General features: G+C 65.6%; 54 protein-coding genes and 1 tRNA gene (1 of these 55 running past the window's edge). 28 read left to right on the top strand and 27 right to left on the bottom strand.

The genetic code is table 11. The annotated features are described in order from the left end of the window. From ACFWHR_RS04045 to ACFWHR_RS04085, 9 genes are all read right to left on the bottom strand, one after another. Positions 1–329: the 5' portion of a hypothetical protein gene (locus ACFWHR_RS04045; RefSeq protein WP_382446985.1), read on the bottom strand. The gene continues 112 nt to the left of window position 1, outside the view; the window shows 329 of its 441 coding nt (coding positions 1–329); its start codon is at positions 327–329; its stop codon lies beyond the left edge, outside the window. Further along, on the bottom strand, positions 326–1,204 hold the full coding sequence (locus ACFWHR_RS04050) for a recombinase RecT (protein WP_382446986.1): 879 nt from the start codon (positions 1,202–1,204) through the stop codon (positions 326–328). The genes ACFWHR_RS04045 and ACFWHR_RS04050 overlap by 4 nt, the downstream gene beginning before the upstream one ends. Continuing rightward, positions 1,204–2,229, bottom strand: a complete 1,026-nt coding sequence (locus ACFWHR_RS04055) for a YqaJ viral recombinase family protein (RefSeq protein ID WP_382446987.1) — start codon at positions 2,227–2,229, stop codon at positions 1,204–1,206. The genes ACFWHR_RS04050 and ACFWHR_RS04055 overlap by 1 nt, the downstream gene beginning before the upstream one ends. Continuing rightward, positions 2,226–2,552: a hypothetical protein gene (locus ACFWHR_RS04060; protein WP_382446988.1), complete on the bottom strand. Its 327-nt coding sequence runs from the start codon at positions 2,550–2,552 to the stop codon at positions 2,226–2,228. The genes ACFWHR_RS04055 and ACFWHR_RS04060 overlap by 4 nt, the downstream gene beginning before the upstream one ends. 6 nt (positions 2,553–2,558) lie before the next feature. Beyond that, a complete protein-coding gene (locus tag ACFWHR_RS04065) occupies positions 2,559–2,969 on the bottom strand; it encodes a RusA family crossover junction endodeoxyribonuclease (protein ID WP_382446989.1) in 411 nt (136 codons plus the stop codon). A gap of 4 nt (positions 2,970–2,973) precedes the next feature. After that, complete coding sequence (locus ACFWHR_RS04070) at positions 2,974–3,177, bottom strand: hypothetical protein (protein ID WP_382446990.1); 204 nt, start codon at positions 3,175–3,177, stop codon at positions 2,974–2,976. Positions 3,178–3,183: 6 nt separating this feature from the next. Beyond that, positions 3,184–3,519 (bottom strand): hypothetical protein, encoded by a 336-nt coding sequence (locus ACFWHR_RS04075; protein WP_382446991.1) that lies wholly within the window; start codon positions 3,517–3,519, stop codon positions 3,184–3,186. 84 nt (positions 3,520–3,603) lie between these two features. Beyond that, a complete protein-coding gene (locus tag ACFWHR_RS04080; protein ID WP_382446992.1) occupies positions 3,604–3,843 on the bottom strand; it encodes a helix-turn-helix domain-containing protein in 240 nt (79 codons plus the stop codon). Next, entirely contained in the window at positions 3,840–4,076 is a 237-nt protein-coding gene (locus tag ACFWHR_RS04085) for a helix-turn-helix domain-containing protein (RefSeq protein WP_382446993.1), read from the bottom strand. Before ACFWHR_RS04085 ends, ACFWHR_RS04080 begins: the two co-directional genes overlap by 4 nt. 116 nt (positions 4,077–4,192) lie before the next feature. Between ACFWHR_RS04085 and ACFWHR_RS04090 the strand changes: the two genes are divergently transcribed. The 4 genes from ACFWHR_RS04090 (at position 4,193) to ACFWHR_RS04105 (ending at position 7,807) form a co-directional block, all read left to right on the top strand. Continuing rightward, positions 4,193–4,594, top strand: coding sequence for a helix-turn-helix domain-containing protein (locus tag ACFWHR_RS04090; RefSeq protein WP_382446994.1), 402 nt, complete (start codon positions 4,193–4,195; stop codon positions 4,592–4,594). 8 nt (positions 4,595–4,602) lie between these two features. Then, positions 4,603–5,085, top strand: coding sequence for an ImmA/IrrE family metallo-endopeptidase (locus ACFWHR_RS04095; protein WP_382446995.1), 483 nt, complete (start codon positions 4,603–4,605; stop codon positions 5,083–5,085). A 140-nt stretch (positions 5,086–5,225) separates the two neighbouring features. Continuing rightward, positions 5,226–6,446: a tyrosine-type recombinase/integrase gene (locus tag ACFWHR_RS04100; RefSeq protein ID WP_382446996.1), complete on the top strand. Its 1,221-nt coding sequence runs from the start codon at positions 5,226–5,228 to the stop codon at positions 6,444–6,446. 416 nt (positions 6,447–6,862) lie between these two features. Next, positions 6,863–7,807 (top strand): DMT family transporter, encoded by a 945-nt coding sequence (locus tag ACFWHR_RS04105; protein ID WP_382446997.1) that lies wholly within the window; start codon positions 6,863–6,865, stop codon positions 7,805–7,807. A gap of 20 nt (positions 7,808–7,827) precedes the next feature. On the opposite strand, the gene ACFWHR_RS04110 is transcribed toward ACFWHR_RS04105, so the two are convergent. Both ACFWHR_RS04110 and msrB read right to left on the bottom strand, forming a co-directional pair. Next, positions 7,828–8,391 carry a nitroreductase family protein gene (locus tag ACFWHR_RS04110; protein WP_382446998.1) on the bottom strand — a complete coding sequence of 188 codons (564 nt, stop codon included), beginning with the start codon at positions 8,389–8,391 and terminating at the stop codon, positions 7,828–7,830. Continuing rightward, positions 8,388–8,861 (bottom strand): peptide-methionine (R)-S-oxide reductase MsrB, encoded by a 474-nt coding sequence (msrB, locus tag ACFWHR_RS04115; RefSeq protein WP_382446999.1) that lies wholly within the window; start codon positions 8,859–8,861, stop codon positions 8,388–8,390. Before msrB ends, ACFWHR_RS04110 begins: the two co-directional genes overlap by 4 nt. 233 nt (positions 8,862–9,094) lie before the next feature. On the opposite strand from msrB, the gene ACFWHR_RS04120 reads away from it, so the two are divergent. The 9 genes from ACFWHR_RS04120 (at position 9,095) to groL (ending at position 23,151) form a co-directional block, all read left to right on the top strand. After that, on the top strand, positions 9,095–11,683 hold the full coding sequence (locus ACFWHR_RS04120) for an HtaA domain-containing protein (protein ID WP_382447000.1): 2,589 nt from the start codon (positions 9,095–9,097) through the stop codon (positions 11,681–11,683). A gap of 198 nt (positions 11,684–11,881) precedes the next feature. Beyond that, positions 11,882–13,426: an HtaA domain-containing protein gene (locus ACFWHR_RS04125; protein WP_382447001.1), complete on the top strand. Its 1,545-nt coding sequence runs from the start codon at positions 11,882–11,884 to the stop codon at positions 13,424–13,426. Positions 13,427–13,604: 178 nt separating this feature from the next. Next, the gene (locus ACFWHR_RS04130; protein ID WP_382447002.1) at positions 13,605–16,235 is read left to right on the top strand and encodes an HtaA domain-containing protein; all 2,631 of its coding nucleotides are present in this window, start codon (positions 13,605–13,607) and stop codon (positions 16,233–16,235) included. Positions 16,236–16,311: 76 nt separating this feature from the next. Next, positions 16,312–17,316: an HtaA domain-containing protein gene (locus ACFWHR_RS04135; RefSeq protein WP_382447003.1), complete on the top strand. Its 1,005-nt coding sequence runs from the start codon at positions 16,312–16,314 to the stop codon at positions 17,314–17,316. Then, complete coding sequence (locus tag ACFWHR_RS04140; RefSeq protein ID WP_382447004.1) at positions 17,313–18,449, top strand: hemin ABC transporter substrate-binding protein; 1,137 nt, start codon at positions 17,313–17,315, stop codon at positions 18,447–18,449. The genes ACFWHR_RS04135 and ACFWHR_RS04140 overlap by 4 nt, the downstream gene beginning before the upstream one ends. Positions 18,450–18,456: 7 nt before the next feature. Next, entirely contained in the window at positions 18,457–19,527 is a 1,071-nt protein-coding gene (locus tag ACFWHR_RS04145; RefSeq protein WP_382447005.1) for a FecCD family ABC transporter permease, read from the top strand. Continuing rightward, on the top strand, positions 19,524–20,345 hold the full coding sequence (locus ACFWHR_RS04150) for a heme ABC transporter ATP-binding protein (protein WP_382447006.1): 822 nt from the start codon (positions 19,524–19,526) through the stop codon (positions 20,343–20,345). Before ACFWHR_RS04145 ends, ACFWHR_RS04150 begins: the two co-directional genes overlap by 4 nt. A gap of 106 nt (positions 20,346–20,451) precedes the next feature. Next, on the top strand, positions 20,452–21,309 hold the full coding sequence (locus ACFWHR_RS04155) for a LytR C-terminal domain-containing protein (RefSeq protein ID WP_382447007.1): 858 nt from the start codon (positions 20,452–20,454) through the stop codon (positions 21,307–21,309). Positions 21,310–21,528: 219 nt separating this feature from the next. Then, positions 21,529–23,151, top strand: a complete 1,623-nt coding sequence (groL, locus tag ACFWHR_RS04160) for a chaperonin GroEL (protein WP_382447008.1) — start codon at positions 21,529–21,531, stop codon at positions 23,149–23,151. Positions 23,152–23,367: 216 nt separating this feature from the next. Here the strand turns inward: groL and ACFWHR_RS04165 are convergent, their stop codons facing one another. From ACFWHR_RS04165 to ACFWHR_RS04190, 6 genes are all read right to left on the bottom strand, one after another. Beyond that, the gene (locus tag ACFWHR_RS04165; protein ID WP_382447009.1) at positions 23,368–24,249 is read right to left on the bottom strand and encodes a hypothetical protein; all 882 of its coding nucleotides are present in this window, start codon (positions 24,247–24,249) and stop codon (positions 23,368–23,370) included. 261 nt (positions 24,250–24,510) lie between these two features. Continuing rightward, positions 24,511–26,004 carry a sensor histidine kinase gene (locus tag ACFWHR_RS04170; RefSeq protein WP_382447010.1) on the bottom strand — a complete coding sequence of 498 codons (1,494 nt, stop codon included), beginning with the start codon at positions 26,002–26,004 and terminating at the stop codon, positions 24,511–24,513. Position 26,005: 1 nt separating this feature from the next. Beyond that, positions 26,006–26,707, bottom strand: coding sequence for a response regulator transcription factor (locus ACFWHR_RS04175; protein ID WP_010156155.1), 702 nt, complete (start codon positions 26,705–26,707; stop codon positions 26,006–26,008). 96 nt (positions 26,708–26,803) lie between these two features. Continuing rightward, positions 26,804–27,745, bottom strand: a complete 942-nt coding sequence (locus ACFWHR_RS04180; protein ID WP_382447011.1) for a carbohydrate kinase — start codon at positions 27,743–27,745, stop codon at positions 26,804–26,806. Continuing rightward, positions 27,742–28,512: an SDR family oxidoreductase gene (locus tag ACFWHR_RS04185; RefSeq protein WP_382447012.1), complete on the bottom strand. Its 771-nt coding sequence runs from the start codon at positions 28,510–28,512 to the stop codon at positions 27,742–27,744. The genes ACFWHR_RS04180 and ACFWHR_RS04185 overlap by 4 nt, the downstream gene beginning before the upstream one ends. Continuing rightward, on the bottom strand, positions 28,509–29,468 hold the full coding sequence (locus ACFWHR_RS04190; protein ID WP_382447013.1) for a sugar-binding transcriptional regulator: 960 nt from the start codon (positions 29,466–29,468) through the stop codon (positions 28,509–28,511). The genes ACFWHR_RS04185 and ACFWHR_RS04190 overlap by 4 nt, the downstream gene beginning before the upstream one ends. A gap of 176 nt (positions 29,469–29,644) precedes the next feature. On the opposite strand from ACFWHR_RS04190, the gene ACFWHR_RS04195 reads away from it, so the two are divergent. The 3 genes from ACFWHR_RS04195 to ACFWHR_RS04205 all read left to right on the top strand — a co-directional run bounded on the left by ACFWHR_RS04195 (position 29,645) and on the right by ACFWHR_RS04205 (position 33,437). Beyond that, complete coding sequence (locus ACFWHR_RS04195; RefSeq protein WP_382447014.1) at positions 29,645–31,249, top strand: sugar ABC transporter ATP-binding protein; 1,605 nt, start codon at positions 29,645–29,647, stop codon at positions 31,247–31,249. Between the two features lies 1 nt (position 31,250). Next, the gene (locus ACFWHR_RS04200) at positions 31,251–32,264 is read left to right on the top strand and encodes an ABC transporter permease (protein ID WP_382447015.1); all 1,014 of its coding nucleotides are present in this window, start codon (positions 31,251–31,253) and stop codon (positions 32,262–32,264) included. A 96-nt stretch (positions 32,265–32,360) separates the two neighbouring features. Then, positions 32,361–33,437 carry a substrate-binding domain-containing protein gene (locus ACFWHR_RS04205; protein WP_382447016.1) on the top strand — a complete coding sequence of 359 codons (1,077 nt, stop codon included), beginning with the start codon at positions 32,361–32,363 and terminating at the stop codon, positions 33,435–33,437. A gap of 50 nt (positions 33,438–33,487) precedes the next feature. Here the strand turns inward: ACFWHR_RS04205 and ACFWHR_RS04210 are convergent, their stop codons facing one another. Continuing rightward, complete coding sequence (locus tag ACFWHR_RS04210; RefSeq protein WP_382447017.1) at positions 33,488–34,435, bottom strand: sugar-binding transcriptional regulator; 948 nt, start codon at positions 34,433–34,435, stop codon at positions 33,488–33,490. A gap of 148 nt (positions 34,436–34,583) precedes the next feature. Here ACFWHR_RS04210 and ACFWHR_RS04215 point away from each other — a divergent pair, with 148 nt between their 5' ends. Genes ACFWHR_RS04215 through ACFWHR_RS04240 form a run of 6 tightly spaced genes read left to right on the top strand, consistent with a single transcriptional unit; the run spans position 34,584 to position 40,394 of the window. Then, positions 34,584–35,267, top strand: coding sequence for an SIS domain-containing protein (locus ACFWHR_RS04215; RefSeq protein ID WP_382447018.1), 684 nt, complete (start codon positions 34,584–34,586; stop codon positions 35,265–35,267). Then, positions 35,264–36,721, top strand: coding sequence for a xylulokinase (xylB, locus tag ACFWHR_RS04220; RefSeq protein WP_382447019.1), 1,458 nt, complete (start codon positions 35,264–35,266; stop codon positions 36,719–36,721). The genes ACFWHR_RS04215 and xylB overlap by 4 nt, the downstream gene beginning before the upstream one ends. Continuing rightward, a complete protein-coding gene (locus tag ACFWHR_RS04225) occupies positions 36,718–37,494 on the top strand; it encodes a hypothetical protein (RefSeq protein WP_382447020.1) in 777 nt (258 codons plus the stop codon). Before xylB ends, ACFWHR_RS04225 begins: the two co-directional genes overlap by 4 nt. 17 nt (positions 37,495–37,511) lie before the next feature. Beyond that, the gene (locus ACFWHR_RS04230; protein WP_382447021.1) at positions 37,512–38,549 is read left to right on the top strand and encodes an NAD(P)-dependent alcohol dehydrogenase; all 1,038 of its coding nucleotides are present in this window, start codon (positions 37,512–37,514) and stop codon (positions 38,547–38,549) included. A 55-nt stretch (positions 38,550–38,604) separates the two neighbouring features. Further along, positions 38,605–39,363, top strand: a complete 759-nt coding sequence (locus tag ACFWHR_RS04235; RefSeq protein WP_382447022.1) for an SDR family NAD(P)-dependent oxidoreductase — start codon at positions 38,605–38,607, stop codon at positions 39,361–39,363. Next, a complete protein-coding gene (locus ACFWHR_RS04240; protein WP_382447023.1) occupies positions 39,363–40,394 on the top strand; it encodes a zinc-binding dehydrogenase in 1,032 nt (343 codons plus the stop codon). Before ACFWHR_RS04235 ends, ACFWHR_RS04240 begins: the two co-directional genes overlap by 1 nt. A gap of 45 nt (positions 40,395–40,439) precedes the next feature. On the opposite strand, the gene ACFWHR_RS04245 is transcribed toward ACFWHR_RS04240, so the two are convergent. The 8 genes from ACFWHR_RS04245 to ACFWHR_RS04280 form a co-directional block, all read right to left on the bottom strand. Continuing rightward, a complete protein-coding gene (locus ACFWHR_RS04245) occupies positions 40,440–41,726 on the bottom strand; it encodes an AGE family epimerase/isomerase (RefSeq protein ID WP_382447024.1) in 1,287 nt (428 codons plus the stop codon). A 90-nt stretch (positions 41,727–41,816) separates the two neighbouring features. After that, the gene (locus tag ACFWHR_RS04250) at positions 41,817–42,944 is read right to left on the bottom strand and encodes a substrate-binding domain-containing protein (RefSeq protein ID WP_382447025.1); all 1,128 of its coding nucleotides are present in this window, start codon (positions 42,942–42,944) and stop codon (positions 41,817–41,819) included. Positions 42,945–42,977: 33 nt separating this feature from the next. Next, positions 42,978–44,420: a multiple monosaccharide ABC transporter permease gene (gene mmsB / locus ACFWHR_RS04255; RefSeq protein WP_382447026.1), complete on the bottom strand. Its 1,443-nt coding sequence runs from the start codon at positions 44,418–44,420 to the stop codon at positions 42,978–42,980. After that, entirely contained in the window at positions 44,417–45,937 is a 1,521-nt protein-coding gene (mmsA, locus tag ACFWHR_RS04260) for a multiple monosaccharide ABC transporter ATP-binding protein (RefSeq protein ID WP_382447753.1), read from the bottom strand. Before mmsA ends, mmsB begins: the two co-directional genes overlap by 4 nt. Before the next feature lie 149 nt (positions 45,938–46,086). After that, on the bottom strand, positions 46,087–47,115 hold the full coding sequence (locus tag ACFWHR_RS04265) for a LacI family DNA-binding transcriptional regulator (RefSeq protein WP_382447027.1): 1,029 nt from the start codon (positions 47,113–47,115) through the stop codon (positions 46,087–46,089). Between the two features lie 141 nt (positions 47,116–47,256). Continuing rightward, entirely contained in the window at positions 47,257–48,951 is a 1,695-nt protein-coding gene (locus ACFWHR_RS04270) for a DNA repair helicase XPB (RefSeq protein WP_382447028.1), read from the bottom strand. Between the two features lie 216 nt (positions 48,952–49,167). Next, on the bottom strand, positions 49,168–51,018 hold the full coding sequence (locus ACFWHR_RS04275) for a helicase-associated domain-containing protein (RefSeq protein WP_382447029.1): 1,851 nt from the start codon (positions 51,016–51,018) through the stop codon (positions 49,168–49,170). Between the two features lie 13 nt (positions 51,019–51,031). Then, positions 51,032–51,298: a hypothetical protein gene (locus tag ACFWHR_RS04280; RefSeq protein WP_382447030.1), complete on the bottom strand. Its 267-nt coding sequence runs from the start codon at positions 51,296–51,298 to the stop codon at positions 51,032–51,034. Between the two features lie 140 nt (positions 51,299–51,438). Between ACFWHR_RS04280 and ACFWHR_RS04285 the strand changes: the two genes are divergently transcribed. Both ACFWHR_RS04285 and ACFWHR_RS04290 read left to right on the top strand, forming a co-directional pair. Beyond that, on the top strand, positions 51,439–51,816 hold the full coding sequence (locus ACFWHR_RS04285; RefSeq protein WP_382447031.1) for a cold-shock protein: 378 nt from the start codon (positions 51,439–51,441) through the stop codon (positions 51,814–51,816). Then, positions 51,809–52,456, top strand: coding sequence for a DUF3027 domain-containing protein (locus ACFWHR_RS04290; protein ID WP_382447032.1), 648 nt, complete (start codon positions 51,809–51,811; stop codon positions 52,454–52,456). Before ACFWHR_RS04285 ends, ACFWHR_RS04290 begins: the two co-directional genes overlap by 8 nt. 112 nt (positions 52,457–52,568) lie before the next feature. On the opposite strand, the gene serC is transcribed toward ACFWHR_RS04290, so the two are convergent. Continuing rightward, entirely contained in the window at positions 52,569–53,687 is a 1,119-nt protein-coding gene (gene serC, locus ACFWHR_RS04295; protein ID WP_382447033.1) for a phosphoserine transaminase, read from the bottom strand. Positions 53,688–53,774: 87 nt separating this feature from the next. Here serC and ACFWHR_RS04300 point away from each other — a divergent pair, with 87 nt between their 5' ends. From ACFWHR_RS04300 to ACFWHR_RS04315, 4 genes are all read left to right on the top strand, one after another. Next, positions 53,775–54,467 carry a metal-dependent transcriptional regulator gene (locus ACFWHR_RS04300; RefSeq protein ID WP_382447034.1) on the top strand — a complete coding sequence of 231 codons (693 nt, stop codon included), beginning with the start codon at positions 53,775–53,777 and terminating at the stop codon, positions 54,465–54,467. 107 nt (positions 54,468–54,574) lie between these two features. Then, positions 54,575–55,927 (top strand): NADP-specific glutamate dehydrogenase, encoded by a 1,353-nt coding sequence (gene gdhA, locus ACFWHR_RS04305; RefSeq protein WP_382447035.1) that lies wholly within the window; start codon positions 54,575–54,577, stop codon positions 55,925–55,927. 194 nt (positions 55,928–56,121) lie between these two features. Continuing rightward, a complete protein-coding gene (locus tag ACFWHR_RS04310; RefSeq protein WP_382447036.1) occupies positions 56,122–56,877 on the top strand; it encodes an NlpC/P60 family protein in 756 nt (251 codons plus the stop codon). Between the two features lie 105 nt (positions 56,878–56,982). Continuing rightward, positions 56,983–57,055, top strand: a tRNA-Arg gene (locus tag ACFWHR_RS04315). Positions 57,056–57,074 lie beyond the last annotated feature (19 nt).

Here is a 57,074-nt window from a genome sequence, read left to right on the forward strand (position 1 = left end):
CGGTACGCGATCTGCGCCGCCGCCTCCGCGTTGCGTTCCGTCTCGGTATCGAGATCCACCTCGGCCGCGCGGGACTCGGCGTTCTTCCCCTTGGCTTTTCCCAGCGCTCGCGCGCGGGCCTTAAGTAGTGCCTCTGCCGCAGCTGCTCGCACCTTGTCGGCTGCCGTCACAGTCCAGAGAGCGTCCGAAGCGACTGCATCGACACGCTCGAGCTGGAAGACGATCTCGTCGGGTGTTCGGATCTCGCCCGGGGCCGGCGGCGCGATACGGATCTCGGCCCGCATCTTCGCCACCCACCCCTCTACCTCGGCTGGGGTATGCATGGTCACGCTCGTTCCTGCAGTCGCACCTTGCGGCGCTGGATCATTTCGCCGAGCGCAGTGCCAGTGGCGTCCATCGGCCCAGACAGCGCCCCCTCGGCTTTCGCGTCCTCCCAGACCGTGCGCAGCGCGTCGACGTCTCCGGCATCAGCGAGGCGCGCGGCCCAACCTTCTACGTCGAATGCCGCCGTAGTCTCATCGACGATCTCGCCTTCAACTATTTCCGGCTCTGGTGCAGGCGTCGGGGCTGGCTGTGGGCTCGCTGCTCGTGCGGGTGCTGACGCTCCGGCCTGCTGCATCTCTTCCGTCCCATACAGGCCCGAGAGCTCGTTCGGGAACGCCTGCCGCAGTGCCAGCATCTCGGTGCACTTCGCGAGCTGGTTCGACGGATTATTGAGCCACTGACCCGACGGTCGGAGTTCCTTCGTCTTGTTGTCTCGGGGGCAATACCCGGCGTAGGTTGCGACCGCAACAAGCGGCTCTGAGAATCCTTCGCGCATTACAGCGACCCGAGCCGCCGCAGGTGGCTCAGATGACAGCCACACGTCCTTCCACACGCCGTCCTCGCCGCACCACTCGGTCGGCTTCTTGCCTCGGTAGAGGCCGGTGCGGTCAGCGATCAGGCGGAACCCGTCGATCGAAATCAGGACCGTCCACTTGCCGCCCATCTCCGCGGCGTAGATCTGCCGAGCGGTCGGGTCGAGCTGCGTCCGCTCGCACTGCATCAGGAATGCTTCGATCACGCCGAGCGGCGCGTCTGGCTGCTTGCCCTTCCACGTGCTGCGGTCTACGAGGCCGAGTTGCTGCATGATTGCGTACTCCGACGGGGACCAAGCTTGTACGTTGGCGTTCTGGGGGAGCTTCTCCATCAGTTCCGTGCTCATTACTTCGTTCCCTTCGCGTAGTTGACTGTTGCCCGCGCCTTGGTTGCTTTGGTGACGGCACGAACGATCACCTTGTGCTCGGTTGCGAGTGCGTCCCATTCGGCCTGCAGCTTCGCTACGCGAGCCTTCGCGCGGTTCAGAGCCGCGGTCTCCTTCGGGTGTGCCGCTTCGGCGGCTGCGAGATCGACCACCTCGTCGTCGAACTCCGTGGCTGGCTTGCCTGGCGTAATCGTGACCCGAGCGAGCGATGACTCCTGTGAGATGCCGAGCTCGACAAGCGCGTCATAGTGCTTCGACTGAAGCTCAGCCCATGCCTTCGCTTCGTCTTTGGCCCGGAGGTAGTTGACAGCGTGCGTGTCCACCTCGTCATTGATGACCGGAGCCGCGGGGGTGTCCATCGCGGCGAGCACCATGTCGGCGACCTCGACGAGCTGCGCGATCATGCCCTCGTCGCGGGGGAACCACTCGCGCGACAGTTCGCCAGCGAGGAACTCACCGGGGCGGCCGTGACGCATCTCGACGTTCAGCCAGCACCCAATAGCGCCGGTCACGAGGTTGAGCCACTGCATCTGCCACTCGTAGCCCTTCTCAGCCAGCGCGGCGGAGCCCTTCGGGAGCGGCTTACCCGTTGTCTTGATCTCGTCGAGCACGATGTTTCCGTCGAAGTCGACCGACACCCCATCCGGTGAGGCGAGGTAGCGCGAGTTGTCGGCCGCGTGGAACACGCGCGACTCCGCAGCGACTCCGTACCCGGCGAGATGTGCGGCGATGACCGGCTCACGTAGGTTGCCCCACTCGGTGTACGCGTTGCCCGTGAACGGGTCACCCTCGCGCTTTTTCTTCACGAGGTCCGCGATCGCGAGTTCGCGGTTCGGGGCGATCATGATCTTCGCGAGCTCGGTCGCGGTCACACCGCCGGCGCGCTCCGCGAGCCACGCCTCCCGATCTTTGTCGGAAGCGCCAGCCCGGGATTCGAGGTCGACGAGAGCGGGTGCCGGGTCGAGGTCGGTGAATGTGAGGCTCACTGCTCGGCCCCCTCGTCGAATGCGAGCTGACCGTCGGTGCTGATCTCCTCGATCGGAAGCGGCGTGTTCCCAGTGCGCTTTGAGTACGCCTCGGAGAGGAGCGTGCGCACGACCTTCTCGTCTTCGCCCTCGACCTGCTCGATGTGCTTGACGCGCACCGTCGCCTGCCAATCGTTCGACGGGTCGACCTTCGCGATCCCGTGACGCGAGATCACCGCGACGACTACCACGTCATCCGGGTTGCCCTTCGTGAAATGGGGCTCGAGGTCTTGCAGGCCATCGAGCTCTTCGTCGGGGCGCTTGCTGGTGTACTTAACAGTCATTTCGGTTCATTCCTTTTCTCGGTAGACGCTCACCTGAACGCCGGGATTGGGGCCGTAGACCTTGCGGCCGGGCCACTGGACCATCTGCGAGTCATCGCGCCACACACCCGCATCGGTGAGTGCGTCGCACAGCGCGCGCAGAAGCTTGTCGCCGTCTGGTTTCACGGACGGGTGAGCGCGCTTGACGCTCTTGGGGCGCTCAAACACGAACTCCTGCGCGAGGACCAACGGCCCATCGAGCGGCTCGTTCAGGCCGGCGGCGACCATCGCTGCTCGCGCGGTAGCCGTCACGTGTCGTCGCCAGGGGCGCAGCTTCTTCGCGTTCGCATCCACTGCCCGACCGTTGAACACGGTCTTCGAGCCCTGAGGTACTGGCACGCCTGCAACGTGGAACGAGAGCAGTAGTTCGCGGGTCACGAGTTCACTCGCTTTCCAAAGACGCGGGCGATCCATCGGAGTCCGCGTACCGCGCTATCAAGATGACGAGCGCGAAGATCAGCACGAGCCCGGCTGCGACGCCCTGCCAGACCGGACCCAGCAGGAACCAGAACGGGGTGAAGGGGAGCGCTGCCGACATGGCGACGAGCAGACACAGGGCGCGCCAAGTGGGCCGGGTCCAATCCATGACGGCTCACAGCTCGTTCCGGTTCTGACGGGCCTGCGCGATGCGGCGGTCCTCTGAGCAATTCGGGCAATCGCAAGCGAGCAGGTCGCGGCCCGCATTACGGAGCGCTGCGAGAAGCGTTCGACGCGTTTCGGGGTCGACCTCTATCGAGGTGACGACCATCCGTAGTGAGCTGCCGACCAAGCCATCGACAAGGCCGCGCGCTTCACTGAGCAAGGAAGCGGCTTCGGCGCGATCCTCGCGAGCCTGCCGCTTGTTCCGTGCTGAGATGCGCATGAGCACTGCGTTCGTTGCAGCGAGCACGGTGAGCGCTGCTGCACCGAGGTAGATGATGGTGTCCATTGGGGTGTTTCCTTCCGAAAATGAGTGCACTGATGGGAGCCCTCCCCAGAGAGGGCGCAGAATTTGGTCTAGGAGTGTGGGCGGTTAGCTCGCGCTGCGACGCTGGCGGAATGCGTCGAGGCTGACCGGCCGGGAATCAATCTGGTGCTTACAGGGCTCGTTCTCGGCCCACTTCTTCACGCAGCCCGGTCGCAGCTTCCACGTGCCCGACTTAGTGCGCTGCTTGCCGTGCAGCTCACCCGTGCGGAGCGCGCGGCGCACCGTCTCGGGGTGACAGCCCGCGATGTGCGCTGCTTGCCCAACGGTGACCGGCGGCGAACTCATGCCGCACGCACCAGCGGGAAGAATGAGCTTGCGGGCACTTCGAGAACGTCGGCGATCGCGAGAATTTCATCGAGGTCAAACGGGGTGTCCCCGTTGAGGCGTCGGTAGATGCTGGATCGGTTCATTCCAACAGCGGCGGCCACCGCGAGGGGCTTGAGTCCCTTGCGTGCCATTGCTGCACGAATCTCGCCGACAACAATTTCGTTGGTCTGAGTGCGCTTGAATCTTTCCATGTGGAGAGATAACCACACAGGTGGGTAGATTGCAAGGTGGGTTGGAATATGTCTCAGTATCGAGTAATCTTTCCCACATGGAGAAACGCGGATCGAATGCACGCACCATTGGGCCAATGAGTCTCGCTGTCTCAGCCGAGCTTCGCGCGGAGCTGGCTCGGAAGGGATTCAATGTGCAGAGCTTTGCGCGACACTCGAACCTCCCTGTATCGACTCTGCATAAGACACTTAAGGGTCTTCGGGTCGTGGACGTCGAGGATCTATTCGCGATCTGCGAGGCTCTCGATCTCGACCCCGGAGCGCTCGTTGATCGAGCGGCAATGGAAGCTCGCCGTCGCTGGGCGAACGGGGTCTTGGTGGATTTCGAAGACGAGAATGTCGGTGGTCAGGCGGAGGATGACATTCCTCACGTTGGCGCCGTCGACCTCGACGAGCTCCGGCAAAGTGGCGTGGCGCTCGCGGCAGACGAACGAGACGGCATAGAGGCCGAACAGGAACAGTCACAAGAACTGCCATAGGAGGCGCCATGCAACGAGTGATCACCGAAGCGAAACGGCAAGGGGTGGCGCTGGCCTTCGGAACGCTCCCCCCGCCCCAGAGAGGCGCCTTCTTCGCCGACGCGAACCAGATCGTGATTAGCGACAGGCTCGATCCAATCCAGGCAGCCGAGTCAGGGGCGCACGAACTCGGACACTGTTACTTCGGTGACCGATGCAGCACGCGGGCATCCGAAGAACGCGCATGGATTTTCGCCGCGAAGATACTGATCAAGCTCGAGCCCTACATGCAGGCGGAACTTGAAGACCCCCATCCCGTGGCGATCGCAAATCACCTGCGAACAACGCGGCGAATGGTTGAGCTCTATCAGCAGCACCATCTCCATGCTCAGGCACTGGCAGCTCCGCGGAACATCTTTGGTCAGTATGAAGACGAGGACTATTTCGATGACGGCGCGCTAATGCACAGCCTCCGCAGCGGGCGCGAGTTCCGTTGCGGACTGATCGCATAACCCGAAACGCAAAAGGCCCCCGTAGTGCGGTTCCGCCGGCAAGCAAGAATCCGCACCACGAGGGCTTGAGATCGATCCACCCGAAAGGCAAAACCGATGAACAATACGATAGCTGAACGCGCCCGATCGGCGGCGCGGTAATGGCTTGGACCGAGAAGCTTGCTTCGGGCCGCTACCGGGGCGGCTACCGCATCCCGGATGGGGCGAAGCGCTACACGGGTGACACGTTCGTACACAAGACCGCGGCGCAGCGCGAAGCGGCACGGCTCGAGGCAGAGAGCAGGGATCTCGGATGGCGCGACCCGCGCGCAGCCGCGCGCACTTGGGGCGCGTGGTGCGATGAGTGGCAGAAGTCGCGACTGACGGAGAACTCGACCGCCGCACGCGAGGTGGGAGTCATCGAGAAGCACGTCCGGCCGAAGTGGGGAGAGGTCGCGCTGATCGATATCACCCGCCACGATGTGAAGGTCTGGGCGGTAGAGCTGCAGGAGGCGGGGCTTGCTCCGGCCACCGTGAAGAAACTCTGCGCCTTACTGTCGGTCTCACTGAACGGGGCGATCGACGCCGGCATCCTCACCGCGAACCCTGCGTCCAGGCTCAACCTTGGTGCGCCCGACAATCTCATTGAGCGCTACCTCACCAAGAAGGAGCAGCGCCGGTTCCTCGCAGCTCTCCCGGAAGGATCGACAGACCGTGCGCTCGCGTCTGTGCTGCTCGGGTGTGGCCTGCGATGGGGTGAAGCTGTGGCATTGCGAAGAGGGCAGCTCGACATGAAAGGTGCGAAGCTTCGTGTGCGCGATTCGTGGGACACCCGCAACCGAGTGATGAAGCCGTACCCGAAGGGCAAGAAGCGGCGAAGCGTTCCGCTCCCAACCTGGGTCGCAGACGCGGTGAAGGCCGCGTGCCCGAAAGACCCGCACGCGCTGCTGTTCAGCGTCGACGGAGAGCACCCGATCGATCTCAGTAACTGGCGACGGTTCGTGTTCACCCCGGCACTCGAAAAGGCCAAGATCGAGCCTTTCCGAATCCACGACCTCCGACACACCTACGCGTCGAACCTCATCCAGGCAGGCCTACCCATCGAGCGTGTCCGGCTCCTGCTCGGGCACGTCTCCATCATCACGACGCAGCGGTACGCACACCTCGGGAAGCTCGACGATAAAGAGGTGCTCGAGGCGCTGGTCGACCCGTCGCGCGCGAAGAAAAAACCGAAGGCGGAGAAGAGGCCGGGAGCCAAGCGCAGGGAAGAAGTTCGTGGGGCAAAGCTGGGGCATTCATCAGTCGCAATCGACCGCGAGCCTTTAAACACATCACCATCGAATGTGATCGACGGGCCTTGGAAATCGCAGATCAGGGCTTGATTTTGTCGCACGTTGTTGCAATCGCTTGCAATTTGTTGAGACTTGTGTAGTTACGCATAGTCAACTTGTAAAGCGCAGGTGGTCGGTTCGAGTCCGACAGGCGGCTCCAAATTACGTAGGCGATCTCGGCGAGCGCGACGGGTATTGCGGCGCGCGGCCGACATCGCCGTGCCCGTTTCGTTCCGCCGTGCCCCGGTAACCTCGCCGAACCCCTCTAACCTCGCCGAACCCCTTGCGAGATAGCGTTCAGGCGGGAGGGGTTCGGCGGCAGGCAAGGGGCGCGGCGGCGGGCAAGGGGCTCGGCGGCGGGCGACCAACACCAGGCAAGGGGCGCGGCGGCGGGCGACCAACACCCGGGCGAGGGCTCGGCCGCGAGCGAACACGCCGCTCGGGCGCCCCAGAGTACAGTTGGGGGAGTGTTGCAGTCGAAGTTGCCCGTGTGGGCCGCGCTCATTGGTTCCGCGCTCGCCGGGGTACTCGTTGCCGTCCAGTCGCGTATCAACGGCGGCTTGAGTCAGGAGCTCGGCAACGGCTACGTCACCGCCGCCGCGTCGTTCGGATCGGGCCTCATCGTCATGGGCATTGCAGTGCTGGTGTCGCGGCGTGCGCGCACCGGGCTGACTCGCATTCGCCGCGAGGTGCGCGCCGGGGCGCTCCCCGTTTGGACCCTCTTCGGCGGCGCCGGCGGCGCCTTCTTCGTGCTGGCGCAGGGCCTCGTCGCGCCCGTGATGGGACTCGCGCTGTTCACAGTCGGCATTGTCGCCGGTCAGGTGATCGGGGGCCTCGTGCTTGATCGAGTCGGGCTCGGGCCCGGCGGTCGCATCGATCCGACGCCCATGCGGCTCATCGGCACGACGCTGGCGATCGTGGCGGTTGCGCTGTCGGTCGGGTTCAGTGGCGTGCACGGCGTGTGGCTCATCGTGTTTCCCATCGTCATCGGCGGGTGCGTTTCGGCGCAGTCGATGGTCAACGGGCTCGTTCGGGCGGCGGCCGAGAGTGCGATCACGTCCACGTTCGTCAATTTCGTGGTGGGCACGGTGATCCTGATGGTGATGGCCGCGGTCTCAGTCGCGATTTCGGGGTGGCCGACGAACTGGCCATCGGCGCCGTATTTCTACATCGGTGGCATTATTGGCACGCTGTTCATCGCGGTCGCTGCGATGCTCGTGCGCACCGCGGGAGTCCTGCTACTCAGCATGTCGAATGTCGCGGGTCAGTTGCTTGCGGCGGTTGCGTTCGAGGCCGGAGCGCCGCTCGCGAGTGGGCTGACTCAGGGCATGATTGCCGGATCAGCGGTGGCGTTGCTCGCGGTCGTCGTAGCCGCGCTGCCCGGCAAGCGGCGCTCTGCGCAGACGCCGTAGCGGGCGCGAGCGAAACGCGTCTACCCGGGCCCGCTGAGGTGGCGCGAGACGTCGAGCGGTTTTCGCGGTTTGGCGCCGCGTTCGCGATCGCGGTCAGTGATGCCCCCGACGTGCAGCCAGCCGAGCAGGTACTCGGGCTTTTTCACGCCGAGCGCCTTGCGCACGGCCTTGCTGCGCGTGTGCGTGCCGCTCTTCCAGACCGAACCCCAACCGGATTCGTGCAGCAGTAGGCCCAAGAAGTGCGCGACACCGCTCGCCACGGCCTCCTGCTCCCAGAGGGGCACCTTGTGTGATTCGCGGGGGCTGACCACGATGACGAGGATCAACGGGGCGCGCTTCATCTTGGCGGTGAGCTTCGCCCGATCCTCACCCGATGCCTTCGCAAGCCCCTTGGCGAGCTTGCCCCGCGCCTTTCCCCGCAGTTCGATGATGCGCCAGGGGCGCAGCCGCGAGTGGTCGGAGACGCTCGCCATAGCGGCGACGTACTCTTCGAGCTCGGCGCGGCTCGGCGCTTCGTCGGTGACGCTGGAGTGCGAGCGGCGCCGCTGAAGTGCGCGGTACGCGGGGCCGCCAAATTCGCTCACTCGGTTCCAGCCGCTGCGCCCGGCGCTGCACCGGACTCGGCGCTCGGCTCTGCGCCAGCGTCGAAGCTGAGTGAGAGCGAGTTCATGCAGTAGCGGTCGCCCGTCGGCGTGCCAAAGCCGTCGGGGAAGACGTGGCCGAGGTGCGATCCGCACTGTGCGCAGCGCACTTCGGTGCGCACCATGCCGAGGCTCGAGTCTTCGAGCAGCTCGACAGCGCCGGGCCGCACGCTTTCGTAGAAGCTCGGCCAACCGCACCCCGAGTCAAACTTCGTGCCAGCGATGAACAGCTCATTACCACATGCGCGGCAGCGATACAGGCCGTCTCGGGTCTCATTGAGAAGCTCGCCGGTGCCGGCTCGTTCGGTACCCTGATTGCGAAGCACGGCGTATTCCTCGGGCGTGAGTCGCTCACGCCACTCGCTGTCACTGAGCTGGATCGGGTACGCGGCAGAATCGATTGGCTGGCTCATGACGACCTTCCGGGTTAAGAATTTGCGTGCCCAGTGTACGCCCCGTCTTAGGCCGCCCATAAGGGGCGTGTCACGCGGTGACTTGCATCATCTGATGAAAGTCGTCAGAATGTTCGACGGGTGTTGGTTAGGCTAACCTCAGTTTAGTCCGATGAGCGGGGGATCGGTACGGCGCAGCCGTGTGCTGCGCCGTACCGAGGCGTGCTCCAGAACAGAATAGGAATGCAATCTCAATGACTGCACACAGGAGTTGGCGACGCGTACTCGCCACCGCGACAGCGGGATTGATTGTCGCCAGCGGCGCTGCCCTGGCCCCCGCGGCCGCGAACGCGGCGCCCGCCGACGGCGAGGTCACCGGGGCAACACTGAGCTGGGGCGTGCGTGACTCGTTCCGCTCGTACATCACGAGCCCGATCGCCGGGGGCAAAGCGACGCTCCTCGGCACCACCACCGGCACTGGGCCCTTCATCTGGACCGGCGGCACTGGCACAGCGAATCTTGACGGCTCCGATGTCGACGTGACGTTCGGCGATTCCGACGGCGTGCACTTCCAGGGTCACGCGCACGGCGAAGACTACATTCTCGATCTCGCATTCACGCAGCCGCACATCAAGGTGACGTCGCCCACGACGGCTGAGCTGTACGTTGACGTCGACGGGCGCGAGTTCGTAGATACGACGACCGTGGGGGAGTCTTACACGCTCGATGACGTGCATTTCGCTGACGTCACGCTTCCTGATCCGACCGTCGCTGGCTCGAGCTACACCTGGACCAATGCGGCCGCGACCATGACCGCTGAAGGTCTCGACGCATTCGGCGGCTTCTACGCCGCCGGCAATGCGGGCCTCGACCCGATCACCTTTACCGCACCTGTCTCGGCCGTGCCCGCCGAGGTGGCGACCGAAACCACGACAACCATCGCCGCGAACGCAGCGACCGCCACCGAGGGCGACGACGTGAAGTTCACGGCCACGGTTGCCCCGGCATCGGCGGCTGGCACTGTCACCTTCACCAACGAGACCGCGAGCGGCAGCGCGGAGATCGCTGATGCGGTAGCCGTCGAGAATGGCGTCGCGACGCTCACTACCGACGGTTTGCCTGTCGGCGAGAATGCCGTCTCGGCGAAGTTTGTGCCCGCCGATTCTGACGCATTCGCTGCATCGACCTCGTCGAGCACCACGGTCACCGTTGCCGAGCGCAAGGTGTGGGAGCCGAAGCTGCAGGTCTTCCTGAGCGACGGTGTCACCCCTGTGGGCGATACCCGCGTATCGGCTGGCGACGAACTCGTCGTGAAGGGCTCTGGCTTCGATCCGCAGGCAAATGTCGGCGGCCGCGGTGTGCCGATCCCGAACACGCTGCCCCAGGGCACCTACGTCGTCTTTGGTGAGTTCGGTGCGAACTGGCAGCCCTCGACCGGTGCCGCCTCGACACAGCGCCTCGTCGCATCGCAGGGCTGGGTGCTGACCGAGGACACGGTCAACCAGATTTCCGCTGCATTCCAGGGCACCGTTCGTGGCCAGTGGGTTTCGCTTGACGCTGATGGCGCATTCGAGTGGACCGTGACGCTGAAGGATCGCGACGCCGCAAAGCCGGCGACCACCGACGGCAGCTACGGCGTGTTCACTTACGGTGCTGGCGGAGTCAATAACGCTGCTCAGGAGCAGGAAGAGCGCCTGAACTACGGTGCCCCGCTCGTCGCGACGACGACGACGCTCGCGGCGAGCGCCGAGAGTGCTCAGCAGGGCGACGAGGTCACGCTCACCGCTACGGTTTCGCCCGCCGATCAGGCGGGAACCGTGCAGTTCTCGGACGGCTCGACCAAGCTCGGTGAACCGGTCGCTGTCGCCAACGGCGTTGCGACGTTGACGACCACTGATCTGCCCGTCGGATCACACGACCTCTCGGCACTCTTCACTCCGACCGATAAGGAGAACGTGCTCGACTCGACCTCTCAGGCGGTCACTGTGACCATCACCGCGGCGCCCGTTCTGCCGGTCATCACGATTGACGGCGACAAGCCGGCGCAGGCGAACGTGCGTCAGGGCGAGACCTCGACCTTCACGGCGGGTCGCTTTGAAGCTGGCAACGAATTCGACGTGACTGTGCGCCCGGTCGCTCCCGAGACCCGGGCGGAATCCGCGGTCGCGCGTGCCGATGGAGCTGCAGTCACGCCGATTGGCACCGCGGTCGCGAACGAGTCGGGATCCGCTGAGATCAAGTGGGCAGTGCCCGTTGATTTCGCTCCCGGCGACTACATCGTGTCGTTCGCTGGCACGAATGTGGAGCAGAACGTCGAGGCAAGCTTCGCTGTCTCGCAGTTCGCGCGCAGCACCACGTCGCTGACCTCGTCGGCCGGTGTCGGTGGCAGCCCCGATGGCGTTGAATTCGTGGCCACTATTTCACCGGAGACCGCAACCGGTTCCGTGACGTTCACCAACAATGGCGAGACCATCGCAACCGTGCCGGTTGAGAACGGCGTCGCACGTGCGGCGACCGACCTCGCAGTCGGTGACAACGAGATCGTGGCGGCATTCACCTCGAACGACGAGACGGTTTCAGATTCGGTCTCTGACTCGCTCATCATTACGGTGACCGGCGGGGGCTCAGCCGAGGGTGGCGCGAACGGCGCGACCGAGGGTGGCGGTACTGGCGGAACCATCGGTACGGTCGTCACCGCACCGACGAGCGGAAACGTCGCAGCAGCGAACGGGCTTGCAACCACCGGTGGCGAGAGCATTGCCGGTCTGCTCGCCGGCGGAGTGCTTGCGCTGATGCTCGGCGCTGGCCTCATTGTCGCTCGCCGACGGGTGGCCGCGAACTAACACTCGCCAACGCTCGCCGAAAGGCGGGCGCGAAGTAACACCAGCAGTTGCCGGGGTCTCGCCGCGTGAGCGGCGAGACCCCGCGATCCGGCGGGGCGATGAACGCTCGCGCCGGATTTCAATTGCGCAGCAGGTCCCACATACGATTGTTTCGGCCGCTCGAATCGAGCGTGCCGCGCCAGCAAGGAGTCGTCACAGGTGTTTCGGAAGCGTTCTCGCGTAGTTCTTTCGACGATCACAACGGCGGCGCTCGCCGTCGCGGCCATGCTCGGCAGCGGCGCTGCGGCGACTGCTCAGCCGGCGGCTCTGGAGGCGCCCGCGGCTGTCGCCGCGCAGCTTCCCGCTTCGGCCGCGACGCTCGACTGGGGCGTGAAGCAGTCGTTCGTGTCGTATGTCAGCGGACAAATTGCACACGGCACGGTGACTCCGCTCGGCGCGACCGAACGTTCCGGCTCGACGTTCAGCTGGTCGTCGGGCACAGGCTCGGTCGCAGAGGATCGGGCGTCTGGCGAGCTGCAATTTGGTGCGGCCGACGGCGTGCGCTTTGTCGGGCACGACGGGCTGCTCGACACCTCGCTGACGCACCCGCGCGTTGAAATTACTTCCGCGACAACCGCCGAAATGTACGTCGACGCTGAGGGGCTTTCGTACCCCCAGGCTGTCCCGTATCACGCCGAAAACGTGCATCTCGCCAACATCTCGCTGCCCGAGCCCACAATCGAGGGCGGCGCTGTGAAATGGTCGGGCGCGTCGGCCAAGCTGACTGAGGCGGGGGAGGTCGTGTTCGCGAACTTCTACCCGGCCGGCACTGGTCTTGACCCAGTCACTCTGTCGACCGGTGACATCGGTGCTACGCCGCCCGCCCCGACCGCGACGGCGACGACGCTCACCACGTCGTCAACGAGTGTGCTGGTGGGAAAGCCCGTGACGCTTCGCGCGGGCGTGGCTCCCACTTCCGCGACTGGAACCGTTCAGTTCTTTGAGGGGGCCACCCCTCTCGGCAGTGCCGTCGCTACACAGGCGGGCGTCGCGCAGTTTGAGACGCGATTTGCGAAGTCAGGATCGCGCCAGATCACGGCGCGGTTCGTGCCGAGCGATGGCGCGGCGTATTCGGGTTCCGCTTCGGCCGCGGTCGCTGTTGCTGCGCGGGCCGTCCCCACAACCACGACGATCTCGTTTGCGCCCCCAACGGTCGCCTACAACTCGACGGCGACGGCGACCGTGAAGGTACGGGCAAGCGAGAACCTGGTGGTGCCCGCGGGCAAGGTCACGCTGAAGGTGGCGGGGAAGGCCTACTCTGCGACGCTCACCAACGGCGCCGCGACGGTCAAGCTCACAGCTCCCGTATCGGTCGGCAGCAACGCGGTTTCTGCCACGTACGTGCCGAGCAGCACGCTGGTGACCTCGACCTCAAACAAATCGACAACTCTGAAGGTAACGAAGGCGACGCCGTCAGTCACGGCCAAGCTCGCAAAGTCGAAGGTGTCGGCGCGTCAGAATGCGCAGCTCAGCGTCACCGTCAAGGTTCCCGGCACGCTCGGCGCGAAAGCGTCGAAGCTGAGCGTGCAGGTGTACGACGGCTCGAAGAAAATCAAGACGTCGACGTTGAGCACGACCGGCACGGCCAAGATCTCGGTGCCTAAACTGCGCGCCGGCGCCCACAAGCTCACCGTGAAATTTGTCAGCAGCAAGAACCTCAATGCGAAGTCCAGTGCTGCGGTGAAGCTCACAGTGACCAAGTGATTCGTGCGGCTCGCTCGCCTCATTGGACTTGCAACATCTGATGAATCGGAGCAGACTGGTGACTGGAAGTTAGGTCACCCTCACTTGGGTCACTCGGCACCTCGCGCCCCGCGCGTGGTGAAGCCCGCTCACGGAGCACCAACTCCATTCGTCGACGTCGTCTCAGTAAGGATTCTTCGTGTCTGCTCGCACTCGATTCGCCCGCACCAGCATCATCGGCGCGATGGTGATCCTGGTGGCATCCGGTGTGTTCGGCGGCGCTCAGGCGGCGCAGGCCGAGGTGGCTCAGCTTGATGCGCAAGCGGCGGAGCCGGTCGGCGGCGCCACGCTCGATTGGGGTATTCGCGAGTCGTTCCGCAACTACATCACTGGCCCGATTGCTCACGGCACCGTTGCACAGGTGGGCGCCACCACGGGCGCCGGGCCCTTCTCCTGGCGTGACGGCGTTGCCAGTGGCACCGCGGCCGCCGACGGTACCGGCCTGGAAATCGAGTTCGGCACGGGTGACGGCGTGCACTTCCTGGGGCACGCGCAGGGCGAGGACCACATCCTCGATCTGACGATGACCCATCCACGACTCACGATCTCCGAGGCCGGTTCGGCCGAGCTATACATGGACATCACGGGACGAGAGTTCATCAACACGACCACGGTCGGCGAGATGCGCACGTGGCAAGACGTGCACTTCGCCGACGTGGTGCTCACGCCACCGACGATGTCCGGCCGGGTCGCCACGTGGACGAACGCGACGGCGACGATGACCTCGGCGGGGCTCGAAGCGTTCGGTAACTTCTACTCAGCAGACAGCGCGCAGCTCGATCCGCTCACGTTCTCTGCGACGCTACCCGAGGAGCCAGAGACACCCGGCCCATTGGCGACCACCTCGGCCCTCACTGCAAAGCCGAGTTCGCCGTATGCCGGGGCTGACGTGGCGTTGACTGCGACGGTGCAGCCGGCCGAGGTCGGTGGTGCCGTGCAGTTCACCGTGGGAGGCAAGGCCCTCGGTAACCCGGTACCGGTCGAGCAGGGCGTCGCCCAGAAGACTGTGCGGGCGACCGATGCTGCGACGTATCGGTACGGTGCGGTGTTCACGCCCACCGACGCCGCCGCGTACCGCGGCTCGAAGGCGACGGCTCCCGATGTCGTGCTCTCCGAAGAGGTCACGGGCACGCAGGGCACACTGCAGTGGGGCGTCAAGAAGTCGTTCAGAAGCTACGTCGTTGGCCCGATCGCCGGGGGCTCCATCGCGCCCTCGGGAGGCGCTACGCAGTCGAAAAACAACGGCGTGTTCAGCTTCCCCCAGGCATCGCGAACCGGCTGGAACGGCACCACCGGCTCCGTGCAATACGCGGGCAACATTAACTTCAGCGGTCACCACGGACAGATGGACGTCGACCTGCGGAACCCGACTATCGTCGTGAAGAACGCGAAGTCTGCCGAGCTGCAGATCCCGTTGAACGGCAAGTCCATCGCGCTCGCCGATATCGACCTGTCGAAGGCCGAGCGCGCAACGCTCCCGGGCGGCGCAGTGAAATTCACGCACGCGACGACACAACTCACCCGCGCCGGGGCGACGCAATTTTTCGTGAACGACGTCGGCGAGGGCCCGGGCTCGTTCTACAGCGAGGGTGACGAACTCGACGAACTCACGTTCATCATCGGCACCGACAGCGGCACTCAGCCGACGCCCGATACGGGGTCGAAACCGAAACCGAAACCGAAGCCCGGTGCAAAGCCGACCGCCCCTGTGCAACCCGTCGCGACAGACAGCGCTGCCGCCGGTTCGCTGTCGTGGAGCGTCTCGAACGCTTTCGTCGCGTACACCACCTGCGCGAACAAGGAAGCGTACGGTTACTCCCACTGCGCGAAGGGCAGCATCGAGACGAACGGTGTTGGCGCGGGTTACCTCTTTCCCCAGGCCGCCAGTTCGAGCTGGGATCGCGCCAGCCAGACGGGCACAGTCGCCTACAGTGGCACGGTCGCATTCCGGGGCTACGGCATGACCATGTTCAACGTCGCGAATCCGTCCATCACGGTCACGAGCCCGACCAGCGCGACAATCGCAACCGGCAATGGCACATCATTCGGGGCTGGCAGTTATCAGCTCGACCTCGGCAGTGCCAGCAAGACGGTCGGCGCGAACGGTGAAGTCACGTGGAGCAACGTGCCCGTTCTCGGTGCACTGAGTAGCGGGGGAGCGGGCGGCAGCGGCGCGCGGCCGATCAGTCTCGACCCGCTCACGTTCACGGTCGGCGCTGAGTCTCAGGTGAGCTACGGCTCGACCGCGGCCGGTGCAGACACGAAGAAGTACACGGCCGCGAAGACTGTCCCGGCGACCACGGGCGTCACCGTGCTCACTCACGCCGACAAGCTCAAGCCGGGCGGGCGCATCGAGATCGAGGCCGCGGGCTTCGACCCCGACGACGAGGGTGTGCTGGTCGTGCTCTACTCCGATCCGATCGTGCTCGACGAGAAGGCCAGCGCTGACAAGAACGGCGTCGTACGTTGGTCGGGCAAGCTCCCCGACGATGTGACGGGCACGCACACCATCACGGTGCAGGGCAGCACCAACGCTGGCGCGGTCATCGATATCGTCGAACCGAAGCCGAAGAAATCTGCCCGATCCGCCGCAGTCGACGCGCAGTCAGCGCCCGGGCAGGTCGCGCGCGATCGCGTTACCTCCGCGGGATTCCTCCCCGCTTCGAGCGGCATGGCAGTGTGGGAGTGGTGGGTCAGCGCTGGTGGCCTCGCGGCAATTGCTGCCTGCATGACGGTGCTCACGATCCGCCAGCGTCGCACCGCGGGCTAGCTGCCCGGCTCGGCACACCCCGCTCACTTCAATCCAGCTCACTCACCCGTTCCACAATCCGCCAGGAGGCCCATCCGTGAATGCCCACTTCCGCCGCTCCGGAGCACTGCTCGGAGGAGCCGCGATCATTGGTGGGCTGCTGCTTGCGCCTTCGGCCGCGCAGGCGGGGCCTGTTCGCGCGGAGCTCGTGCGCGCAGAGGGAGAGGCCGGCGGCACCTGCGAGGTGACCGCTGGCAGCCTCGCGTGGGGCGTCAAAGAGAGTTTCCGCGCATACATCAGCGGCAGCATCGCGAATGGCTCCTGGGAGACCGGCGACGGCGCGAGCTACGAGACGCCACTGTTCACGTGGAGCGGTGCGACCGGCAGCATTGACCCCGCGACAGGTGAGGGCAGCGTCTCGTTCACCGGTAGCGTGCACTTCACGGGTCACGACGGTGTGCTCGACCTGACGCTCGCCAACCCGACGATCGAGTTCGAGGGCGACGGAAAAGCGGCGCTGCTGCTCGACGCACGCAGCACCGATATGGAGGGCGAGGTCGCACTCGACGCGAAACAGGAGTGGGTAGGCGACGTCATCGTGCCGGAGCAGCTGCCCGTCTCCGACAGTGCGTTCGCCGCTGACAAGCTGCCGACCACCCTCACGAACTCGGGAGCGAAGGCGTTTGCCGGCTTCTACGAGGGAGGTGTCGACCTCGACCCCATCGCCCTCGACGTGCAGTTTGCGAGTTGCGATGACGCCAATGGAGCCGCTGCCGGCACCGAGTCTGGCGCATCCGCCGACCCGCCGGGAGAGCCGACCACGGCTCCCAGTGACCCTGCAGCAGCGCCGGTCGAGGCGTCGCCGCAGATCCCGTGGCTGCCCATCATCATCGGTGGCGTAGCGATCCTCGTCATCGGTGTTACCGGCGGCATGCTACTTGCGGGTCGCAAGCCCCAGCAGTCATCGGAGGCCGCTCCGGGTGCTTCGGATGCTCCGAGCGCGCCGGTTGCTCCGGCTGCCGAGCCGGGCGACTCGACGCCCGAGGTGCCTGAAGCGCCTGAAGGACCTGAGGCGCCTGAGGCGCCCGGGGCGCAGCGATGATGCGCGCGCGGCGCGCTGCCGCAGCCGCCGCGGCGCTCGTCGCGGGGGTGCTCCTGCTCGCTGCGTGTGCGAGCCCCTCCGCAGGCGGCGGTGGCGCGGACGGTGGCGCGGAGGGCGACACCGCGCCATCGACCACCTCATCGGTGCCGCTTGCTGAACTCTCAACTCTGGATGATCCGAAATCGTATGAGGGGCCCTCGACTGCAGTGCTGGGGCACTCCGAAATTGAGCCCGTCGCCGATAATCCGGCGCAGAGTTTTCCCGTGACCGTGCCTTCGTACGCGAACGATGGCACGTCGACTGACGTGACAATTGAACAGACGGACAGCGTCGTCGCGGCTGACCTTGGCGGCAACATCTCGGTGACGGTCGCCGGGCTCGGGTTCGCCGACAGCCTCGTCGGAGTCGATCAGTCGACCACCCTGAAGAGCCTTGACGGCCTGCCCCGCGTCACGAGCGGCGGCCACACAGTGAACGCCGAGGCCATCATCGACCTGCACCCCGACGTCGTTATCACTGATGGCACAGTCGGCCCTCGTGACGTCATCGAACAGCTGGAAGACGTGGGCATCACGGTCGTGTTCGTGCAGAACGACCCGTCGTTCGCTGGCGCAGAAGACCTCGCGCGTCAGGTCGCCGCGATCTACGGCAGCCCCGAGGCTGGGGAGCAACTCGCTGACCGCATCGCCGACGAGGTCGCGGCGAAGACCGCCGAAATCTCCCAGATCGCACCGGCGAAACCCGCCGACAAACTGCGTATCGCGTTTGTCTACCTGCGCGGCACAGCCGGCGTCTACTATCTCTTCGGCAAGGAGTCGGGCGCCGATCAACTCATCGACGCGCTCGGCGGCATCGACGTCGCGACCGATATGGGGTGGGACGGGATGAAGCCGATGACTGATGAAGCACTCGTGAAAGCCAACCCTGATCTCATTCTCGTGATGTCTGACGGCCTCGAATCGGTCGGCGGCGTCGACGGGCTACTTGAAGAGAAGCCTGCGATCGCTGTGACGACCGCGGGAGAGCGTCGCCGATTCGTGGACATGGAAGACGGCACGGTACTCTCATTCGGGCCACGCTCGGCCGATATTCTTGACGCTCTCGCCCGTGCGGTGTACGCCCCCGAAAGTTAAGAGCACAGTGACGAACACCACCCAGAAGGCCGTCGGCCGCCGCAGCGCGGGCCGCGGGGCAATCGTCATAGTCGCTGCGGTGGTCTTGCTCGTCGTCGGAATCATTCTGTCGGCGGGGCTTGGCCAGCTGTCGATCGGCCCCACCGATGTCATTGGCTCAATACTGCGCAAGGTCGGGATCACCAACGCCTGGGCGCCGACCGACGAACTCATGGACCGCACACTGTGGCAGATTCGTTTTCCCCGAGTCATCATGTCGCTGCTCGTCGGTGCTGCACTCGCCGTCGCGGGAGCCGTGATGCAGGCAATCTTTGGCAACCCGCTCGCGGAACCGGGCGTCGTCGGCGTCTCGTCGGGCGCGGCGCTTGGCGCCTCCGCATCGATCACGCTGGGTATCACTGCGTTCGGCGGCTGGACCGTGGCAATCTTCGCCTTTCTCGGTGGGCTTGCCGCGACGTTTATTGTCTATCTGACCGCCCGCGCGCAGGGGCGCACCGAGATCGTCACGCTGCTCCTCACGGGTGTCGCAATCAACGCGTTCGCTGGTGCGGGCATGGCGCTCTTCACGTTTATCGGGGACACGTCGAGCCGCGAACAGATTGTGTTCTGGCAGCTGGGTTCGCTGAACGGCTCGCGCTGGAACGAAGTTGCGATCGTCGCGGTGGTCGGAGCGGTGGCGGCGTTCGTTGCGATCGTGCTCGCGCACCAGTACGACCTGCTCTCGCTCGGAGATCGCACCGCATCCCACCTCGGCGTGCGTGTCGAGCGGCTGCGTATTGCCTCGATTGTGCTCGTCGCGCTGCTGACTGGCGTCGGCGTCGCGTTCGTCGGTGTGATCTCGTTCGTCGGCCTGGTCGTGCCGCACCTCATGCGCATGATGCTTGGGCCAGCGCACCGGCTGTTGCTGGTGTGTTCACTGCTCGGCGGCGCCGTGCTGCTGCTCTACGCCGATCTGCTCGCGCGCACGCTCGTCGATGGTGCCGACCTGCCGATCGGCATGCTCACCTCGCTCGTCGGCGGCCCCTTCTTCTTCTGGCTGATTCGGCGCAACCGTCGCCGCTCGGGAGGCTGGGCATGACCCCCATCGATGCGTCTGCAGCCGTGCCCACCGACCGCATCGGTAACGTGGCGCAGCAGGTTACCGGTGTGAGCTATCACGTCGGTTCAGTGCCGATCCTCTCGAACGTCACGCTCGACGTGCGCTACGGCGCGGTACTCGCCCTCGTCGGGCCGAACGGCGCCGGTAAATCGACGCTGCTCAGCGTGCTCTGCGGCGATATCGTGCCGACAACCGGGTCTGTCGCGTGCGACGGTCGTGCCCTCGGCGATTGGCCCGCGCGCGAACTTGCGCGGGCGCGCGCCGTGCTGCTGCAGTCGAACCAGGTCGCGTTCTCGTTCACGGCGCAGCAGGTGATCGATATGGGCCGCGCGCCCTGGATCGGTACACCGGAGGCCGACGAAGACGAGCGAGCCATTCGTGAAGCGACGGCCGCCGCCGACGTCGGGCACCTCACCGAGCGCGGTTTTCCCCACCTCTCCGGCGGCGAAAAGGCGCGCGTGTCGCTCGCTCGCGTGCTGGCGCAAGAAACCCGCATCGTGCTGCTCGACGAACCGACCGCGGCCCTCGACCTGAAGCACCAGGAGGCGGTGCTGCAGATCGCTCGGGCACTGGCCGAACAGGGTCGCGCCGTCATAGTGGTGTTGCACGACCTGTCGCTGGCCGGGGCGTACGCCGATGAGGTCGCGATTCTCGAGCGCGGATCGCTCGTGGCGCGCGGTACTCCGGGGCAGGTGCTGACTGAGCAGCGCATCGGAGAGGTCTACGGTGCACCCGTTCGGGTGATCCCGGACCCAGACACGGGCCGGCCGATCGTCATTCCGCGTCGCACGCACTAGCGCTGTCACCGTTCTGGCAGCTCTGCCACGATAGTGTGGGGGCATCTCGCGGCGTGCGAGTTCAACTTGACAGTACTGACCAGGGCGACATCTAAAGGGGTACCGCGTGGCGCGACGGAATGAGGCCGGGATCGAGAATCTCTCTGCCCGTCAGTCGTACCCTGAAGACCGCTTCGATCATGTGCGGCACACGGGCCGCGTCGGCGCTCATCGCGTCACGGCTCGCCCCCGCTACTTCTGGCAGTACCTGATTGCCGGTCTACTGGGCTTTGCGTTGCTCACTACGGTCGGCATCCTTGCGGTGCAGGGCATCGGAGGCACCGGCAAGCTGCCGCTCGCGCCATCGAGTACGAAGTCGGGTTCAGCTTCGCCGACCGCTACGGCCAAGCTCGACCCAGAAGCGACCATCGCGATCTTGAATGGTACGCCCACCGAGAACCTCGCGGCCGCGCTCGACAAGATCATCACTGACGAGCAGTGGGGCAAGATCGAATTCTCGGGGAGCGCAGCGACCACCGACGTCAAGATTTCTGCGGTGTTCTACTCCGATCCCGACGACGCCTCGGCCGCCGCTGGCCTCGCCGAGAAGCTCGGCGGCGTATCGACCTATACCTCGACCGACTACGAGTCGTACGGTGTGCGCCTCGTGGTGTTGCTGGGGGCCGACTACAAGGGCCCGGGTCTCGATGAGGCAGCGAAGATCAGCGAGGGCAACGCCGATAACGCGAGTAATGCAGAGGCTGACGGTGCCGCCGACGCCACGGCCACCGAGCCAGAGGTGAACCCGGAGACGGGTCGCCAGATCAACCCGGCGACGGGGCTCGACATCGATCCGGTCACGGGATGGGACATCGACGTCGCTACTGGGTTCCCGATCGATCCGGCAACCGGAGTGCCCACCGATCCCGCGACGATTCCGCCGGCAGATCCGGCTGCGGCCGACGCGACAGCCGCAGCGCAGTAGTTCGTTCGCCGTTCACTCCGCGTGTGCGCTAGTTCACTCTTGGTGTGCTCCGTTCCCTCCGTGTTCGCTCCGCGCGAGCAGACGCGCTTGCACTCCCCGGGGGAGAGTGCCAAAATGATTGTTAGCAGTCGATCCGACTGAGTGCTAAACATTCGTGCAATGGCGCCACGCGTCAGCACGATGCTCACCACATCGAAATCCTCCGGAGGGGCGAATTACATGGCAAAGATCATTGCGTTTAACGAGGAAGCGCGTCGTGGACTCGAACGGGGTCTGAACACGCTCGCTGACGCTGTGAAGGTGACGCTCGGCCCGCGCGGCCGCAACGTCGTACTGGAGAAGAAGTGGGGCGCACCCACGATCACCAACGACGGCGTCTCCATCGCCAAGGAAATTGAGCTCGACGACCCGTACGAGCGCATCGGCGCTGAACTCGTCAAGGAGGTCGCCAAGAAGACTGACGACGTCGCAGGCGACGGCACCACCACCGCGACCGTGCTCGCTCAGGCACTCGTGCGCGAGGGTCTGCGCAACGTCTCGGCCGGTAGCGATCCCATCGCAATCAAGAAGGGCATCGAGAAGGCTGTCGCAGCCGTCTCGGCGAAGCTCCTCGAGAACGCTCAGGAGATCGAGACCACCGATCAGATTGCGGCCACCGCCTCGATCTCGGCAGCTGACGAGCAGATCGGTCAGCTCATCGCCGAGGCCATCGACAAGGTTGGCAAGGAGGGCGTTGTCACCGTAGAGGAGTCGAACACCTTCGGCACCGAGCTTGAACTGACCGAGGGCATGCGCTTCGACAAGGGCTACCTGTCGGCATACTTCGTCACCGACGCTGACCGCCAGGAGGCCGTCTTCGAGGATCCCTACATCCTCATTGTCAACAGCAAGGTCTCGAACATCAAGGACCTGCTCCCCGTCGTTGACCCGGTGATCCAGTCGGGCAAGCAGCTGCTCATCCTCGCGGAAGACGTCGAGGGCGAGGCGCTCGCAACGCTCGTGCTGAACAAGATCCGCGGCATCTTCAAGTCGGCAGCCGTCAAGGCTCCGGGCTTCGGCGATCGTCGCAAGGCCATGCTGCAGGACATCGCGATCCTCACGGGCGGCCAGGTCATCTCGGAAGAGGTCGGCCTCAAGCTCGAGAACGCAACGCTCGACATGCTCGGCACCGCGCGCAAGGTCATCATCACCAAGGACGAGACCACCATCGTTCAGGGTGGCGGCGACGAAGAGGCCATCCAGGGCCGCGTCACGCAGATCCGTCGCGAGATCGACAACACCGACAGCGACTACGACCGTGAGAAGCTGCAGGAGCGCCTCGCGAAGCTCGCCGGTGGCGTCGCCGTCATCAAGGCTGGCGCAGCGACCGAGGTCGAGCTCAAGGAGCGCAAGCACCGCATCGAAGACGCAGTTCGCAACGCGAAGGCTGCTGTCGACGAGGGTGTGCTGCCCGGCGGTGGCGTCGCGCTTATCCAGGCTGGCAAGGACGTCTTCGACGCGCTCGAGCTCTCGGGCGACGAGGCAGTCGGCGCTCGCATCGTGCAGGTCGCCATCGAGGCTCCGCTGCGTCAGATCGCGCTCAACGCTGGCCTTGAGCCGGGCGTCGTCGCCGATCGCGTGGCAAACCTGCCGATCGGTCACGGCCTGAACGCCGCGACCGGCGAGTACGGCGATCTCGTGGCTCAGGGCATCCTGGACCCGGCAAAGGTCACCCGCTCGGCGCTGCAGAATGCAGCCTCGATCGCTGGTCTCTTCCTCACCACCGAGGCCGTCGTCGCCGACAAGCCGGAGCAGGCTTCGGCTGCTCCTGCCGGTGACCCGACCGGTGGCATGGACTTCTAAGTCCTCCTCCTCATGCAGGGGTCGCGCCTTCGGGCGCGGCCCCTGCATGCGTTTACGCGCCCGTGCGCCCGCGTATCCCCGCCCAGCCCGCCAGCCCGCGCGCCCCGCCCGTCCTCCCCGCCCGCCGGGCGCCCGGCGAGCGTACGCAGATGGTCGCTATTCGGGTGGGTTTGAGTCCATTTGCGTACGCTCGATGTATGTTTCCGTACGCGCGGGCTAGTAGGGGGACGAGAAGTGGCGGGTCAGAGGGCGGTCTAGGGTGCGAGGGCGTTCTTCGAGGAACTCGCACAGCGCTCGCCGAGTGCCTGGCAGTGCGTGTTCGTGGAAGTCTTCGTAATGCGTGCGTTTGACCTCGTACCCTTCTCGTCGCGCCAGATTGAGACGGGCCTCGTCTCGTAGATACTGCCTGCGATCGGTGCGGTGCTGCTCGCCGTCGTACTCGAGGATGCGTTGCTTCTGGCGGTCAATCGCATCGAACCGCCCGATCCAATTCCGGCGTGCGTCTCGGAGCACGCCCTGCAGCTCCAGCGTGTCGAGACCCATGCGGGCGAGCTCGAAGTGCTGCAGGCTCTCCATGCGTGATTCCGCACCGACCCGGGCGACGCGCAGCGCGGCGCGTAACCGCTGGATGCCTCGGCCACGCGACCGTGCCGCGCGGGCCGTGGGTTCTTCTGCTGTCGCCAGCGCGTACTTGCCACCGGGCGGGCCGCGCAGCTTCAGAAGATGATCTGTCGCGACCACGAGCTCCCGAAAACTGAGCAGCGCTGCCGACTGGATGAGCGCGGTGATCGGCGGAACGCACGCGAGTGGTTGCGCGGTCTCCGACACGTTCGCGTGGACCGCGGAAATCGGATCGGCGCATCGGTGTCCGTGGACGCCACGCCCGCGGGCAGCGCCGTGTGGATCCGGAATAGTGCAGTGGAGCTCAACTGGTGTGCGAATCGGAGCTCCGTACAGGTGTAGCGCGGTCGTATGGCTGAAACACTCGCCGGAAGCGACTCTGAGCAGTGGCGCGTACCCAGCAGCGAGCCTCACGATGCGTCCGCGCGTCGTGTACGTCGGGTGCGCCGTGTGCGTGTTCGGTGGCTGCGTGGACACCTGCCGGACGCCATGGAACGGTGCCTCGAACTGCGCGTGGCGCAGCGATCCACGGGAGACCCCTGCCGCAGGCCCGTTGCAACATCGAAGGGTGCTCGCTGAAGCGAGAACGGGATCGGAGCGGCGGTACGAGACATGTCTTCATCATCGGCGACTCGTGCCGACGGCATTTACTTATCCACAGCCCAACTTCCCCCGGGCGAACCCAAGCCCCCTGTGCACGACCCCCCGCCCTGACCAGCCCCGCCCCGCCCCGCACCCCTACCCCAGACGCGGCACCGGGACCGTGTCGTCCGAGGCCTCTGCGCGGGGGAGATCGACCCTGAACGTTGCTCCGCCACCGGGGGTCTCGTGGACACTGACCGACCCGCCGTGCGCGTCCACGATCGATTTGACGATAGCCAGGCCCAGTCCAGACCCGCCGGTCTCCCGGTTGCGAGAGGTGTCCGCGCGCCAGAAGCGACCGAAGATCTTCTCGCGAATTTGTTCGGGTACGCCCTCGCCGTGGTCAACGATCTCGAAGCGGGCGAATGGCTTCGCGCCCTCGCTCGCGGGGCTCGATACGACGAGCTCAATCGGCCCGCCGTCGGGCGTGTGTCGCATTGCGTTGCCGAGCAGGTTCGTCATCAGCTGACGCACCTTGTGTTCATCGCCGACGACCGCGGGCTCGGTCGGGTCGGGCACGACCGTCACCTCACGATCCGGGGCCTGCGCGCGCGCGTCGAGCGCGGCATCGGTCGCGAGCTTGTTGAGCGGCAGCGTGGCGATTGCGAGCGGGCGACGCTCGTCGAGCCTGGCGAGCGCCAGCAGATCCTCGACGAGCGAGGTCATGCGGATAGCTTCCTTCTCAATGCGCTCCATCGCCTGCGCGACGTTTTCTTCCTCTTGCAGCGCACCCATGCGGTACAGCTCGGCATAACCGCGCACCGAGACGAGCGGGGTGCGCAGTTCGTGGCTGGCATCGCCGATGAAGCGTCGCATGCGCTCAATCGTGCGGGACTGGTCTTCGAGGGACCCGTCGAGCCGGTCGAGCATGATGTTCAACGACTGTCCGAGGTGGCCGACCTCGGTGTGCGGGCTCGAGATCATGATGCGCTTGGAGTAGTCGCCGCGCGCGATCTCAAGCGCGGTCCGTTCGACCTCCGCGAGTGGCAGGAAGGTCGCGGTGACGAGCAGCCGCGTGAGGGCAGCGCCGAGCAAGATGACGGCGATCCCGAACCCAGTGAAGATGATGACGTACTGTGCGACCGTCTGCGTAACGAACGCGGTTGACGACGCGATGAGCAATGAACCGGCGGCCTGACCGTCCTGGTAGATCGGCTTCACGATCGCGTTCCACTTGATGCCGTCCCCAGCCCGCAAGCCAATGATCGACGAGCTGTACTGCGTCATCACATCGTCGAGCGAGATGCCCGTCACCTTCGGCAGCGTGTCGGGGTCTTGATCGCGCGTGTTGTCGCGAATCACCTTGCCGTCGGCGTCGAGCAGCGCCACGTAATAGCCGCTCGGCGCCTCGGTAATGTCTTCGGGAGTCAGCCCGTTGAAGTTCGCGTACGGACGCAGTGCCGGCGTCGGGTTCTCGCGCAGCCGCTCAAGCGCCTGCGTTTGGTTGCCGCTGAGCATCGGCTGCAGCACGGCGAGCGTACCGACGCCGGCCACGATGAGTCCGAGGAAGAGGATGAACACCGTGACACCGGTGATCTTCGCTCGGAGCGAGACGTCGGCCCAACGCTCGCTCCAGTTGGGCCGAGCCACGCTACTTGACTTCGGTCTTCAGCATGTATCCGAAACCGCGCTTGGTCTGAATCAGTGATTCTTCGGTCAGCGGATCCAGCTTGCGGCGCAGGTACGAGATGTACGACTCGACGATGCCGGCGTCGCCGTTGAAGTCGTACTCCCACACGTGGTCGAGGATCTGCGCTTTCGAGAGGACGCGGTTTGCGTTCTGCATGAGGTACCGCAGCAGTTTGAATTCGGTGGGGGAGAGCTCGACGGAGGCGCCCTGCACAGTGACCTCGTGCGTGTCCTGATCCATGGTGATGGGCCCGACGCTGAGCACCGAGTCCTCATCTTCCTGGATCGTGCGGCGCAGCACTGCCTTGATGCGGGCGATGATCTCGTCGAGGCTGAACGGCTTGGTGACGTAGTCGTCGCCGCCGACCGTGAGGCCCTCGACCTTGTCTTCCGTGTCGTCTTTCGCCGTGAGGAAGATAATCGGGGCCGTGTACCCGGCCGAGCGCAGGCGCTTCGTAACGCTGAAGCCGTTCATGTCGGGCAGCATGACGTCGAGCACGATGAGGTCGGGTTCCTCCTCGAGCACGGCAGAGATAGTTTGCGCGCCGTTGCCGACCGCGCGCACTCCGAACCCGGCGAAGCGCAAGCTCGTGCTGAGCAGCTCGCGGATGCTGGGTTCGTCGTCGACGATGAGAATCCGGGGTCCTTTTGGCTGAGTGTTCATGTTTCCCAGTCTCTGATCATTTGCTATGAAGTGGCTGGAAATGAGTGCGCCAAATTGCGAACTGTGTGAACTGCACGATTCGGGGCAGGATCAGGATCAGGATCGCGCGTCGTCTGCACGAGCGACCTCGTGCGCCCAGGGTGGGTTGGCGCCAGCGCGGGACGATGTGATGCCCGCCGCGTGCGCGGCGAAGCGCAGGGCCACCTCAACATCATGTGGCGCGGGTGCCGCACCCGCGAGCAGTGCGGGCGCAAGCGGCCCGTCGAGCGCCGCGGCGAGCAGCGCTGCCATGAACGAGTCTCCGGCGCCGACGGTGTCAACGACGGTCACGCGCTGCGCCGGGACTGCGAGCACGTCGTCAGAGGCACCGTCACCGATGCGCGCAATGCACCCCGCGGCGCCGCGGGTCATCACGGCGAGCGCCGCTCCGAGATCGAGCAATCGGCCGAGCACCTGCTCGGGAGCGAGCCCGGGGTACAGCCACGCAGCATCCTCGTCGCTCAGCTTGACGATGTGGCTGCGCGCCGCGAGGCGTTCGACCCGGTCGATCGTCGCATCGTGATCGGTCATCAGATCCGGCCGAATGTTGGGGTCGTAGCTCCGCAATCGAGCGCCGCCCGCCGCAAAAGCCGCTTCGACGGTGGCGCTCCCCGGCGCGAGCACCGCGCCGAGCGAACCCGTATGCACAAGTTCGATGCCGTCGAGCGACGTTTCGGGTAACGCGGAATCGAGCACGAAACGGTATTGAGCCTGTCCGGCGGCGTCGAGGGTGACCTCGGCGCGCGACGTCTCGGCACCGGCGACCTGTGGCGCGAACCCGACGTTCGACGCGGCGAGGTGCTCAGCGATCTGGGTGCCGTGCTCGTCGTCGCCGAATCGCGCGGCGAGAGTCGTCGGCACGCCGAGCCGGCTCAGGCCAACGGCCACGTTCATCGGCGAACCGCCCGGGTACGAGGCGCCGTCAATGACGTCGACGAGCGCCTCCCCAAAGACCAGGGCGCGCGCTGGTACACCCTCAACCCCAGCTGCGTGCTTCACAGTGCCGTGTATCCGCCGTCGATGACGATCGACTGAGCGGTGACGTAGGAGGAAGCATCGGAGGCCAGGAATGCAACGAGCCCGTGCAGATCGCTCGGATCGCCCATGCGGCCGATCGGGATGCGCGAGGTCCATTCGGCAGCGAGCTCGGGGTTACTCTCCGTGAACTGTTTCGTCATGTCAGAAAGGAAGTACCCGGGGGCGATGGCGTTCACGCGAATGCCGTCTCGTGCCCACTCCACGGCGAGCGACTTCGTCAGGTGATCGACCGCGGCCTTCGACGTGTTGTAGGCCGTCTGCTGCTGGGGCACATTGACAATCTTCGCGGACATCGAGGAGACGAGGATCGCCGAACCCCGCAGATCCGCGGCCAATAGGCGGCGCGCGAAAACCTGGGCGACGAAGAAGGTACCGTCCACGTTGATGGCCTGCAGGCGACGCCACTGGGCCGGATCAATATCGACGGCGGCCTCGAGGAGCGTGATCCCCGCCGCGGTGAGCAGCACCTGCGGGGTGCCGATCTCTGCAACGATTCGGTCGAACGCTGCGTTGATCTGATCCGGATCAGTGACGTCCGTGTGGATGCCAACGGCCCGTACGCCGAACCGCTCCGCGAGCTGCGCTGCAGTTGCGTCGACCTCGGGCAGCACGTCGAGCAGCGCCACATTGACGCCCTGCCCAGCGAGCGCCTCCGCGAGCGAGAAGCCGAGCCCGCGCCCGCCGCCCGTGACGACGGCCGTACGGCCCTGCAGATCTTCAAACTTCATGAATCGCTCCTTCGATGCGTGGCGTTGCGGGAGGCGTCCGCGAGCAGCGCCTGCGCGGTGCTCGCGTCGCAGGCGAGTGAGTGGATCAGCCCGCTGCGAAGCGCTGCGCGCACCGCGACGAACTTGAGTGGACCGCCGGCGACGGCGAACACGTGCGGAACGTTGCGCAACCCCTCGGCGTCGATGCCGATACTTTGCCCCACAGCATTCTCGACGACGCGGCCGTCAATGTCGAGCATCACGGCGCCGAGATCGGCCCGAACGCCAGCCGCGAGCAGGGATTCCCGGATCCCGAGCTGACCGGCCAGCATCGATACCTGCGAGTCCTCGGGGTTCCAACTCCCGACGCCGACGACCGCGGTAGTGACGTCGGGAAAGCGGGCGAATGTCTCTCTGGCCGCTGGCTCGTCGCGCAGCAGTGCGGCAGTCTCGGCGCTGCGAGTGAGCAGCGGTGACAGCAGCGCATACGGGCGGCCGCCCGTGACACGCGCGGCCGTGCGGACGAGCTCAACGCCGCTCTCTTGCAAGCCTGCGGCGACACCCTCGAGCTGTACGACGTCGACGGGCGGCAGCGTCTTGAACGCCATCACCATTTGCCTGAGCGTGCGCCCGGCGGCCAATCCGAGCACCTCGCCCGGCACGATCACCTCCTCGAGCAGTCGAGCCGCCGCTGCGCCGAGGCGCTGCTTCAGGGTCTCGTCTGCTCCGCTGGGCGCGTGTACAACAATTGCGTGTCGAAGTTGAAACGCCTCACGCAACTGAGCGGAGAGCCCGAGGTCCAGATCTTCGGGGGACGAGATCTCGAACCTCACGATCCCGCGCTCTCGCGCCTGCTCGAGTAGGCGAGCGACGGCGAACCGCGAAATACCGAGCTCATCTGCGATTTCAATGCGCGACAGCCCGTCCAAATAGTGCCGGGTGGCCACCAGCGCCATGCGGCGTTCGACTTCGCTCATGGGGCTCCTCCGTTGGGCGTGCGAGGTGTGACACACAGACTGTAGCACCGCTCATATGTGCAACCATGTTTCTCAGATGTTACAAGTCGTGATAGAAACCTATACGGGCCTCGAATGAGGTGCCCGGATGACGCGACGAGGATCCTCCGCTCGCCGTGGAGAGAGGTGAATGCAACATGAGTGACCAGCAGGCACACCTGCGCGATTCAGCGCCGCACGCGCCGGCCACCGGCACGCTGCTTGAGTGCGAGGGCATCATCAAGGGCTTCGGTGGGGTTCCGGTGCTCCGGGGCATCTCGCTCAGCCTCGAGGCCGGAACGATCACCGCGCTCGCCGGCGAAAACGGTGCTGGCAAGTCGACGCTGATGAAGATCGCGTCGGGCCAGTATCGCCCCGACGCCGGCACCGTCGAGGTGCAGGGCACGCCGCTTCCAGCCGGTAACGCGCAGGCAGCGCACCGCCTCGGCGTTGCGATCGTGCCGCAGGAACTCGCGTCGATCCTCGAACTTTCCGTGTATGAGAACCTGTTCATCGGCCGCGAGCTGCGCGGGCCGCTGGGGCTGCGCCGCGGCGCAATGATCGAGCAGGCGCGCGAACAGCTCGCAGTGTTCGGGCTCACGACTGACCCGCGCAAGCGGATGGGCGACCTGCCAGTGGGCATTCGCCAGATCATCGAGATCGTGAAGGCGACGAACACCGGTGCCAGCGTGATCCTCCTAGACGAGCCGTCGAGCGCGATCTCCGAGCGGGAGGTCGGTCGCCTCCTGGAGGTGATGGGGCTGCTCCGCGACCGCGGCGTTGCGCTGCTGTTCACGACGCACAAGATGGAAGAGATTCGCGCGATCGCGGATCGCGTCATCGTGCTGCGCGACGGCGAGCTCGTGCGCGATGAGCTGCTCGTCAACCTCACGGACGACGACATCGTGACCGCGATGATCGGGCGCGAACTTGAAGACCTCTTCCCTGAGCGTGGTGTGCCGAGCGACGAGGTGGTGCTCGAACTCGACGCGCTGCAGGTCGCTGGCGCGTCGGCCCCGATTTCGCTGCAGGTGCGGCGCGGCGAGATCGTTGGTCTCGCTGGCCTCGTCGGGGCTGGCCGTACCGAACTCATGGAGACAGTGTTCGGCGTGCGCCGCCCCGACGCTGGCGAAGTGCGCGTGCGCGGCACCCGGGTGAAGCCCGGCGAACCTGCCGCCGCCATCGTCGCAAAGATGGCGCTCGTGCCTGAAGACCGCAAGGGATCCGGAGCCGTGCTGCCGATGTCGGTGCTTGATAACGGCACGCTGCCCGGCCTCTCCCAGTTTTCGCTCGCCGGTTTTCTGCGTCAGCGCGCTCGCCGCGAGAAGGTCGGTGAGGTCATGGAGTCGGTGCGCCTGCGCAGCCGGGGCCTCGACCAGTCGCTGGAGACGCTCTCTGGAGGCAACCAGCAGAAGGTCGTGCTGGCCCGCTGGCTCACCGACGATGTCGACGTGCTGTTGCTCGACGAGCCCACCCGCGGCGTCGACGTCGGTGCCCGCAGCGAGATCTATCGCATCATCGTCGATCTTGCCGCGAGTGGCATGGCCGTGCTGATGGCCTCGAGCGATATGCCCGAGATCCTCAGTCTGTCGCACCGCGCGCTCGTGCTGCGCGACGGCGCGGTAGCGGGCGAACTCACCGCAGCAGACCTCTCTCGCGCAGAGGTGCAAGACCGAATCTTCCGCCTCGCGAGCGGACTTGAAGCCACGGAACCGGGCGCGACTGCAGTCGATGCTGCGGACGCTCCTCGAAAGGACGCATGACATGTCGAACCCGACAACAACTGAAGTGATGCGGACGGTGTCCGAGAGCGGCGACCTCCGCCGCTTCTCCGGCCTCTGGTTCCGCGAACTGGCGATTCGCTACGCGATGGTCATCGTGATGCTGCTCATCATCGCGTTCTTCCTGTACCGCAGCGCACGCTTCGGCACGGTCGACAACGTGACGACGATTCTTGTGGCGGCGGCGCCCTTCGCGCTCATTGCGCTCGGGCAGACGCTCGTGATTTTGACGGGCGGTATCGACCTGTCTGTTGGCAGCGTCATCGCGCTGAGCGCAATGGCCGCAGCGGTTACGGCGAAGGGGATGCCCGATCAACTGTGGCTCGCTCCCGTGGTTGCCGTCGGCGTCGGGTTCATCGCTGGCTCGGTGAACGGCTTCGTGGTGTCGGTCATGAAGGTGCCGCCATTCATCGCGACACTCGGCATGCTGACCCTCGCGAGCGGCCTGGCATTCGTGCTGGGCGATGGCGCTCCGATCAACGGGCTGCCGACCGAGTACGGTCAGTTCGCCAACACCCGCGTCTTCGGTCTTACTATCCCCGTCATTCTCATGATCCTCATGATCGTCGGCTTTGGCCTCATGATGCGTCGCACGAGCTACGGCCTGCGCGTCTACGCGGTCGGCGGTAACCCGCTCGCCGCTCAGATCGCGGGTGTCAAGACAGGCCGCGTGCTCTACAGCGTCTACGCGATCAGCGGTGCGCTCGCCGGGCTCTCGGGCATCATGCTCTCGTCGCGAGTGATCAGTGGTTCACCGAACCTCGGTCAGGGCTACGAGCTCGACGCCATCGCCGCAGTCGTCATCGGCGGCGCGAGCCTCATGGGCGGTCGCGGCACCGTCTGGGGTACGGCGCTCGGCCTGCTTTTGATCCAGACCCTGAACAACGGTCTCGACATCTTGACCGTGCCCGCGTACTGGCAGGACGTGATTAAGGGCGTGCTGATCGTGGCCGCCGTTGCCGTCGACGTGTGGGCCAGCAAGCGGCGACGATCTTGACGCAGCTTAACCGCAACTTCACCCGAACTTGACGCGGCGCCCCCGGGCAATGCGTCACCTCTCACCGCACCACTCATCACTGAAATGGAGTACCCCATGAAGTTCACCTCCCGAATGTCCCGCGGCTTCGCGGTCGTCGTGGCCGGCGCCGCAGCACTGTCGCTCGCGGCGTGTGGCGCGGGCGACCCTGCAGCGCAGCAGGATTCCAACGACAGCGGCAAGGAGCGCGTCACCATCGGTGTCAGCGTGTATGACATGTCTTCCTTCATCACTGAGGGCAAGGAAGGCATCGACCGCTACGCAAAAGACAACAACATCGAGATCCTGTGGAACGTCGCGAAGATGGACGTCTCGACGCAGGCGACGCAGGTCGACCAGTTCATTCAGGCTGGCGTCGACGCGATCATGGTCGTGCCGGTGCAGGCCGACACGCTGCAGCCGCAGGTTGCCGCTGCGAACGAGGCCGGCATTCCCTTCCTCGATGTCAACGCGACGCTGAACAACGACGAGGTCGCGGGCAGCGTGCAGCCCGACGACGTTGCCGCTGGTGCTCAGGAAGCCCAGATGATGATGGACGAGCTCGACGGCAAGGGCAACGTCGTTATTCTGCAGGGCCCCCTCGGTGGCTCGGGCGAGATCAACCGCGGTGCTGGCATCGACCAGGTTCTCAAGAAGAACCCCGACGTCAAGGTGCTCGCCAAGGACACGGCGAACTGGAGCCGCGACGAGGCCGTCAACAAGATGAAGAACTGGGTCTCGGCCTTCGGTGACGACATCGACGGTGTCATCTCGCAGAACGATGACATGGGTCTCGGCGCGAAGCAGGCGCTCCGCGAAGCAGGCATGGACGACGTTCCCGTCGTCGGCATTGACGGCATCGAAGACGGTCTGAACGCCGTCAAGAGCGGCGACTTCATCGGCACGTCGCTGCAGAACGGCACCGTGCAGCTCGCAACCGGCGTGGCTGTCGCCGCGGCGATCGCGCGCGACGAAGACGTCGAGAAGAACCTCGTCTACACGATGCCCCCCATCACCAAGGACAACGTTGATGACGCGCTCGGCCACGTCGTCACCGACCGTCCGGCATTCCTCGACGGACTCAGCGAGCTCATCGCTGAGAACCTGAAGACCGGGGATATCGCCTACGAGGGTCTGCCCGGCCAGGAGCAGTAACCCGCTGAACGGCGGCGGCGTACTCCCGGGCAGGGGAGGGGCCGCCGCCGTTACGCTTCGCGCGGACCCGCGAGCAGGGCGAGCGCGGAGGCGCGGTCCGTGACGAGCGTTGTTACGAAGCCAGCGCTGAGCACCGCCCGCAGGGCAGCGTGCTTTTCGGCACCGCCAGCCACGACCATGATTTCGGGCACGCGGCGCAGCTGATCGAAGGAGATCGCGATGGTGCGAGATTCGAGCGCGGGTACCCGCCCGCCCGTAGCGTCGAAGAGCGACGCCGCGATGTCCGCGCGCACCCCACTTGCAATGAGGCCTCCGGCTTCGTCAGCGGTAATCGAATCGGCGAGTTGCGACACGACCGGATTCCAACTTCCGACCGCCAGTACCGCGCGAGTCACCTCGCCCATACGCTCGAGCGTCTCGGCGACCCCGGTTTGCCGCCGCAGCATTGCTGCCGCTTCGCTGTCGGAGGCGATCAGCGGCACGTACAACGACGAGGGTGTACCACCGGAGATCGCACTCGCAGTGCGCACGAGGTCGCCAGCGGTTTCGCCGGGAGGGCCGGCAAGCCCCGTGAGCTGCACGACATCGCACTGCGGCAGCGCACGCAGGTGTTTCGGTATCGCCGCCAGTGTGCGGCCGCTCGCGAACCCCAGCACTTCACCCTCGCGCACACTGGTCTCGAGATACGCCGCCGCCTCGCGGCCGAGTGCATCGCGCAGGCCGTCGGCATCGACGCCGCTGTCTGGAAGCGTGACGCAGTGAACGTCTCTCAGCCCGTAGCGTCGCTGCAATTCGGCGACGTCGTCGCGGCCAAGCGCCTGCGGGGCACCGACACTGATGCGCAGCACACCGAACTCGCGGGCTTCACTGATGAGCCGTGCGACGCGGAAGCGAGACATGCCCGTGCGGGCGGCGAGTTCGACCATCGGCACGTCGTTGATGAAGTGCTCACGTGCGATGTGGGCCATCTCGACGAGCCGGTGCGGGCCGGGCTGCATAGGCGTCTCCTTTCGATGGGCAATCTTCTCACACGGAGCAGCCCCCGTGAAACGGAACACGAGCGGTGGTATTCGACCGCGCGAGGGTCGCTTCAGCTCTCCTCAGTCGATAGAATAAACGCAACAAATGAGAGACGGAGTTGAACATATGAGCGCAACGGTTGCGGATCTTGTGCAGCACGCTCGGGAGTCCATCCTGCGCGAGGCCGAGGCGCTGACAAATCTCGCCGCGCAGATCGACGACGATTTCGCCGAGGTCGTCGCCGCCGTGCAGCGCTGCACCGGCAAGGTTGTGACGACCGGTGCGGGTACCTCCGGCATCATGGCTGAGCGGCTCGCGCACCTACTGTCGGTGTCGGGCACGCCGTCGTTCTATCTCCCGTCACAGGACGCGTTGCACGGCGGTATGGGTGCCGTCACGCCGTCTGATCTTGTCATCGCGTTTTCAAAGGGCGGGCAGTCGGCTGAGCTGACGCAGCTGGTCGAGCGCCTCGTTGAGCGCGGCAGCGACGTGATCGCGGTCACTGAGCGCGCTGATTCACCGTTCGCGGTGGCGGCCACGCGCGTCGTCCACGTCACCACGGACCCCGCCGAGGCAGACGCGGGCGGGTTGATTGCACTCGGCAGCACGCTCGTCGCTGGAGCATGGGGCGACGCGCTCACCGTCACGCTGATGGGCCTCAACGGTTTCAGCTGGGAAGAGGTCGTCCAGATCCACCCGGCGGGCATTGTGGGGCAGCAGGAAGAGCTGCCCGAGGAGGTCTCGGCGCCAACAACGTCGTCACCATCGTCAGCACCCGCGTCAGCACGGGGCCAGGGAGGGCACGCATGATCCAGGTAGTTTGCGGCGTCGATACGTCGACGCAATCGTGCAAGGTCGAATTCTTCACGCTCGAAGACGGGCGCCGGATCGCGGGCGCGGCCGCCGCGCACCCGCCCGTCGCGCCGCCGCGCAGCGAACAGAATCCGCACGCTTGGTGGGACGCCTTTGTCAGCGCCTTCCGCGGAGCACTTGCACAGGCCGGCGACGTGAGCGTGCGCGCCATCTCGGTGGCGGGGCAGTGCCACGGCATGGTGCCGCTCGACGCAACGGGGGAGGTCATTCGTGACGCAAAGCTGTGGAACGACACGACGACCGATGCCGAATTACGCAGCCTGACCGAGCGCATCGGCGCCGAGCAATTGATCGCGACGACGGGCTCGCTGCCGACGGCCGCTTTCACGCTGAGCAAGGTGGCGTGGTTTGCACGAAACGAGCCCGAACAGTTTGCGCGCCTCGCGACGATCGTGCTTCCGCACGACTATCTGACGTACCGGCTCACCGGGGTGTTCGCGACCGATCGCTCGGAGGCCTCGGGCACGGGCTATTTCAACCCCGCGACGAATGCCTACCTGCTCGATCACCTCGCTCTCATTGACGATACGAAGAACTGGGCCGCCATGCTCCCCGAGGTGCTGGCCCCCGACGGTGTTGCGGGCATGACCACAGCCGGTGCGATGGCCCAGCTCGGGATCGCCGAGCCGGCGCTCGTGTCCGCGGGTGGCGGCGATCAGCACGCCTCTGCCCTCGGGCTCGGCATCGCCGAGGGTGACGCTGTCTTTGCATTCGGCACATCCGGTGTGGTGTTCTCGACTACCCCCGAGCCCGTGCGCGACCCGAGTGGGCTCGTGAACGGTGTCGCAAACCTCACCGGCGGGTTTCTGCCGCTCGTGTGCACGCTCAACGGCGCGAAAGTCATCGACACATTTGCCCGGCTCATGGGCACTGACCACGACGAGCTCTCAGCGCTCGCGCTGCAGGCGGGACACGACGGACCAGTGCTCGCTGCGTTCCTGGACGGCGAACGCACTCCGAACCGTCCGCTCGCCGCCGGTCTGCTGGCCGACCTGACGACCGAGACTACTCGCGAACAACTCGCGCGCGCGGCGTACGAGGGCGTGGTCTTTGGCCTCGTGGCCGGGCGTGAGCACTTCGAGCGTTGCGGTGTCGCGACCGACGGCGAAGTGATCGCTATCGGCGGCGCCGCTCGGTCAACCGCGACCCGGCAGATCTTGGCCGACGCGCTCGGCAAGCCCGTGCACCTCGTTGACGCCCCCGAGGCGGTGGCCCGCGGCGCGGCAGTACAGGCCGCGGCTGTGCTTGGCGGTGCGTCGATCATGGAGCTGGCGGAGGCGTGGAAGCCAGAGCGGCGCCTCGCCGCCGAGCCTCGGGGCAATTCGGCAGAACGGTTCGCGCGCTACGCCGAGGTCGCCGCCGTCGACACGCTCGACCGGAGTCGCGAGTGAACGCCGCTTGGGTGGAAGGTTTCGCCGAGGGCACTGTGTACGGCAGTCTCTATGCGGTCGCCCCCGCCGAACGCGACGCTGCGGCCGATCGGTTCGTCGCCACGGGGCTGCCGATTCATATTGACGTGATTCTGGATCGAGATGCCTCCGGCACCGGCCCGGCATTGAGTGGCTCGCTCGTGCACCGCGGAATCGACCCCGATGCGCTGTTGCGTCTCGGCGAGCGGCACCCCGATTCGCTGCTCGAGGTGCACCTCATCGTGATCGGTGGTGCTGGTGGCGCAGCTGCGGCCGCTGAAACCGTCCTCCGTGACGAGGTTGCCCGCGTGCTCAGCATCGCGGGCCGCATCGGTGTGCAGCGCGTCGCGCTGCCGGCGCACCTCGCCGCGGACACCTCGCTCACCGATGAATTTCGCGCTGACGGCGGTGACGTCTGGGCCGTGGTGGAGCCAGACGACGCGCTTCACGAACTCGATGCGCTCAGTGCGCCCAGCGGATCCGGTGCGATTACGGGCGCGCTCGTGATGCTGATCGAGCCGGGAACCAGCCAAGCAGCACGGCCAGAGCTGCTCGACCGAGTTGCCGAACTCGCCGAACTCGCGCCCGCATTACACGTGAGTGTTGACGGCGGTGTCGACGTCGCGATTGCGACCCGCGCGATCGAGCTTGGCGTACACCACGTCATCGTCGGTCGAGCGCTCTTTCCCGGCCTCGCCGACGGTGAGACAGCGCAACCCGAAATTGCACGATTTGAATACGCACGATCCGAATGAGCACGAGGAGAACAGCCATGACCACTCAAGCAATCCCGGAGCGGATGCGCGCCAGCGTGCTGCTCGGCGCGCGCGAACTCACCATAGAAGAACGCCCCGTACCCGCTCCGGCGGCCGATGAGGTGCTCGTGCGCGTGGGCGCGGTGGGCGTCTGCGGCTCCGACGTGCACTACTTCCGCGAGGGGCGCATCGGCGACTTCGTCGTCGAGGCTCCGCTCGTGCTGGGTCACGAGGTTGGAGGCGTGATTGTCGCAGCAGGCACCAATGTCGATCCGGCCCGCGTTGGTGCCCGTGTTGCAATCGAACCGCAGCGTCCCTGTGGCCGCTGCCGCGAGTGCCGTGTCGGCAAGTACAACCTCTGCCCCGACATGGAGTTCTTTGCGACGCCGCCGATCGACGGCGCATTCGCTGAGTTCGTGACGATCCAGTCGTCGTTCGCTCACGACATTCCCGACAACCTCACTGATGAGGCGGCGGCACTGCTCGAGCCCCTCTCGGTCGCGATCGCCTCGGTGCGTAAAGCCCGCATCGAGCCCGGCTCGACCGTGCTCATCGCGGGCGCGGGTCCGATCGGCATCATCACCGCGCAGACGGCGCGCGCGTTTGGTGCGGGTGAGGTCATCGTCTCCGACCTCGTCGAGGCTCGCCGTGAGCGCGCACTGCAGTACGGCGCGACGCGCGTGATCGATCCGCGCACCGTTGACCCCGCCGACCTCGACGTGCCGATCGACGCCTTCATCGACGCGAGCGGCGCTGCGCCGGCCGTACAGTCGGGCATCCGCGCCGTGCGCCCCGCGGGCGCAGCGGTGCTCGTTGGGCTCGGAAACTCCGAGATGACGCTCCCGGTCGAGGCGATTCAGAATCGCGAGATCACCGTCACCGGCATCTTCCGGTACACCGAGACCTGGCCCGTCGCGATCCAGCTCGTGGCGAGCGGCCAGGTCGACCTCGACTCCCTCGTCACCGGGCGGTTCGGGCTCGACGAGGTTGAACAGGCCCTCGAGAGCGACACGAACCCCGACAGCCTGAAGTCGGTCGTCTACCCGGGGCGCTAACAGCCCCGATAACCGCAATCTCACGCAGCATCCACACACGAAAAGGACATCGAACATGACAACGTTCAGCCTCGCAGGAAAGACCGCCCTCGTCACCGGCGGCAATCAGGGACTCGGCAAGGCGTTCGCCTTCGGGCTCGCCGAAGCTGGCGCGCGCGTGGCAATCGCCGGCCGCAGCGCCGAGCGCAACGCTCAGGTCGTCGCCGAGGCCGCCGAGCGCGGCTTCGAATTCGTAGCGATCACCGCTGACATCACGGACGATGCGCAGATCGCCGCAATGGTCGACGAGGCGAAGGCCGGGCTCGGTCAAATCGATGTCCTCGTGAACAACGCGGGCACCTGCTTCCACGGCGAATCGTGGAGCGTCACCGACGAACAGTGGGACGCGGTCTGGGATCTCAACGTGCGTGCACTCTGGAAGACCAGCATCGCAGTCGGCGAGCACATGCGCGAGATCGGCGGGGGCTCGCAGGTCAACATTGGCTCCATGTCGGGGCTCATCGTCAATCGGCCGCAGTGGCAGCCCGCGTACAACGCGTCGAAGGCCGCTGTGCACCACCTCACGAAGTCGCTCGCCGTTGAGTGGGCGCCGCTGGGCATCCGTGTGAACGCTGTCGCTCCGGGCTACGTCAAGACGGAGATGGCGCCGGTCGACAATCCAGAGTTCCAGCGATACTGGATCGAAGACGCACCGCAGCAGCGCTTCGCGCTTCCCGAAGAGATCGCGCCGAGCGTTGTCTTTCTCGCCAGCGACGCCGCCTCGTTCATCACCGGATCGGTGCTCGTCGCCGACGGCGGGTACACGGCCGTCTGATGAGTCACGTGCAGAGTGACGTGCGCCGCATTGTGGTGAACGCGGCCGATGACATTCGGGTCGAGCAGGTGGCGGCTCCGATTGCGGCACCAGGCGAGGTCGTTGTGAACTCGTCGATCGTGGGCATTTGCGGGTCAGACGTGCACGCCGCGCACGGGAGGCACCCGTTCATGTCGCTGCCGTTCTGGCCGGGGCACGAGGTCATTGGCGTGGTAGAGGCTGCTGGGGCAGACGCCCCGGCAGCGCTCGTCGGCCAGCGCGTCGTGATTGAACCGAACCTCGCATGCGGCGAGTGCACTCCGTGTCAGCGCGGGCGGTACAACATCTGCGCGACGCTCGACGTGTTTGGCTGCCAGACACCGGGTGGCATGACAGATCGCTTCGCGATCGCCGCCGACCGCGTGATCCCGCTGCCCGACGATTTGAGTGACCGCGAGGCCGCCCTCATCGAGCCCCTCGCCACGCCCGTACACGCCGTACGACGCGCGGGCGATCTGCGCGGTGCACGCGTCGTCGTGTTCGGGGCGGGCCCAATTGGCCTGTTCGTGACCATCGCCGCGCTGCACGCAGGCGCTGAGCGCGTCGTCGTGGCAGATTTGCTCGAGTCGAAGCGCGCCCGCGCCGAGCGACTGGGCGCGGCTGGCAGCTTCGATTCGAGCGCCCCCGATGCAGCCGAGGCGGCGCTACGCGAACTCGGCGGCAAGGCCGACGTGGTGTTCGACTGCGTGTCGCGCGAATCAACCGTGCACCTCGCGATCGAGATTCTCGAAAAGGGCGGCACCGTGATGACGGTCGGTGTGCCGGCTGGCCCGACGACGATCGACCTTGAGCTGATCCAGGATCGCGAGATCGCCCTGCTGGGCAACCTGATGTACGTGCGCCAGGACGTCGAAGCGGCTATCGCTCTGCTTCGCGAACGGCGTCTGCCGCTCGATGAGCTGATCACGGGCGTGTTCCCGCTTGACCAGGCGCAGCAGGCGTTCGATGCGTCGAACGACCCGGAGCAGGTCAAGGTACTGGTTCAGCTGTAACGCGGGCGGCCGGGCGGTGATGCACCGCCCGGCCGCTGCCAGCTACTACTGCGTGTCGCCAGACTGGGCGCGTCGCGCACCGGTCACCAAGCTGTGCGTGACCGGCAGCCGCGAGAACAGTGTTGCCTGCAGCGCGTGGTACAGATCTGGCTTGCCACTCCAGGTGCCGCTCGCGGGCGCTCCGTCGGCGTCGAGCTCGTGGATCCAGCTGCCGTCGCCCGTGATGTGGTGATCGGCTGCATACCGCCAGAACCGCTCGTACCACTCGGCGTACGAGGCGTCGCCGGTCACGCGGTACAGGGCCGTCGCGGCGCCGATTGCCTCGGCGATCACCCAGTGGAAGCGGTGGTCGTTCAAGATTCCGCCGCTCCAATCGGTGCTGAAGGCCAGGCCGCCGCGATCCTCGTCCCAGGCATCGGTGACCGCGCGTGAGAAGAGACTCTGCGCGGCGGGCAGAATCCACGCATCGGCATCGGCATCGGCATCGGCTGCGCTGCCGCCGACCGCGCCGTCGCGTCCGCGAAGCTCACGCTGCGCTGCCGCGAGCTGCACGAGCAGTCGCGCCCACTCAAGCCAGTGCCCGACGGTAGCTCCGTAGGGGCGAAACTGACTGTCGGGGGAGTCGGCACCGTACTCGAGGTGGGGGCGCCAGTCCGCGTGATAGTGCTCGGGGAGCCGCCAATCGTGAGCGGAAGCAACGTCGCGGATGAGGCGGCGCGCAATTGCCGTCGCCCGTTCGATGTGGCGGGCCTCGCCGTCGACCTCGAACGCGAGCAGCTGCGCCTCGACGAGGTGCATGTTCGGGTTCTGGCCGCGATACTCGTCGAGCTCCGTGAAGTCGCGATTCCAGGTGTCGGCGTACATCTCGACCCCGGCGTCCCAGAAGCGGTCGAGCACGGCGAGCGCGTCGGCGTACAGCTCGTCGGCGTCGAAGCCGGCGAGTCGCGCGGCAGCCGCGGCGAGCAGCACGAATGAGATGCCGTAGCTCTCCTTGGCATCGGAGTTCAGCGACGCGTCGTCGGCTTCGGCGATGCCGCGCCAGCCGCCGTACTCGGTGTCGCGGAGCGAACCGGATCGCAAGAATGTGAGTCCGTGCTCGACGCGCTCGGCTTGATCCGCGTAGCCCAGTAGGTGGCCAACGACGGCCGAGTAGGTATAGCGGCCATTGATCCACAGCTGCTTTCCGGCGCCCGGCACCGGGGCTCCCGCGTCATCGAGCCACGAGAATCCGCCGGCGGCATCGAGTGCCGGGGCCGAGAATGCCAACAGTCGGGTGGTCTGCTCTCCCAGCCAGTCGTGATGCTGCGTCGAATCAATTGCGAACTCGGTCATGCGATGCCTTTCACAATGGCACTGCGCCGGGGAGCGACGGACGATGCCGATGCCCCCCGGCGCAGTGCGGGTGCGGAAACTACCTCGTGCTTAGTTGAATTCCTGGACGATCTTCAACAGGCTCGGCACGTTCTTGTACGCGTCAGCCGCGTTCTCCTTCGTGACGATCACCGGGTCGAGCAGGTACGCCGGCACAACCTTCGAACCGTTGTCGTACTGGTCGGTGTCGTTGACATCGACCTCATCGCCGGCCTGCAGCTGACCGATCATCTTGATGGTCTGCTCGACGAGCAGTGCGGTGTCCTTGTTGATCGTCGAGTACTGCTTGCCCTCCATGATGGAGCGCACCGATTCGACCTCTGAATCCTGGCCGGTTACGACGGGGAGCGGCTTGCCAGCCTGCTCGACCGAGGTGAGCACGGCACGGGCGAGGGTGTCGTTCGGTGAGAGGACGCCGTCGAGTTCCTTGTCGCTGTATGCGGAGGTCAGGATCGTGTCCATGCGGCTCTGAGCGTTCTCAGCCTTCCAGCCGGCGGTCGCGGTCTGCTGAATCTTGGTCTGGTCCGATCCGACAACAAGCGTGCCGTCGTCGATCTTCGGCTGGAGCACGTCCATTGCGCCGTTGAAGAAGACCGCCGAGTTCGCGTCATCGGTCGAACCCGAGAACAGCTCGATGTTGTACGGAGCGTCGTGCTTTGAGCGAGCCTCGAGCCCGTCGAGCAGCGCCTGACCCTGCAGCTGGCCGACCTTGAAGTTGTCGAACGCGACGTAATAGTCGAGTGCGTCGGTGTTCTCGATGAGGCGGTCGTATGCGATGACGGTCGCGCCGGCATCCTTCGCTGCCTGCACCTGGGTGGCGAGCTGCTTGCCATCCTTCGCGCCGATGACGATCACCTTCGCGCCGCCGGTCACCATTGCCTGGATCTGGTTCTGCTGCTCGGCGACGGTGTTCGAGGCCGGCGCGTACTGCACGTCAGCCTTGTAGCCGGCCTTCTCGAGGCCGTCCTTGAAGAGCTTGCCCGCGAGCACCCAGTTTTCACTGGTCTTGTCCGGGAGCGCAACGCCAATGGTGGCACCCTTTTCGAAACCGGTCGATGCGGCCGATGAGTCGCTGCTTGAGCCACTCGAGTCTCCGCCGCGGTCCGAAGAGCAACCGGTGAGCGCCAGGGCGGCTGCGGCCAGCAGCGCGCCCGCGGAGAGGAGGATTCTCTTATTCATGGATTCCATTCACTTTCTGTGATCGTCGAACTCTCATCGCTGAGAGCCGGGTTCCTTCGTCGCGCTGTCGTCTGCGGCGGGAGGAGTTTGACCCGCTGCGGGCGATGCCGCCGGGGGAGCTGTGGGGGGAGTCGGCGTGGCCGTTGGCGGTGCGGGCGGTGCCGATTCCATGGCGCGGGCGCCGATGGGGGTGGTTTCAACTGAGCCGAACTCGCCGGGCGTCTTGCGGCGACTGAACAAGCCGATGATCGAGGGTCGTCCCTGCTGCTTGTTGTACGCATCGATACCGACGGCAACGAGCAACACAGCGCCCTTCACCATCTGGACCGTGTCTGCGCCAAAGCTCAGCAGCTGCATGCCGTTGTTGAGGAACGCCATCACGAGACCACCGATAATCGATCCGATGACGGTGCCGATGCCGCCCGAGACCGCGGCACCACCGATGAAGACTGCGGCGATCGCGTCGAGTTCCCAGCCGTTGCCGTCTTGCGGGCCGGAGGCCTGTGAGCGAGCGACGAAGATCATGCCCGCGACTGCAGCGAGCACCGACATGTTCATCATGACGAAGAAGTCGACGCGGCGATCTTTTACGCCAGAGAGCTTCGCGGCTTGACGGTTGCCGCCGACCGCGTAGATGTGGCGACCGAAGACGGTGTGGTTCGTGACGAAGGAGTACAGAATGACGAGCGCGAGCAAGATGATGCCCGAGACCGGGAAGCTCGTGCCGGGGCGGCCGCTGCCGAAGAGCAGTGCGGCACCCAAGATGACCGCGCAGAGCAGCGTGACCTTGACGACGCTCACCCAGAGCGGCGCGCGCTCAGAGCCCATCTTGCGCTGCTGGCGGCGCGTGCGCCATTCGAAGAAGATAAGCCATGCGGCGGCGAGTACGCCGAGTATCAGTGTCGGCACATTGAATGGAATCGGGATCGCGATCTCGGGCAGGTACCCGGCGCCGATCACCACGAACTCCTTGGGCACCGGTACCGAGATCGAGTCGCCGATCCACTGGTTCGCGCCGCGGAAGAAGAGCATGCCCGCGAGGGTCACAATAAACGCTGGCACGCCGACGTAGGCAACCCACAACCCCTGCCACGCGCCGACGACCGCGCCGAGCACGATGCCGAGAATGATGGCTGCCCACCACGGGAAGTTCCACTCCGCCATCGACTTCGCGACCACGATGCCGACGAACGCCGCCACCGAACCGACCGAAAGGTCGATGTGGCCCATGATGATGACCATCACCATGCCAATTGCGAGGATCAAGATGTAGGAGTACTGCTGCATCACGTTGATCACGTTGCCGGGGGAGAGCGTCAGCCCGTCCGAGAAGATCTGGAAGATCAAGATGATGGCGATGAGGCTGCCCAGAATGCCGAACTGCCTGAGCGTCGACTGCCCGCCGCCGAACATTCCGCGAATGTCGGAGAACCGGAAGCCGGGCTTCTCCGTGGTCTTCGAATCGGTCGTGGTCATGCGTGTGCCTTCTCGTTCAGCGACGTCATGCTGCGCATGAGCGTCTCGGGTGTCGCCTCTGCGGCGGGGATGCAATCGGTGATGCGGCCTTCGAACACGGTGTAGATGCGATCGCAGATGCCGAGCAGCTCAGGGAGCTCGCTCGAGATCACAACGACGCCCTTCCCCGCGTTCGCGAGCTCGTTGATGATCGAATAGATCTCGTACTTAGCGCCCACGTCAATGCCGCGCGTCGGCTCGTCAAGAATCAGCAGATCGGGGTCCGTGAACATCCACTTCGCCAGCACGACCTTCTGCTGGTTGCCACCGGAGAGGCTCGCGACGCCGTTGTTGACGTCTGGCGTCTTGATCCGCAGCGACTTCCGGTAGCGCTCGGCGACGATTCGCTCCTCGCGCGCGTCGACCATCCAGCGGTGAGTAATTTTTGACAGCTTCGCCGCGACCACTGAGCGCTTGATTGAGTCGAGCAGGTTGAGGCCGAGCGTCTTGCGATCCTCGCTCACATACGCAATGCCGTGGCGGATCGCGGCCGGTACGTCCGACACCACGATTTCTTCGCCGTCCTTCACGATGGTGCCCGAGATGAAGCGGCCGTAGGAGCGCCCGAACACGCTCATCGCGAGCTCGGTGCGCCCGGCCCCCATGAGGCCAGCAATGCCGACGACCTCACCGCGGCGCACGTCAAAGCTTGAGCCCTTCACGACGTAGCGCTCGGGAACCGTCGGGTGCTGCACGACCCAGTCGCGCACCTCGAAGAAGACCTCGCCCGGGTTCGGGGTGCGGTCGGGGTAGCGGTTCTCAAGCGAGCGGCCAACCATGCCGTGAATGATGCGATCTTCGTTGATCGTGCCGTGCTGCACGTCGAGGGTCTCGACGACCCGGCCGTCCCTGATGATGGTGATGTCGTCGGCGATCTGCTCGATCTCGTTCAACTTGTGGCTGATGATGATCGAGGCGATACCGCGGTCCTTCAGGTCCCGGATCAGGCCGAGCAAGTGCTCGGAGTCCGTGTCGTTGAGCGCCGCCGTCGGCTCATCGAGAATGAGTAGCCGCACGTTCTTATTCAGCGCCTTCGCGATCTCGATCAGCTGTTGCTTGCCGACACCGAGGGTCTTGATCGGGGTGTCGGGATCCTCGCGCAGCCCGACGCGGTCAAGCAGTTCGACGGTGCGGAGGCGGGCGGCCTGCCAATCGATGCTGAGACCGCGGCGCAGTTCATTGCCGAGGAAGATGTTCTCGGTGATCGAGAGCTCGGGGATGAGCGCGAGCTCCTGATGGATGATGACGATGCCGGCTTCTTCGCTCGCGCGAATGTCGCGGAATCGCATTTCCTGACCCTCGACCACGATGTCGCCCGTGTAGGTGCCGTGGGGATAGACGCCCGAGAGCACCTTCATGAGTGTCGACTTGCCGGCACCGTTCTCGCCGCAGATCGCGTGAATTGTCGCGGGTCGCACGGTGAGCGAGACGTTCGAGAGCGCCTTGACGCCCGGGAAAACCTTCGTGATGTCGTGCATTTGGAGCACGGGGGCCGGATCGGGCCTCGTCGTCTCAGTATCCACTCGCTTGACCTCGCTGTCGTGTTTCTTTGCTGCTCGTGTGACCGTTCACATCGTGGATGATGTTACTCCGCGTGTCAAGACGTTGTGAGCTGATTACAGAATCGTTACCGACGTGTTGCGAGTGTCGTTGTCGATTCCCGCACGATGAGCTCGGGTCGCAGCACGTCGAACTCGGGAGCGTCGTGTCGTTCGATCGCCGCGAGCAGGTGCGCAATGGCGCGGCGACCGAGCTCTGCGAAGTCCACGCGCACCGTCGACAGGGTCGGCCACATGTGTGCCGCGATCGGAATATCATCAAAGCCGATCACGCAGACATCTTCGGGGACCCGCACGCCCGCGTCGCGGAAACCGTGCATCAAGCCGATCGCCATCAGATCATTCGCCGCGAACACCGCGGTGAAGTCGCGGCGCGAGGAGAGCTCGCGCCCCGCGAAGTGCCCGAAGTCAGCCGTCCAGTCACCGCGGATCGGCGGGATAGTCGAGAGATCCGCCTCGAACATGGCGTCGAGATAGCCGCGCATGCGCGATTCGGCCTCGATCCAATCCTGGGGGCCCGCGAGGTGAAGGATGTCTTGGTGCCCAAGCTCGACGAGGTGCTCGACGGCCATTTGGGCGCCCAGGCGCTGGTCTGACGCGATGCTCTCGGCCGTGCCGCCAGCAGCCGTGTGCAGGCTGACCACCGGGATCTTCAGACCCAACCCGCCGATCACGTTGAACACGCGTACCTGAGGGGCAAGCACGATGATGCCAGCGACCTGCTCGTGTTCGAGCTGGCGCACGGCCTCGCCGATCGCTTCGGGCGTGGCGTCGGGCAGATTCAGGGTACTGATGGAAAAGCCGCGATCACGCGCGACCTGCTCGATAGCGACGATCGCCGAAGTTGTGCCGTATTCGCCAACGGTTGCCGACAAGATTCCGAGCACGTTGGTGCGCGACGACGCGAGCGCGCGTGCCGCTTGATTCGGGCGATAATTGAGCGATTGGATCGCCGACAGCACCCGTTGTCGGGTGTCGTCTCGGATGCTCGGAGAGTCATTCAGCACCCGCGAAACGGTCTGATACGAAACGGATGCGAGGCGCGCGACGTCACGGATGCTGGCAGGCTTGGCCCGCGCTTCTCCGTCTCCGGACATCAGGGCCTCCGCGGTGAACCTCGAATGTGTACGTTCACATAAGTGTACGCACCGTCGAATCGACGGCAGTGGGTGGCCCGAAAACAGCGGCCGGGGCTGGGTCGAAATCGACTGCCGAGATCGCGGGCGTCAGCCCGCGAATTACAGCTGGTCGGCGTCGAGAATCGTGTAGGCGTAGCCCTGCTCGGCGAGGAACCGCTGCCGATTCTGCGCGAAATCCTGATCTACCGTGTCGCGGGTGATCAGCGTGTAGAACGAGGCGGTCGCACCGTTCGACTTCGGACGCAGCAGGCGGCCCAAACGCTGCGCTTCCTCCTGACGCGAACCGAATGATCCGGAAATCTGAATTGCCACCGACGCATCGGGCAGATCCACCGAGAAATTCGCGACCTTGGACACGACCAAGATCTTCTCTTCGCCGTCGCGGAACGCCTGGAACAGGCGGGCGCGCTCATCGACCGGGGTCTGCCCCGTGATGAGCGGGGCGCCGAGGGCCTCAGACATCGATTCGAGCTGGTCGATGTACTGCCCGATCACGAGCACGCTCTCGCCGGGATGGCGGTCGATGATGCGCTTCGCGATGGGCTGCTTGATGAGGGCACTCGACGCGATGCGGTAACGATCCTGATCTTCGGCAACGGCGTAGTCCATGCGCTCGGCCTCGCCGAAGTCGACGCGCACCTCGAAGCACGCGGCGGGGGCGATAAAGCCCTGCGCCTCGATGTCTTTCCACGCGGCGTCGTAGCGCTTCGGGCCGATGAGGCTGAAGACGTCGCCCTCGCGACCGTCCTCTCGCACGAGCGTCGCGGTGAGGCCGAGGCGTCGGCGTGCCTGGAGTTCAGCGGTGAGCTTGAAGACGGGGGCAGGCAGCAGGTGCACCTCGTCGTAGACGATGACACCCCAGTCTTCGGCATCGAGCAGCGACAGGTGCGCGTACTCGCCCTTTCGGCGGCTCGTCAGGATTTGGTAGGTCGCGATGGTGACGGGCTTGACCTCTTTCACCTGACCCGAGTACTCGCCAATCTCGTCTTCCGTGAGGTTCGTGCGGCGCAGCAGCTCGGATCGCCACTGGCGGGCTGAGACGGCGTTCGTGACGAGGATCAGGGTTTTTGCGCCGACCGCAGCCATCGCAGCGGCGCCGACGATTGTTTTGCCCGCGCCGCAGGGGAGCACGACGACGCCGGATCCTCCGCGCTGGAACGCTTCGACCGCCTTCGCCTGGTAGTCGCGCAGGTGCCAGCCGTCTTCGGCGAGCTCGATGTCGTAGGGGTCGCCCGGGCGGTACCCGGCGAGGTCTTCGGCCGGCCAGCCGCGGGCGACGAGCTGCTGTTTCAGTTCGCCGCGCGCCCACGCCTCGACGGGGTAGGTGTGCTCGTCGATCCGATTGCCGAGCAGCGGAGCGATCTTCTTCGCGCTGGCGACCTCGCGCAGCACCATCGGATCCTCCGAGCGGAGTACGAGCTGGGTGGGGGTAGTGGCCTCTGCCCCCGCCGCATCGTCGGCGATCGCGGCCGAACTGTCGCCCGGAACCTCGGCGCGCTCGATGGTGAGCCGCCCGTAGCGGCGCATCGTGTCTTCGATTTCGCTGGCGACACCGTTCGGCACGGGGAACTTCGCGTATCGATTCAGTGTGTCGAGAATTTCCGCGGACGTGTGCCCGGCGGCCCGTGCATTCCAGAGCCCGAGGCGGGTGACGCGGTAGGTGTGGATGTGCTCCGGTGCGCGCTCGAGCTCGGCGAAAACGGCGAGCTCGTGGCGGGCATCCTCTGCATCGGGATGAGCGACTTCGAGGAGCACGGTGTGGTCGCTCTGCACGATGAGGGGGCCAAGAGTCATAACCAGCAACTCTACCGCGCATCGCTGAGCGCGCCGTCCCCGGCCCACCCCGCCCCCGCGGTCCCGCCCCGCCCCCGCCCCACCCCGCCCCCACCCCGCCCCCGTCAAACCTGGAGGCGACAGAAAGTCCGTGCATAGAGGCGTTTTAAGCGGAGTTTCTGTCGCCTCCAGGGGGTGCCGGGGCGCCAGGGGCGCCTCGGGCGCCGAGCCGGGCGCCTACGCCGGTTCTACCGCCGTGATCATGCTTACCGGGAGGGTGCGCTCGACGCCAGCGGCCTGGTCGGCCGCACGCAGACGGCCCGCGTTCACCGAGACGGGCAGCAGTGTGAATGTGCGTACCTCACCGCGCGCCTCCGCCGTCACCAGCACAGCGCTGCGATCACGGATCGCGAGTTCTAGCCGACGCGTGAAGTCTCCGGTGCCCGGTTCGGATCGCGCCGCGACGAACACCCGCTCGGCCAGCGCATCCAGCACATCGTGAACTTCAGGCGAACGCTGCGGCGCGGGCGCGTCGACCTTGGAAGCATCAACCTGCTGCGCCGAACCGACACCCTCGCGCAGCACCGCAGCCTGCGACGACGCGTGATAGCGCGCATCGGCTAGAGCTGCAAGCACGTGGTCGGGGCTGAGGCGAGAGTAGAGCACGGTGTCTGACGTGCGTGAGCGCTGCAACTGGAGGTGTTGCAGAGCGCGATCCACCACGAGTGTTGCCGCAATATCGGGCCGCGCCAGCGTGATCCGTGTTCGCCCCTCGTCCCCGATGTAGTCGCCGACGACGATGCCGCCCACGCGCTCGCCCAGCGAGCTGAGCAGGTATTCGAGCGGCTGTGGAATGCCGGTCAGCGAAATGCGGGCAAATGCCTCGCGCGCCGAGTCTGGGGTGAGCCCGCGCTCGTAGGCCTCGGCGATCGAAGCCTCGGTGATCCGGCGGGTTGTCGCGACTCCGATGTGTTCGGGGCGGGCGAGCGCCGCGAGCACCGCCTCGTCGTGGGGCGCGAGGGGCCCGGGAACCACCACGCTCAGATCGGGTTGCACGTAGACGCCGTCGGCGGTCGCGGGCATCGCGGTCGCGACGGCTTTGCTGACATCGCCAGCGCCCGCGAGGGTTGCATCGGCGACGGCCGTGAAGCGCCCCTTGAGCGTGAGCCCGAGAAACTCGGCCGCGCGCACGAAGTCATTGACCGCTGCGAGCTCCGCCGGGGGGAGGAGCGGATAGCGCCGCGGAATCGATGCCGCAATCCTGCGCAAATCAGCCTCGGTTTCAGCCGCGGCCTCCCACTCGATGCGCAGCGGCGCCGGCATGGTGCGGGCCGCGGCCTGCGCGAGCGCGATCCAGCGATGCACGTGGGTGAGTTCGAGCCAGGTGCCCGACGCTGCGGTCGTGATGAGTAGCTGGTCGGCCTCGAGCGTCGTCACGAGTCCGGCCCGAAGCAATGCCGCGAGCGCGAGCGCGACTCCGTCGGGCTCCACGCCGGTCGTATCGGCGAGCTGCTTGACGGTCGCGACCGCAATACTGCCCGAGCGATTCAGCTTGCCCGGTCGATCGCGGAGCGTGCGCAGGCACTCGGCCGACTGCCCAACCGCGGTGAGCGCCGATGTGAACCACGCGCTCGTATCGGCGTGCGGAGCGGTCGCTGCGCCACCAGCTTCTTGCGAAGGAACATCAGATTCCGGATCGGCGGCGCGCCACGCGCCGCCACCCGCACCCTCGGGCGAGTTGACACTCGCACTACCGTGTTCGCCATCACCCAGCGCTTCGCCAAGCACGAGCTCCACCTCGGGCAGGCGCACCGGTTCCCCGGCTTCGCGGCCGAGCAATCCGAGCCCGATGAGTTCGGTGACGAGCACCGCATCGGCTCCGGCAGGGTCGCGCACGGCGTCGAGCCGGGTGCGATCGAGCGGGGCGAGTGCGCGAGTGATTGACTCGACCTTCAATAGATCAGAGGCGAGGCCGATCGGGTCGATGATGCTCGCGGGCGCGTGCGGTCGGCGGCTGCGCACCAGCGCAACGAGGGTGTCGCGATCCATCTCCGCAATGGCGGAGGCGAGCGCGAGTGTTCCGCTCATCAGAGGACCCGACCTAGCGGCCGGAGAGCTTCCGGGTTTCGCTGCGGCGGCGACGCTGGCTGACGATCAACAGGATGATCAAGAGAGCGAAACCGATGGGAAGCCCGATCATCGAGATTCCGTAGACGACCGGCCACAGCCCCTCCGCGAGCGCGAAGCGATTGTTCAAGCCGACGATGAGCGTCGCGAAGAAGGAGAGGAGTGCCAGCGCAATGATCGTGAGCGATGCATAGGCGAGGATCCGCTCGAGGAGCGACGGCGTGCTGGGTTCAGTGGACATCCGCTCCATTTTATCGGGTTCGTGCCTCAGTGCGACGGCATGATCGACCGCTAGAATTGGCTGGATGTGCGGGAATCCGCGCTCGCGAACCGGCGTGAGCGGAACGCGGAGCATCCCGACGAGACGGAAAGGAACGAGGCATGCCGAACGGCAAGGTCAGGTTCTATGACGAAGACAAGGGCTTCGGGTTCATCCAGGGGGATGACGGCGCTCAGGTGTACCTGCACGCGTCCGTCGTACCCGCCGACGCAGAGATCCAGGCGGGCACCCGCTTGGAATACAGCGTCGCCGACGGGCGTCGCGGCCCGCAGGCGCTTTCGGTACAGGTGCTCGACACCCCGCGGCTCGCCAAGCGCAGCCGCAAATCTGCAGACGAAATGTCCATCATTATCGAGGACCTCGTGAAGCTGCTCGACGGCCTCGGCGAGCGCCTGAAGCACGGTCAATACCCCGAGCGTGCGCAGTCGCGTAAGGTCGCGACGATGCTGCGCCGAGTCGCGGATGACTTCGATGTCTGAGTCGCAGATCGCACCCGATCCGGTGCTGCTCGAATCGCGTGAGCAGGCTCGCGCCGCGCTCGCGGAGATCACCGACCCGGAGACGATCGGTGCTGACGAGGGACACGAAGTCAACGACGAACACGTGCTGACGCTGCTGTTCGAGAGCAAGCTCGCCGGGTACCCCGGCTGGCGATGGGCGGCGACGCTCGCCCGCACCAGCGAGGACGCGCCCGTCACCGTGCTTGAGGTCGAACTGCTGCCCGGCCCCGGGTCGGTCGTCGCGCCCGAGTGGGTGCCGTGGTCTGAGCGCCTCGCGCAGTATCGCGACGCTCAGTCGAAGCAGACTCCTGAAGAGGCGGAGGCCGCCGAACGCGCCGCCGCGCTGGTTGACGAGGACGATGTCGACTCGGACGACGATCCGCTCGAGAACGACTTCAGCGACTTCGATGACGAGATTGACGGCGTTGATCTCGACGAGTCAGACGATGACTCTGACGAAGATGATTCAGACGATGACGACGACGCGGAAGACGACGCAGACGATGATTCCGACGAGGATCGCGACGACGACTCTGACGACACGAAACTCTTCGACGAAGACACCGACGACGTTGACGACGACGACGCGGAAGACGCCGATGATTCGGAAGACGAGTAACTAACCCCTGGGGAGCACCCTGCGCTAGTTCTGTCGTCGCAAATCAGCCGATCACGCTTGTGAAGCGCCGATTTGCGACGACAGAACGGGGTCAGCGTCCCGGTGACACCCGTTACGCGCCCTGAGCCAGAATGTAGTCGATCGACGAGGTCAGTGCTCGCACATCGTCGGGCTCGATGGCCGTGAACGTGGCAATGCGCAGCTGATTGCGGCCCAGCTTGCGGTAGGGCTCCGTATCGACCACACCGTTGGCGCGAAGCGCGCTCGAGATGGCGGCCGCATCGATCGAGTCGTCAAAGTCGATCGTCACAACGACTTGTGAGCGATGATCCGGGTTCGCAACAAACGGTGTCGCGACCTCGCTGCGCTCAGCCCAGTCGTACAGCACCCCCGAAGACTCGGCCGTGCGGGCGGCGGCCCACGCGAGACCGCCCTGGGCGTTGATCCAGCGCACCTGCTCGTCCATCATGCCGAGGGTTGCCAGTGCTGGGGTGTTGAGCGTCTGGTTCTTGCGTGAGTTCTCAAGCGCGCCCGCGAGGTTCAGCGTCTCGGGAATGTAGCGGCCCGAGGCGGTGACCCGCTCGATGCGCTCGATCGCGGCGGGCGATACGAGTGCGAACCAGAGGCCGCCGTCGGACGCGAAGTTCTTCTGCGGGGAGAAGTAGTAGACGTCGACCTCGTTCGCGTCGAAGTCGATGCCGCCTGCACCGCTCGTCGCGTCGACGACGGTGAGCGCACCGGCATCGCCAGCGACGCGGCGCACCGGGGCCATAACCCCGGTCGAGGTCTCGTTGTGCGGGTATGCGTAGACGTCGACACCGGCGACGGCCTCGGAAGTGGATCGGGATCCGGCGTCGGCCGCGCGCACGTCGGGGTCAGCGAGGAACGGGGCGGCCGCGGCCGCCTTCGCGAACTTCGCACCGAACTCGCCGAACGTCAGGTGCTGGCTGCGCTCTTCGATGAGCGAGTGCACGGCCGAGTCCCAGAACGTCGTCGCGCCGCCGTTGGCCAGCAAGATCTCGTACCCCTCGGGCGCGCGAAACAGCTCAGCGAGCCCCGAGCGGACGCTGCCGACGAGATTTTTGACGGGCGCCTGGCGGTGCGAAGTGCCGAGCACCTGCGGCTGCAGCGACGACAGGAAGTCGAGCTGTTCGCCGCGAACCTTCGACGGGCCACAACCGAATCGGCCGTCGGCGGGGAGGAGCTCAGTGGGGATCGTGATGTCAGCCATGAGCGCAATTCTATCGAGCGCTGTGCTTCGGCATGCGTCGCCTCGTCGCGATGCCTTAAGCTGTTCGACGGACCCGAAAGGACGGCGATGACGGACCTGATCGACACCACCGAGATGTACCTCCGCACAATTCTTGAGCTGGAGGAGGAGGGGATTGTTCCCCTGCGCGCTCGTATTTCAGAGCGCCTCGGACACTCGGGTCCCACGGTCTCGCAGACGGTCGGCCGCATGGAACGCGACGGTCTCGTCGTGGTCACTGACGATCGCCGGCTGGAGCTGACCATCGTTGGCCGCAGTAAAGCCGTGCACGTTATGCGCAAGCACCGCCTCGCTGAGCGCCTCCTCGCAGACGTCATCGGGCTGGAGTGGGCGTACGTCCACGAGGAAGCGTGCCGCTGGGAGCACGTGATGAGTGAGCAGGTCGAGCGCAAGCTGCTTGGCATCTTGGGCAACCCGACCGAGTCTCCCTACGGCAATCCGATCCCGGGTCTTGAAGAACTCGGTGCGCTGCGCGCCGGTTCGTTTCAGACCGGCGTGACCGGGCTGACCGAGCTGCTCATCGACCCCGATATGCCGGTGGTTGCACGTATTAAGCGTCTGGCCGAACCACTGCAGGTTGATCCCGAACTGCTTGAGCAGCTTGCGGCCGCTGGGGTACTTCCCGGCAACCGGGCCTCCTTCACTCGTTCCGGGCACGTCGTGCACATCGAGGTTGAGGGTTCCAGTGAAGCGATCGACCTGCCATCAGAGGTCGCCGCACACATCTTCGTCTCAATGTAGACACCCGCACTTCCGAGCCGTCACAACACGGTAGGAGTGTGCGGTCGCAGGCAGAACCTCCCGTCCGGGTGCGTTCTCAATGGAGTTGAGAGACAGAGGAGTCCTCGTTGACACTGCCCACCCCGAAAGCACACCTGCAATCAGTTGCTGACACCGTCGCCGGTCGAAGCGCGGCGGAGCCCGAGTTTCTGCAGGCGGTGCGCGAGGTGCTCGACACGCTCGAACCGGTGCTCGCGCAGCGCCCCGAGTTCATCGAGGCGGGCATTCTCGATCGGCTCGTGGAACCCGAACGCCAGCTCATCTTCCGAGTGCCGTGGACCGATGACGCCGGCCGAGTGCGCGTGAACCGCGGCTATCGCGTCCAGTTCAACTCGGCGCTCGGCCCCTATAAAGGAGGCCTCCGCTTTCATCCGACCGTGAACCTGTCGGTTGTGAAGTTCTTGGGCTTCGAACAGATCTTCAAGAACGCGCTCACCTCGCAGCGCATTGGTGGTGGCAAGGGCGGCTCTGACTTCGACCCGAGCGGTAAGAGCGACGCAGAGGTGATGCGCTTCTGCCAGAGCTTCATGACGGAGCTCGTGCACCACATCGGCGAGCACACTGACATCCCCGCGGGCGACATCGGCGTCGGCGGGCGCGAGATCGGGTACCTGTTCGGGCAGTATCGGCGGATCACCCAGCGCTATGAGGCTGGCGTCTTAACCGGTAAGGGTGTCGGGTGGGGCGGCGCTGAGGTGCGCACCGAGGCCACCGGCTACGGCGCGGTGTTCTTCGCCGAGGAGATGCTGCTGCGTGCTGGCGAAGGCATCGAGGGGCGGCGGGCAATTGTCTCGGGCTCTGGCAACGTGGCAACGTACGCGATCGAAAAGGTGCAGCAGCTCGGTGGCACCGCGGTGACGGCGTCTGATTCAAGCGGGTACATCGTCGACGAGGCCGGGATCGACGTCGAGCTGTTGAAGCAGATCAAAGAGGTCGAGCGGGCACGCATCTCGGAGTACGCGGAGCGCCGCTCGAGTGCGCGTTTCGTGTCCTCGGGGTCTGTGTGGCAGGTGCCCGGCGAGCTGGCCTTCCCGTGCGCGACGCAGAACGAACTCGACGTCGATGACGCTCGCGCGCTGATCGCCGGAGGCGTGCGCGCCGTCGCCGAGGGGGCGAACATGCCGACCACGCCCGAAGCCGTCGAGCTGTTTCAGGCGGCCGGGGTGCTCTTCGCGCCCGGCAAGGCAGCGAACGCTGGCGGTGTGGCAACCTCCGCGCTCGAAATGAGCCAGAATGCCGCGCGCTCGCGCTGGGACCGTCAGACGAGCGAATCGCGGCTGCACGACATCATGCGTGATGTTCACGCCTCAGCGTATGAGGCATCGGTGCGCTACGGTCGGCCGGGCGATTACGTGCTCGGTGCGAACTCGGCGGCGTTCGAAACGGTGGCGCAGGCGATGCTCGAGCAGGGCGTCATCTGAGCCTCGTTTTGCTCGACATCGAGTGAACGAGGGCGATGCGGGGTCCCGAAAATCCGCAGCTTTAAGCCGTACTTGAGGGTTTCGTGACCTGAGCGTGACATATTCGTGATGTTCGGTTACCCTTGAACGGTCGCGGCCTCTAGTGGGTCGTACCTGACGCAGACACCAGTTGCAACAGTAAGGCAGATATACACGTGACTCAGCACTCCAGCACGGACGTCGCGCTTCCGAGCGGTATCGCTCAGCGCAACCCGTCGCGAGCGAAGCGGATCGCCCAGATGGCCGGCGCAGCAGCGCTCAGCCTCGGCATGGTCGGCACGTTCTCAATCCCTGCATACGCGGCAGGTCCCTCCGTCGAAGGCGCTCCTGACGCCGACATTACGCAGCAGCAGTCGCTGACGACGGTCAACTCCGACGCAGAGGTCCTTCCCGACCCCGCAGTCGAGGGTGCCGTTGGCGCAGACGTTCTTGCCCGCGAGAAGGCAGCAGCCGCTGCTAAGAAGGCGGAAGAAGACGCTGCGAAGAAGGCGGCCGAGACCACCGATGCGAGTGGCTCCGGCACCGCAGTACCGGTCAACGCGAGCTACGCCGGAAAAGATGTCCCCGCCGGCGTTGGCGCTTCGGGTCTCGTGAACGCAGCGGTCGCGCAGGTTGGCGTTGGCCAAGACTGCACCGACCTCGTGCAGAACTCGCTCGCAGCGATTGGCCTGACCCAGCGTCGCGACCAGGGCGGCTACGACCACGGCGTGAGCGACTTCATGCGATACGGCACGCAGGTCACCGACGGCAACTACGCTCCCGGCGACATCCTCATCTGGCCGGGCGCTCCCCACACGGCCATCTACATCGGCAACGGCCAGGCCGTGCACGGTGGTTGGGGCGGCGGCCAGACCGTCATCAACACGTACGCTTCGCCTGACGCTTCACCCGTGGTCATTCGACTCGGCTAATCAGCGCAGGTAGTCCACTTCGGCGGGCGGGGTTTCGACCCCGCCCGCCGAAGTGTTTTGTTGCCCGTGCGCTAGACTCGCATGGGCCTGATCGCAGGCCCGTCCGCCCCGGTAGCTCAGTGGATAGAGCACTTCTCTCCTAAAGAAGGTGTCGTAGGTTCGATTCCTATCCGGGGCACTTCACACCTCTCGCTCGG

This window comes from Leucobacter sp. NPDC058333 (assembly GCF_042726155.1).
Lineage (GTDB): Bacteria > Actinomycetota > Actinomycetes > Actinomycetales > Microbacteriaceae > Leucobacter.

Bases quoted from the DNA above. Each gene is read 5' to 3' on its own strand.
- ACFWHR_RS04050 (WP_382446986.1), bottom strand. From the start codon at position 1,204: ATGAGCACGGAACTGATGGAGAAGCTCCCCCAGAACGCCAACGTACAA.
- ACFWHR_RS04060 (WP_382446988.1), bottom strand. From the start codon at position 2,552: ATGACTGTTAAGTACACCAGCAAGCGCCCCGACGAAGAGCTCGATGGC.
- ACFWHR_RS04070 (WP_382446990.1), bottom strand. From the start codon at position 3,177: ATGGATTGGACCCGGCCCACTTGGCGCGCCCTGTGTCTGCTCGTCGCC.
- ACFWHR_RS04075 (WP_382446991.1), bottom strand. From the start codon at position 3,519: ATGGACACCATCATCTACCTCGGTGCAGCAGCGCTCACCGTGCTCGCT.
- ACFWHR_RS04080 (WP_382446992.1), bottom strand. From the start codon at position 3,843: ATGAGTTCGCCGCCGGTCACCGTTGGGCAAGCAGCGCACATCGCGGGC.
- ACFWHR_RS04085 (WP_382446993.1), bottom strand. From the start codon at position 4,076: ATGGAAAGATTCAAGCGCACTCAGACCAACGAAATTGTTGTCGGCGAG.
- ACFWHR_RS04090 (WP_382446994.1), top strand. From the start codon at position 4,193: ATGAGTCTCGCTGTCTCAGCCGAGCTTCGCGCGGAGCTGGCTCGGAAG.
- ACFWHR_RS04095 (WP_382446995.1), top strand. From the start codon at position 4,603: ATGCAACGAGTGATCACCGAAGCGAAACGGCAAGGGGTGGCGCTGGCC.
- ACFWHR_RS04100 (WP_382446996.1), top strand. From the start codon at position 5,226: ATGGCTTGGACCGAGAAGCTTGCTTCGGGCCGCTACCGGGGCGGCTAC.
- msrB (WP_382446999.1), bottom strand. From the start codon at position 8,861: ATGAGCCAGCCAATCGATTCTGCCGCGTACCCGATCCAGCTCAGTGAC.
- ACFWHR_RS04120 (WP_382447000.1), top strand. From the start codon at position 9,095: ATGACTGCACACAGGAGTTGGCGACGCGTACTCGCCACCGCGACAGCG.
- ACFWHR_RS04140 (WP_382447004.1), top strand. From the start codon at position 17,313: ATGATGCGCGCGCGGCGCGCTGCCGCAGCCGCCGCGGCGCTCGTCGCG.
- ACFWHR_RS04150 (WP_382447006.1), top strand. From the start codon at position 19,524: ATGACCCCCATCGATGCGTCTGCAGCCGTGCCCACCGACCGCATCGGT.
- groL (WP_382447008.1), top strand. From the start codon at position 21,529: ATGGCAAAGATCATTGCGTTTAACGAGGAAGCGCGTCGTGGACTCGAA.
- ACFWHR_RS04175 (WP_010156155.1), bottom strand. From the start codon at position 26,707: ATGAACACTCAGCCAAAAGGACCCCGGATTCTCATCGTCGACGACGAA.
- ACFWHR_RS04185 (WP_382447012.1), bottom strand. From the start codon at position 28,512: ATGAAGTTTGAAGATCTGCAGGGCCGTACGGCCGTCGTCACGGGCGGC.
- ACFWHR_RS04190 (WP_382447013.1), bottom strand. From the start codon at position 29,468: ATGAGCGAAGTCGAACGCCGCATGGCGCTGGTGGCCACCCGGCACTAT.
- ACFWHR_RS04195 (WP_382447014.1), top strand. From the start codon at position 29,645: ATGAGTGACCAGCAGGCACACCTGCGCGATTCAGCGCCGCACGCGCCG.
- ACFWHR_RS04200 (WP_382447015.1), top strand. From the start codon at position 31,251: ATGTCGAACCCGACAACAACTGAAGTGATGCGGACGGTGTCCGAGAGC.
- ACFWHR_RS04205 (WP_382447016.1), top strand. From the start codon at position 32,361: ATGAAGTTCACCTCCCGAATGTCCCGCGGCTTCGCGGTCGTCGTGGCC.
- ACFWHR_RS04210 (WP_382447017.1), bottom strand. From the start codon at position 34,435: ATGCAGCCCGGCCCGCACCGGCTCGTCGAGATGGCCCACATCGCACGT.
- ACFWHR_RS04215 (WP_382447018.1), top strand. From the start codon at position 34,584: ATGAGCGCAACGGTTGCGGATCTTGTGCAGCACGCTCGGGAGTCCATC.
- xylB (WP_382447019.1), top strand. From the start codon at position 35,264: ATGATCCAGGTAGTTTGCGGCGTCGATACGTCGACGCAATCGTGCAAG.
- ACFWHR_RS04230 (WP_382447021.1), top strand. From the start codon at position 37,512: ATGACCACTCAAGCAATCCCGGAGCGGATGCGCGCCAGCGTGCTGCTC.
- ACFWHR_RS04235 (WP_382447022.1), top strand. From the start codon at position 38,605: ATGACAACGTTCAGCCTCGCAGGAAAGACCGCCCTCGTCACCGGCGGC.
- ACFWHR_RS04240 (WP_382447023.1), top strand. From the start codon at position 39,363: ATGAGTCACGTGCAGAGTGACGTGCGCCGCATTGTGGTGAACGCGGCC.
- ACFWHR_RS04245 (WP_382447024.1), bottom strand. From the start codon at position 41,726: ATGACCGAGTTCGCAATTGATTCGACGCAGCATCACGACTGGCTGGGA.
- ACFWHR_RS04250 (WP_382447025.1), bottom strand. From the start codon at position 42,944: ATGAATAAGAGAATCCTCCTCTCCGCGGGCGCGCTGCTGGCCGCAGCC.
- mmsB (WP_382447026.1), bottom strand. From the start codon at position 44,420: ATGACCACGACCGATTCGAAGACCACGGAGAAGCCCGGCTTCCGGTTC.
- mmsA (WP_382447753.1), bottom strand. From the start codon at position 45,937: ATGCACGACATCACGAAGGTTTTCCCGGGCGTCAAGGCGCTCTCGAAC.
- ACFWHR_RS04265 (WP_382447027.1), bottom strand. From the start codon at position 47,115: ATGTCCGGAGACGGAGAAGCGCGGGCCAAGCCTGCCAGCATCCGTGAC.
- ACFWHR_RS04270 (WP_382447028.1), bottom strand. From the start codon at position 48,951: ATGACTCTTGGCCCCCTCATCGTGCAGAGCGACCACACCGTGCTCCTC.
- ACFWHR_RS04275 (WP_382447029.1), bottom strand. From the start codon at position 51,018: ATGAGCGGAACACTCGCGCTCGCCTCCGCCATTGCGGAGATGGATCGC.
- ACFWHR_RS04280 (WP_382447030.1), bottom strand. From the start codon at position 51,298: ATGTCCACTGAACCCAGCACGCCGTCGCTCCTCGAGCGGATCCTCGCC.
- ACFWHR_RS04285 (WP_382447031.1), top strand. From the start codon at position 51,439: ATGCCGAACGGCAAGGTCAGGTTCTATGACGAAGACAAGGGCTTCGGG.
- ACFWHR_RS04290 (WP_382447032.1), top strand. From the start codon at position 51,809: ATGTCTGAGTCGCAGATCGCACCCGATCCGGTGCTGCTCGAATCGCGT.
- serC (WP_382447033.1), bottom strand. From the start codon at position 53,687: ATGGCTGACATCACGATCCCCACTGAGCTCCTCCCCGCCGACGGCCGA.
- ACFWHR_RS04300 (WP_382447034.1), top strand. From the start codon at position 53,775: ATGACGGACCTGATCGACACCACCGAGATGTACCTCCGCACAATTCTT.